Source organism: Mycobacterium parmense (assembly GCF_010730575.1).
Lineage (GTDB): Bacteria > Actinomycetota > Actinomycetes > Mycobacteriales > Mycobacteriaceae > Mycobacterium > Mycobacterium parmense.
On the sequence record NZ_AP022614.1, the window covers coordinates 3,651,717 to 3,709,387 of the forward strand.

The following is a 57,671-nucleotide window of genomic DNA, read 5'->3' on the forward strand; positions in this document are numbered from 1 at the left end:
ACGATCGTCAGGTCTTTGACGCCGCTGTCCACCAGCGCGCGGATCAGGTTCTCGGGGATACCACACAGCCCGAATCCGCCCGCCGCGATGGTGATGCCGTCCTTGAGCAGACCCCGTAGCGCCGACTCGGCGTCGGCGTGGACTTTAGTCACTGAGCGCTCCTGTCCTGGTGCGACGATTCGGCGGTGACGTTACAGGCGGCCTCCATCAGCATCCACCCTGACAGCTGCACCGACATGTCACGTTCGGGGACCTCGGAACTCAAAACGGCGCCGCCGACGAACTGGGCTTTCTTGCCGCCCTGGCCCGGCAGCTCGGCGTCGCGGTCCCAAAACGCGCCGAACAGCGGCAGGCCGTCCACCGTCTGCCGGTGGTCCCACGCCGACTTCGCGCTGGACAGCACGATCGCGCGGGCAGTGTCGCGGGCCACGGCGTCGTCGGCCGAGTCACCCGGCAGGGTGGTGGCGACCAGCGCGAGGTAGCGGGCCGTGATGCCGGCGAACAGGCCGCCGTCGCCGCCCCCGCCGCCTTGTATCACCCCCGACGGCGCCATGTGCTCGCCGACCGCGGCGACCAGGCGGTGCACGCGCGCCGCGTGCCGTGTCCGGACTTCGGCGCCGGTGCGCGCCGCCAGCTCGGTCTCCAGGCCCAGGACCACGCCCTGGCAGTAGGTGTACTGCGCGCGAACCAGCGACTTGGCCTTGATGCCGTCGAACACCAGGTGCGTGTCCGGGTCGATCAACGTCCGGTCGATCCAGTCGGCCATCTGCCCGGCCCGCTTGAGCCGATTCCCGCGGTCGTCGGAGTACCGGGCCAGGAAGATCCCCGCCGGGCCGTTGGCCGGGGCGTTGAAGAACTGGTCGGACTTGCGCCACGGGATGCCGCCACCGTCTTCGGGCACCCACGCCTTGACGAACTGGTCGGCCAGCTTGGGCAGGGCGCGGCGGCGCTCGACGCCGGCGATGCGGGCGGCGCGTTCCAGCGCCAGCGCCAGCCACGCCATGTCGTCGTAGTAGCTGTTGATCCAGGAGAAGTTGTTACGCACGCGGTGCGTGCGGACCTGCCGGTTGATCTTGATGCGCCGCGCCGGCTGCGGGTCGCGCAACTCGGCGTCGACCAGGCAGTCCAACAGATGGCTCTGCCACCAGTAGTGCCAGGTGCCGAACCGGCGGTCCCGCCGCGTCGCCGGCCAGGCCACCACGCCCAGCTGGGTTCCGGGCAATCCCCACAGCCGTCTCAGGTGCCGTTGCGTGACAGCGGCTTCGGAGCTCGCCGCGCGGTTGGCCCACAGCTGATCCATACTGCCGATCCTGCCCTACGCGTGCGAGCGTCGACGACGCGTTCACCATGCCTGGGAGAGGTCCGCGTGCCGGCGGATCCAGGCGTGCATCGCGATCCCGGCGGCAACGCCTGCGTTGATGCTGCGCGTCGACCCGAACTGGGCGATCGAGACCGTCAGCGCCGCGCCCGTGCGGATGTCGTCGGTGATGCCGGGGCCCTCCTGGCCGAACACCAGTAGACACTCCCGTGGCAGCGCGGTGTCCTCGAGGCGCGCCGCGCCCGGGACGTTGTCCACCGCCACCACCGTGACTCCCGCGCCCGCCGCGAAGTCCAGCAGTTCGGCGGTGCTGTCGTGATGGCACAGCCGCTGATAGCGGTCGGTCACCATTGCGCCGCGGCGATTCCAGCGTCGCCGCCCGACGATGTGCACGGTGTTTACCGCGAAGGCGTTCGCCGTGCGCACCACCGAGCCGATGTTCGCGTCGTTGCCGAAGTTCTCGATCGCCACGTGCAGGGGGTGACGGCGCAGGTCGATGTCGGCGATGATCGCCTCCCGGGTCCAATACCGGTAGGCGTCGACGACATTGCGAGAGTCGCCGTCGCGCAACAGGATCGGATCGTAACGGGAGTCTTGGGGGGGCGACCCGGGCCAGGGCCCGACGCCGCCGGCCGGTGCGCCCCATTCGGTGGGCCCGGCCTCGGTCACCGCTGCGTCCAGACGCCGGCGTGGGTGCCGTCGACGGCCACCGTGGCGTACAGCAGCGCCTCGTTGATCTCGCCCTGGGTGCACAACGAAGCGTCGACGTGCACGGAGTCCTGCGACGCGTCGGGCAGGATCAGCACCGACGACCCGTATACGGCGCAGGCGGGGTTCAGTCCGGGGCCGGGCAGCGAGGGCGAGGACAGCAGCATCAGCGGGCCGCCGCGCGTGGCGGAGTCGTCGCGATAGCGGGCCGCGACGCCGTCGGCCTCGAGCCCGAGCAGCATGTAGCCGTTGCCGGTGAAGGCGGCCGGGTCGCCCAACTGCGCCTTGGTGACCGGGGTGCCGTCGGCGCGCCACGCCGAGAGATTGACGGTCTTGACCACCAGACCGGTGTCGTTGGCGTTGGTCGGCATCAGGCCCACCGGGAACGCCACCGGGTAGGCCGACGAGCTGTTCGCGATCCGGTCGCGCGGCGAGTAGCCGTAGACGCCGCGCACCTGGCTCCGATCCTTCAGCGGCCCAAGGCAAACCGTGCCGGTGAGCCGGCCGGGCGGCGCCGACAGCGGCGAGATGACGCCGCGCACAGCGGCCCGCGCCCCGTCGCAGCTGCCCAGCGCGGTCGACTCCATCGGGTGAGCGAGCGCACCGTACAGCCCGAACCGGATGTCCTCGGGCTTGGCGTGGGATGCGTTGGGATCCTTGGGTGAAGCGTCGACGTCGACCAGCACGTAATCGCCGCTCCAGCGCAGGTTCGACACTGACATGTTCCAACCCAGCAGCGCCAGCGTCTCCCCGAGCCGGGCGCCCTGTGCGCCGTAGGGGGCGGCGGGACGGCCGGAGCCCGAGCAGGCCGTCAGGCACGCCGCGATGGCGGCCACGCAGGCATAGCGACTGAGGCATCCGGGACCCGCCGGCAACCTAGCCCAGCCCCAGATCGGCGAGGCCCAGGACACTGCGGTAGGGCAGCCCCTCGGCTTCGATCGCCTCGGCGGCACCCGTGGCACGGTCCACCACGGTCGCCACGCCGACGACCCGGCCGCCCGCGGCCTGGACGGCGTGCACGGCCGTCAGCGCGGAGTTGCCCGTGGTGCTGGTGTCCTCGACCACCAGCGCACGCTTGCCCGCGACCTCCGATCCCTCGATAAGTCGTTGCAGGCCATGCTCTTTCGCAGACTTTCGCACCACGAACGCGTCGATCGGCCGGCCCGGCGCGTGCATGATGGCCGTCGCCACAGGGTCGGCACCCAGGGTGAGCCCGCCGACCACCGCGAAGTCCCAGTCGCTGGTGAGGTCGCGCATCAGCGCGCCGATCAAGGCCGAGGCGCGGTGGTGCAGCGTGGCGCGGCGCAGGTCGACGTAGTAGTCGGCCTCCTTGCCCGACGACAGTGTGACCCGCCCGTGCACCACAGAGAGCCGCCGCACCAGATCGGCCAGCTCCACCCGCAACTCAGGTGCGCCCACGGCCGCCGCCGATTCGTTTGGTCGCGGCCCGGGCGAGGCCCCGCGGCAGCAGCCGCCCGGCGGTGACGATCGCCTTGTACTGCGGACCCGGAATGCTGATGACCTTGCCGCGGGCGACGTCGGCCAGGCTTCGACTCACGACGTCGTCGACCGCCAGCCACATGAACGACGGAAGCTTGGCCATGTCGATCCCGGCCCGGGCGTGAAACTCGGTGCGCACGTATCCCGGGCACACCGCGTGCACGCCGACGCCAGTGCCCTGCAGGGAAACGGCCAGGCCCTCACTGAAAGCGATGACCCAGGCCTTGGACGCCGAATACGTCGACCCCCGCCCGGGCACCAGCCCGGCGACGCTGGCGATGTTGATGACGGTGCCGACACCGGCATCGAGCATGGCCGGCAAGGCGGCGCGGGTCAGATGCATGACGGCGGTGACGTTGACGTCGAGCTGAGCCTGCAGCACAGCGGGATCCGTGGCCCAGAATTCACCGGACGTGCCGAAGCCGGCGTTGTTCACCAGCACGCGCACGCCCGCAGCGAGGCGCTCCTCCACCTTGCGGCGGCCGGCGGGATCGCCCAGATCCGCGGGCAGGACCTCCACGCCGCCGGCCCGGCCCCGCAGCTCGTCCGACAGTTCGGTCAACCGGTCGACGTCGCGGGCGACGAGCACCACGTCGTAGCCGTCGCGGGCAAAGCGCCGCGCGTATCCGGCGCCGATCCCCGACGTGGGCCCCGTGATGAGGGCTACGGGACGGGGCATCAGTGCTGGTAGTTGGTGGCCTCATGGCCGTTGCGCCCGGCCGGCGGCGGGCGACGACCCGCGTCCGGGCGACCCTCGGGCCGGCCCTGGTCGCGGCGCATCGGCTCGGGGGCGCGTCGGGGGGCCTGCGTGGCCGAACCCAGCAGCCCGGTCACGTCCTGCTGCCCGCGCGTCGGCGGCAGTTCCGCGCGGCCGGCGGGGGCCAGCGGGCGGCTGGGGGACGCGCTGCGCAACCCGGACGGGGCTCCCGCCTCCGTGGGGGTCTCCTGGGGCAGCGGCGGCAGGACCCGCAGCAGGTCGTTGAACTGGCGGACAGTGCGCAGCCCCTCGTCCCACTGGGCGCGGGTGCTGGTCACCGGCATGGCGACCAGCGTCCAGTTCTGCTCGTTCCACATGATCTCGGCGCAGTCGGGCGCGGTGTGGGCGAACGTGACCATGCGGCGGTCGCAGGCGCGCCGCGCCGCGTCCAGGTTGGTGGAGTACACCATCCGCGGCCCGATCGCACCCAGCAGCCAAATGTCGTTTTCCCGCGGCTCTTTGAGCCCCTTGAGCCGCAGGTCGACGACGACGTTGGTGCCCACCTTGCGGTGCAACGCGATCACCGTGGCGACTTCCTCGAGGTCGAAGATGTACACCGCCTCGCCCCGGATCTGACCCAGCACCACGTTCTGGGCGGCCACGTTGCCGACCGTCGACATCACGCCGCGCTTCCAGCGCTGGACGATCTCGGTCGATTCACGCTCGTAGTCGAACCCGTGCGACCGCGCCCAGGACTTGCGGCGCCTGCTGCGGCCGCGGCGTCGATCCAGGTCGACGTACAGCAACACCCCCGCGCCGACGAAGCACAGCGCGGAAAGCGTGAACCAGAGGGGGACCATCCCAAACAGGGTATCCGCTCGGGCGCCGGATTACAGAAGCCGACGAGGTTACAACCCAGTCACAGCGCTATCCCAGGATCAGCGAGTCACCGTCGGGGCTGACGTTCACCGGCACGGTGTCCCCGTCGTGCACGTCGCCGGCCAGCAGCATCTTCGCGAGCTGGTCGCCGATGGCCTGCTGCAGCAGACGCCGCAACGGCCGGGCGCCGTAAACCGGGTCGAACCCGCGGTGCGCCAGCCACTGCTTGGCCGGCAGCGACACCTCCAGCGTCAGCCGACGCTGGGCCAGCCGCTTCTGCAGCTGCGCCAACTGGATGTCGACGATGGCCACCAGCTCGCCGGGCTCCAGGCCGTGGAAGACGATCACGTCGTCGAGCCGGTTGATGAACTCCGGCTTGAACGCCGAGCGCACCGCGGCCATCACCTGCTCCTCGGTGCCGCCCGACCCCAGGTTGGACGTCAGGATCAGGATCGTGTTGCGGAAGTCCACCGTGCGGCCCTGCCCGTCGGTGAGCCGGCCCTCGTCGAGCACCTGCAACAGGACGTCGAACACGTCCGGGTGAGCCTTCTCGATCTCGTCGAACAGGATCACCGTGTACGGCCGCCGCCGCACCGCCTCGGTCAGCTGACCGCCCTGGTCGTAGCCGATGTAGCCCGGAGGGGCGCCGACCAGCCGGGCGACGGAGTGCTTCTCGCCGTACTCGCTCATGTCGATGCGCACCATCGCGCGCTCGTCGTCGAACAGGAATTCCGCGAGCGCCTTGGCCAGCTCGGTCTTACCGACACCGGTCGGGCCCAGGAACATGAACGACCCCGTCGGCCGGTTGGGGTCGGCGACGCCGGCCCGCGACCGCCGCACGGCGTCCGAAACCGCCTGGACGGCCCTCTTCTGGCCGATGACGCGTTTGCCCAGCTCTTCTTCCATGCGCAGCAGCTTGGCGGTCTCGCCCTCGAGCATCCGCCCGGCGGGAATGCCGGTCCACGCCGAGACCACCTCGGCGATGTCGTCGGGTCCGACCTCCTCCTTGAGCATCACGTTCTCGCGGGCCTCGGCCTGCGGCAGGGCGGCGTCGAGTTTCTTCTCGACTTCGGGGATACGGCCGTAGCGCAGCTCGGCGGCCTTGGCCAGGTCGCCGTCGCGCTCGGCGCGCTCGGACTCCCCGCGCAGCGTCTCCAGCTGCTCCTTGAGCTCGCGGACCACGTCGATCGCGCTTTTCTCGTTCTGCCAGCGGGTGGTCAGCTCGGCCAGCTTCTCCTTCTGGTCGGCCAGCTCGGAGCGCAACTTGGCCAGCCGCTCCTTGGAGGCCTCGTCCTCCTCCTTGGCCAGCGCCATCTCCTCGATCTCGAGTCGGCGGACCAGCCGCTCGACCTCGTCGATCTCGACCGGCCGCGAGTCGATCTCCATCTTCAGCCGGCTGGCAGCCTCGTCGACCAGGTCGATGGCCTTGTCGGGCAGGAAGCGCGCGGTGATGTAGCGGTCGGACAACGTGGCCGCGGCCACCAGGGCCGAGTCGGTGATGCGCACACCGTGGTGCACCTCGTAGCGGTCCTTCAGGCCGCGCAGGATGCCGACGGTGTCCTCCACCGACGGCTCGCCGACCAGCACCTGCTGGAACCGGCGCTCCAGGGCCGCGTCCTTCTCGATGTACTTGCGGTACTCGTCGAGTGTGGTGGCGCCGACCAGGCGCAGCTCGCCGCGGGCCAGCATCGGCTTGATCATGTTGCCGGCATCCATCGCACCCTCGCCGGTTGCGCCGGCGCCGACGATCGTGTGCAGCTCGTCGATGAACGTGATGATCTGCCCGGCGGAGTTCTTGATGTCGTCGAGCACGGCCTTGAGCCGCTCCTCGAACTCGCCGCGGTACTTGGCGCCGGCCACCATCGACCCGAGGTCCAGGCTGATGACGGTCTTGTCGCGCAGGCTCTCCGGGACGTCGCCGGCGACGATGCGCTGGGCCAGGCCCTCCACGATCGCGGTCTTGCCGACGCCGGGCTCGCCGATCAGCACCGGGTTGTTCTTGGTGCGGCGGCTCAGCACCTGCACGACGCGGCGGATCTCGTTGTCGCGGCCGATGACCGGGTCGAGCTTGCCCTCGCGGGCGCGCGCCGTCAGGTCGGTGGAGTACTTCTCCAGCGCCTGGTAGGTGGCCTCGGGGTCGGGGCTGGTGACGCGGGCGCTGCCGCGCACCTTGGCGAACGCCTCGCGCAGCGCCTGTGGGGAGGCGCCGTGTCCGTTCAGCAGTTTGGCGACGTCCGAGTCACCCGTCGCCAGGCCCACCATCAAGTGCTCGGTGGAGACGTATTCGTCGTCCATCTCGGTGGCCAGCTGCTGGGCGGCGGTGACCGCCGCCAGCGATTCGCGCGAGAGCTGCGGTTGCGAGCTGGCCCCGCTGGCCTGCGGCAGCCGGTCCACCAGCCGCCCGGTTTCGGTGCGGATGGTTGCGGGCTCTACGCCGACCGCCTCGAGCAGCGGAGCGGCGATCCCGTCCGCCTGCGTCAACAGCGCCATCAGCAGGTGAGCCGGTCTGATCTCCGGGTTACCTGCGGCCGACGCAGCCTGCAAGGCCGAGGTCAGAGCCGCTTGCGTCTTGGTTGTCGGGTTGAATGAGTCGCTAGCCAACCGAGACACCTCCATTCGGGTACTAGGTGAAAATGCTTGTCCCGTTGTCCAACGCCGTCAAGGTTGAGTCTGTTCCGCTCAAGTCTAACTTCTGTGGAACCATTTCCGCGATGGGACCGCCGCCTGATTGCGACCGGCGGCTCGCGTCGCCGCCGCGCAGGGTCCCCAAAAGCTTCGTGCTGGCCGAGCTGCTGCCGCTGCGCCGGCGCTACCTGTGGACGTTGTTCGCGGTCGCGATCGCGCCGGCCGCGTTGTGGATTCGGCTGCCCGCCGCGTTCGCCGCGACCGCCGTCCTCACCCTGGCGGGGATCTACGTCGTGCAGTTGCGCGGCGCACGGACCCGGATCGGCCTGCTGCGACGGGGCCGGGTGGCAACGGTCACCGGTGCCGAAACGCTGGCGCGCGCACGCTGCGTCACCGCCAGCGCGCGGTACAACGTCCGTCTCCCGCTGGCCCACGGGTGGACCGTCACCCGGCAGCGGTGGACCGGGCCGAGCATCCAGACGGCGGTCCACTACCGGCTCGACGGCCGGTCCGGCGAACTCGTGGTGCGCGGTCGCGAATACGTCGACGGCGTGATCCTGGCGGATCAGGGCGATCCGGCCCGGGCTCGCTGCGTGACCTCGTTCGCCTACGACCTGGACCGCGACGAGCACGGCGACTGGGTGGGCCGGCTGCGGCCGCGGCTGCGCGCCGCAATGGCCTGCTGGCTGTTCGTCGTGATCGGCTGGCTGGCGCTGGCAGGCCTCGCGGCGACGAAATCGGGCACCGAGTTCGCCGGCAGCAGCCCGTCCGCGTCCGTGCCGAGGGCCGGCACGCTGCAGGTCAGCGGGTCGGGCACCACCAAGAACATTCCCTGCAACGACGGCTACGTCTCGGTGAGCGGCAAGCAGAACACCGTCACCGTCACCGGCCACTGCACCAGCGTGAGCGTCTCCGGCAACGGCAACCGCGTCGCCGTCGACAGCACCGACGCCCTCAGCACGTCGGGAGCCGGCAACGTCGTGACCTACCACTGGGGTTCGCCGAGGATCGTCAACACCGGCAGGACGAACAGCGTGCGGCAAGGCTGATCCCGGCCGCGCGCCTAGAATCGGGCCCCGTGAGCCTCGAGGACGCCGAAGCGTTGCGGGTGTTGCGCGACGCCTTCGAGCCCGGCGCTTCGGGCGCCGGGCTCGTCCACCGGTTCTACGCCCACTGGTTCGCCCTCGACCCCTCGGTTCGCGACCTGTTCCCGCCCGAAATGGCCGGCCAGCGAAGCGCCTTCGCCCACGCGATGCACTGGGTCTACGGCGAACTCGTCGCGCGGCGCGCGAGCGAGCCGGTCGCCTTTCTCGCCCAGCTGGGTCGCGATCACCGCAAATACGGCGTGCTGCCCGGGCATTACTCCACGTTGGGGCGCGCGCTGCTCGCGACGCTGCGATCCCACATCGGCACAGCGTGGACCCCCGCCATCGACGACGCGGCCCGCCAGTCGCTGAACCTGATCACCGGGGTGATGAGCGGCGCCGCCGACGCCGAGGAGGGACCCGCCTGGTGGGACGGCACAGTCGTCGAGCACATGCGGGTCTCGCGCGACCTGGCGGTGGTCCGCCTGCAGCTCGACCGCCCGATGGACTACCACCCGGGCCAATACGTCAACGTGCAGATTCCCCAGTGCCCCCGCCGCTGGCGCTACCTGTCCCCCGCCATCCCCGCGGACCCCGGGGGCGGCATCGAATTCCACGTCCGCCTGGTCCCCGGCGGCCTGGTCAGCACGGCCGTCGTCGGCGAGACCCGGCCCGGCGACCGGTGGCGTCTGTCCAGCCCGCACGGCGGCCTGCACGTCGACCGCGACGGCGGGGACGTGCTGATGGTCGCCGGCAGCACCGGCCTGGCGCCGCTGCGGGCCCTGATCATGGACCTGAGCCGGTACGCGGTCAATCCGCGGGTCCACTTGTTCTTCGGCGCCCGCTACTGCTGCGAGCTCTACGACCTGCCCACGCTGTGGCAGGTGGCGGCGCACAACCCGTGGCTGTCGGTCTCACCGGTCTCCGAGTACAACAGCGACCCGCCCTGGGCCGCCGACTATCCCGACGTGTCGCCGCCCCGCGGCCTGCACGTCCGCCAGACCGGCCGGCTGCCCGGCGTGGTGACCAAGTACGGCGGCTGGGGCGATCGCCAGATCCTGATCAGCGGCAGCCCGGCCATGGTCCGCGCAACCAAGGCGGCGCTGATCGCCAAAGGCGCTTCCCCGCAGCGCATTTCGCACGACCCGTTGTCGAGATAATCGGAGGAGAACAATGCGCGTCGTCACGCTGCGCGACCCGTCGTCGTCGGTCACCGCGGATTTCGTCCCCGAGGCCGGCATGATCGGCACCTCGTTGCGCGACGGCGGCGTCGAGCTGCTCGGGCAGCGGCGCGGCCTGCAGGCCTATCTCGACGCGGGCAAGACGATGGGCATCCCGATCCTGTACCCCTGGGCGAACCGGCTGGGTTCCACCACCTACACCGCTCAGGACACCGAGGTCACGCTGACGCCCGGCGAGAACGGGGTGCGAGCCGACCCGAACGGCCTGCCGATCCACGGCACGCTGGCCGCCTATCCGGGCTGGCGCGTGACGGCCGAGGCGGCTAACGAGCTGACCGCCGAGGTCGATTTCGGCGCCGACCCGCGGCTGCTGGCAGCCTTTCCCTTCCCGCACGTGCTGACGATGGCGGTGCGCCTGGCCGACCGGGCGCTGACGGTGCGCACCACGATCACCGCCACCGCCGCCGTGGCGGTCCCGCTGTGTTTCGGCTACCACCCGTACCTGCACATACCCGGGGTGGGCCGCGGCGAATGGGTCATCGAGACGCCGCCGCTGCGACACCTCGGCCTCGACGCGCGCGGGCTGCCCACCGGTGCGTCCGAACCGCAATCCGCATTACGAGAAGCGCTGGGCGACAACGCTTTCGACGACGCCTACGATCAGGTTCCGGATGGCGCCGTGTTCGCGGTGTCCGGGGGCGGGCGGCGCTTGGAAGTGCACTTCCAGCACGGCTACCCGGCGGCTCAGATCTTCGCGCCGCCCGCCGAGGACCTGGTGTGCTTCGAGCCGATGACCGCACCCACCGACGCGCTGCGCCGCGGCGGTTACCGGTGCGCGAACCCCGGCGAGCCGGCGGTCACCCAGTTCGCCATCTTCGTATAGTTTTCGCCAACGTTATTCCGCGCGTGATGTAACCGCGGCCGCCGACCGGTACCCTGACTGCCACCCCGGGCAGGAGGAGCAGGTGAGCCCTGGCGAGATCGGTGCATCGATCGACGAATTGCTGGACCGCGCAGTGCGGGCCAGCAACGATGGCGATCGCGCCACCGCGGCCGCGTTGGCGGGGCAGGTACTGGCCGTCGACCACGGCAACCCGGAAGCCGAGGACCTGCTCACCCCGCCAGCTCACTACGGTGAAATCCGCCGCCTCACAATCATGTTCGCCGACCTCGTCGACTCCACCGCGTTGTCCACCCGGCTGGAACCGGAGACATATCACGCCCTGGTCGGCCGCTACCGCGACGACGTGCACCGGATCGTCGACCGCTACGAGGGCCACATCACCTCGGTCAAGGGCGACGGGCTGCTGGCGGTGTTCGGCCACCCCCGGGCGCACGAGAACGACGTGCGTCGCGCCGTCGCGGCGGGCCTCGACATCACCCGCGCCGTGGCCCAGCTCAGCGAGCAGGCGCAGCGCACGATCGGCGTCGCCATCAGCGTCCGGGTCGGCGTCCACCGCGGGCTGGTCTACCTCGACGTCGACCAGGACGACGTCTACGGCTTCGCCGCCAACCTGGCCGCTCGCCTGTGCTCGGTGGCCGGGCCGGACACGGTGGCCGTGTCCGATGCGGTAGCCCCGTTGGTCGGTGACGTGTTCGAGCTCGACACCCTTGCGCCCGTGGCGGTCAAGGGCATCGACACTCCGGTCGGCCCACACCGGGTGCTCGGCGAACGGCCGGATGCACCGCCGCTGGACTCGCCGCCGCTGATCGGTCGTGGCCGTGAACGCGACTGGTTGCGGCGCAGCTGGGAGCGGGCGCGCGCGGGCACGTTGGACACCGCGGGCATCGTCTTTTGCGGCGAGCCGGGAATCGGCAAGACCCGCCTGGCCACCGAGGCGGCGGAGATGGTCGAGGGCTCGGGCGCGACCGTGATCGAGCTCAGGGGTTCGCCGCTGCACACCGACACCGGCCTGCATCCGGTGCGCAGGCTGGTGGAGCGGCGATGCGGCATCACCCGGCTCACCGACGACGCCGAACGGTTACGGCTGCTCGAGGCGGAGTTAAATTCGTGCGCAATGGATCCGGAGAGCTCCGTCCCCTTGCTGGCGCCGGTGCTGGGCATCGGCCCCGAGCACGGGTACCGCCCGGCCGCGGTGGAGGGCCGCACGCTGTACGAAATGATCGGCGAGGCGGTGCGGCGATACGTCTTGGCGTGCCTGCGCGACCGGCCGGGCCTGGTGGTCGCCGAGGACGCGCACTGGTTCGACCCGTCGACCATGGAACTGATCAACGCGCTGCTCGCGACCGCGGACGGGCATCTGATGGTGGTGGTGACCGGACGTGACGGCGAATGGTCGACGGCCGGTTGGCCGTCAACGGTTTTCGAGCTGGCGCCGCTCAGCGACGAGCAGTCCGACGCGTTGATCGATGCCCTTGACCCAACCGTGTCGCAGGCCCGGCGTGCCGCCGTGCGCGAGCGCTGCGACGGGGTGCCCTTCTACATCGAACGCGTGGTGGCCGGTTTGGGGGCGGCGGGCCACGACGCAACGGTTCCCGATGCGCTCTACGAGCCCCTGCTCGCCCAATTACGCTCCCACAGCGGTGTGGTGCCGGTGGTCGAGGCGGCCGCCGTCATCGGGCGCGCCGGCGACCTGCCCCTCCTGCGTACCGTGGCGCGAAGCAACGGAATAGACGTCGACGATGTCGTCACCGAACTCGTCGGAGCTAATGTGCTGCAGCGCAGCGGGGACGTCGGCTGGAGATTTCGCCACGAACTGCTCCGGGAGGTGGCCGCCGAACTCGCCCCGCCATCCCTGAAGCGCGAGCTGCATTCGCGTACCGCCCGCGCGCTGGTGGAGGGGTCCAGCGTCGCCGAGCCGGACTGGCGTTTGATCGCAACGCATTTCGAGCGGGCGCAGCAGCACGATGAAGCCGCCGACGCCTATCGCAAGGCCTCGGTGGCCGCGCGCCGGCGCGGCGCCCTGCATGAGGCGCTGGCCTATCTGACGACGGCACTCGGCCAGCTCGCGGCCTGCCCCGACGGGCCCGCGCGCGACCGCAAGGAGATCGCCATCCGGCTCGAGCGCGGCTTCCTGGCGGGCACCACGCGGGGAACCATGAGCGGCGAGGGACCCGCCGACTTCCAACGGTGCCTGGAACTGGCGAGCACCGGCGACCACCAGGACGGGTTGTTCACCACCCTGACGGCGATGGTCAGCTACTACCTGCCGCGGGCCGAGCTGCGCCGGGCGCACGAACTGCTCGACTCCCTGTCCACGCGGATCACCGCGAAGCGGCCGTGGAGTGGCCCGGTGCTGGCGTCCACGCTGGGCTCGGTCGTGTGGCTGGAAGGCGATTTCCCCACCGCGCGGCGGCATCTGCTGCGCGCCCTGGCGGATCGCTCCGCCGCCGACCCGCGGGTGCTCGAGACCGCCTGGTGGGTTGCCGTCGACCCGATCTCGTCGGCGCACTTCTTCCTGGCGCTCACGCACACGGTGTGCGGCGATCTCGACCGCGCCGAAGCGCATTTGGCCGAATCGGCGCGGCGCTGCGATGCCCTGACCTTCCCACAGAACGTCCACAACCGGGCGCACACGCTGTTCGCGCAGATCTGGGTCAAGCTGGAGAGCGACCGGCCGGCCGACGCCGCGGCCCTGGTCGCCGAGCTTCGCAGGCAAAGCGAAGAGTCGGGCCTCGACTTGTGGCGATTGGTCGGCGCCACCCAGCACGCCACGGTCAAGGCGCTGGCCGCGCTCGACGCGGACGCTGACGCCGCCACGCTGACGCTGTGCGCCGAGAAGTTGGCGCGTCTGGTGGACGGATCGCGCCTGCTGCACCTCAACAGCTATCTGACCTTTCACGACGCGGTCATCGGCCGGCTGCTCGTCGCCGCGGGCGAGCCGGAGGAGGCGCGCGAACGGTTGGAGGCGGCGCTGCGGCATGCCGACGAGACTGGCATGCACTTCCACGACGCCGAGCTGATGCGGGCGCGTGCTCACACTTTCGCCGGGCGGGTGCAACGACGCGACGCGCTGCTCGCCGCGCTCGAGTTCGCGCGCCGTCAAAATGCGACGCTCTTTGAGTTGCGTTGCCTGCTAGATTTTTTCGAGCTCGATGCCGGCGGGGACCGCCTTGATCTCGCCGACGCCCTCCGCCGCTTCACCGGTGACGATCGCTGGCCGGAAGTCACGCGGGCCCGGCAGATCCTTTCGTGACGTCCGGCTTCTCGGGACGGCGCGAGATGTCCTCGAGCGCAAGGATGTTGGCGGCGACGTCGTCGCTCTCGTGCTTGGCGGCCGCCCGGACGAACCTGGGCAACGGTGTCCACTTGCCGGACGGCTGCAGATACTCCGAGCTCAGCGCCGCCGTGCACGCCTCCTGGTGCACCGCCCTCTCGCGCGCACGCCGGGGGTTCAGCACCGTGTAGGCGGCGAAATGCCATGCCTCGCTGCGCAGTTCGGTGAGCGCCCGCTGCAGGAGACCGACCTCGTCCGGCAGCAGCCAGCGGGTCCAGCGAAGCCCGGGCGAAAGCCGCTCGACTTCTGCGAGCATGCCGGGTATCTGCGCGCACAGCAGGACGTTGACGCGGTGGTAGTCCTCCTTGAGCAGGCTCAGCCCGTCACCCGCGACCGCGACCAGGGCAAGACCGAGGTCGAACCTGATGTGCGCGTTGAGCCCGGTCATCATGTGCTGGACGATGATCGCCTGATCGTCGTGGTCGCCGACGAACGCTACCTCCCAGGGCAGCGTCAGGTCCCGGCGCCCGTCGGGGTGGAAGAACGCGTTTACCGCGTCGAAGTAGCGACGGGCGAACTCGACGTCGAGTCGCTCGATGCGGTCGCCGTGGCGGAATGTGCCGTGTTCGACCGCCTCGCGGATGGCGAGCGTGACACGCCTGTAAAGGACGGCGAAGTAGCCGATGTGGCTTTCGGCCCCGATGGCCCACTCGATGACGCGGTCGATGTTGCACAGCACGTCGCCGATGGTGTCCGGCCGGTCGAGCCACGCCGGTTGCAGCGGGGGTTGGACGGTGACGGCAGCCATTTCAACCGATCCCTTCCTCTCGGTCCACCCGTCCGCCGACCCGGGCCTGGATGGGCGCGGCGGCGATCATCGTCAATGGGGTGCTGGTGGGGAAATCGTCTCTCAGAGAATGGATTCGGGCCCGGCGCACGATCGTCGCCAGCGCCAGCGTCGCCTCGAGCATCGCGAAGTGGTCGCCGATGCAGGCCCGCGGGCCGCCGCCGAACGGCAGGTACTGCCAGCGACTGCGGCCCTTCGAGCGCTCGGCGCTGAACCGGTCCGGGTCAAATCGCAGTGGGTTGTCCCACAGGGCGGGGTCGCGGTGCATCGCCCAGATCGCGACCACGGCGAAGGTGCCCGCCGGTAGGCGGTGGCCGTCGACCTCGATGTCGGCGAGTACCGACCGCCCGATCGCCGGAGCGGGCGGGCAGAGCCGCAGCGCCTCGTGCAGTACCTGCGCGGTGTAACGCAGCCGCGGCACGTCCTCATGGGTGAGGCGTCGGTCACCGAGCGTGGCGGCTTCCGCGGCGACGCGTTGCTGCAGCGCGGGCCGGCGGCCCAGGGCCCATAGCGCGTAGGCCAGCGTGGTCGACGTGGTGTCGTGGCCGGCGAGGAGGAACAGCACCAGTTCGTTCAAGATCGCCCGGTCCGACAGCGGCCGGCCGGTCTTCGGGTCGACGGTCTGCATCAGGGCACGCACCAACGGCGCGTCGCGCGTCGGGTCGGACCGGCACTCGCTCAGCACGTCGGCGGCCAGCCCGAACAGGGCGGCGGTGGCCGCGCGGGCCTTCCGCTGCCCGGCGGTGGGCAGCCAGCGGGGCGGGTTGACGGGGCGCAGCGCGCGGTCGGCCGCCCACTTCATGCCGTCACGTAACGCGTTGCCCACCAGGTGCGTTCGGTCGGTTAGGTCGATTCCGAGGATCGAACGGCCCAGCGCCCGCAACGTCAGCGCGCGGCACTCGGCGTCCAGGTCGACCGTGTCACCGGCGGCCCACCGGTCGGCGATCTGTTCGGCGACCCCGGCCATGTGCCCGGCGAAGCGCGGTACGTGCTGTTTGGTGAAGAGCGGCTGCAGCGCGCGCCGGCGCGGCAGCCACTCGCCATGCGCCACCACGAGCAGGTTGTCGCCCGCCAGCCGGCGGACCTCCGCCGCGACCGGCGTCGCCGCGCGCTCGGCGTAAGCATCCTTGCGCGCCAGCACGTCGTGGGCACCCTGCGGGGAGGAAACGATCACCACCGGCGGCATGATCCAGCTGGGCCCCAGCACGTTTCGGGTCACCGGGCCGCCCGCGTTCCGCATGAGCTCCAGGCCGCTGTCGAAGCGGCGGGTCGCCGTCAGCCGCCGCCAGTACGGCAGGGGGTTTCGCGGCGCGAGCGGCAGCGTGGCGACGTCCAGGGGTGTCAGTGTTGCCGGCATGTCCCTCAGGGTGGGCCGGCACGGAAGTGCGGTCACGCGTAGTCGACTACTCGCCTCGGTCGGACCCAGCTCAGGCGAGCAGATCCCAGTTGCGGGCGAGGTTGTCGGGAATGTCGAACGGCGCCCGCTCGCCGCCCCGCTCCATCGTGAAGAGCGCGCCCAGCAGATCGCGCCCGATCGTCGGGGCCATGCGCGACATCAGGTGGTAGCGCAGCAGGTCGCGTTCGACGCGGCCCAGGGCATGCACCAACAACCAGTCGGCGGCGCGCGCGAGCGGGCCGGGGCGCTCGGCGAGCGTCGACTCCGGAACCCCCAACTGCTCGGCGGTCTCGTCGCCGATCAGGTGGCGGATCAGCGCCGGGATCGTGCCGTCCAACCGGCGCAGCGGTGTCAGTTCGTCCAGCAGCTCGAGCAGGGCCCGGGTGAGCTCCCGCCCTTCCGGTGACGCACTGAACTGCCGGCGCCGGATGGCGTCGACCAACGCGGCGGCGTCGGGCACGTCGCGCACCAGCAGCTCGTCGCGCACCCCGAGCAGGTGCCCGATGACGTTCCACAGGTGCAGGTAGGCGCGCATGTCCCGGGCGCCCACGCGCACACCGAGGCGACGCATCGGATCGGCGAAGACATACGAGAAGGCCAGCAACGTCCCCGCGAGGTCCTCCTGGTTGATCGGCGTCCCCCAGTCGGCGTGCCACATGCCGGGCGCCTGCTCGTTGCGGGCCTTGATCAGGTGGCGGACGGCCGCGTGCATCAGGCGCACGCGCTGAATGGTGCGCCGGCCCTTGCCGTTCTCGTCGAGGCCACCGGCATTGAGCGAATCGATGAGGAATTGACCGGTTTCCATCACCCGCCGGCGCGCGTCGGTGTCGAGCCGCGCGGTCAGGTACAGCACCTTCACGCCCTTGGCCGCCGCGTACGACGACGGCAGCGACGCGCAGAACAGGCAGGCCGCGACCTGCACGCCCCACGTCTCGAACAATCGCTGCCCGCGCGCGATCAGGGCCGGGTCGGCCCACTCGGGCAGGGGCAGGGTCTCGACGAGGTAGGCCCTGATCTCCGCGGGCAGCTCCTCGGGCACCGGCTGATCGACGCGGACCAGCGTCCGCATCAGCGCGTTGACCGCGTCAACTCCGCCCCCCTCAAGCACCGCAGCGACCGGCGCGTCGGCCAGCGGATCGCCCAACCCGCGCATGCGATCCAGCAGCGTGTCGGTCCACCTCGAGCCTGCGCTGACGCTGCACGTATCGCTCGCCATGCGAGCAGCGTGTCAGAGATTTGTCCCGCTGCCACGAGTAGTCGGCTACGCGCGCGGGCCCGCTCGCAGCATCTCGACGAGCTCCTCGCGCGACCCGGCGCCCAGGCGCTGGTAGGCGCGGTACACATGTCCTTCGACCGTGCGCACCGACGTGACGAGCCGCTCCGCGATCTCCTTGTGCGACAGGCCCGCGGCGACGAGCTCGATGATCTCGCGCTGACGGTCGGTCAGCGGCTGGCCGATCGGGTTGCGCAGCGCCGGTGTGCACAGGCCGCCGCATTCGGTGGCCAGCTCCTGCGCCACCGCCGCGGCGTACAGGCTGCGCTTGCGCTGCTGGTTGCGGCTGAAGGCCACGGCCGCCTGGGCGGCGACGTCGGCCGCCGCGGCGCGGTCGCCGATCGCCCGGTAGTCGGCCGACGCCTTCAGCAGCCCCTCCCCGTCGCCGGTCGCGAGCGAATCAGTATGCCGCGCAACGGCACACGCCAGCGGAAATGCCAGGATGTCGGCCAGCTCACGCGCGCGCGCCGCCCCCGACGCGTCGCCCCACTGCGCCGCCGCCTGCAGGCAGGCCACCTCGTGCGTCGGCTGCTCGCGCGTCCGCGCGTCCTCGCGGGCCGCGCGGACGATCGACGTGGCGTCGGCCAGTCGTCCGCCGGCCGCGAGTGCCCAGCCGCCGGCCAGCGCAAGACCGGTCTGCATGAACAGGTAGTCAGCCGGAACGTGTTGTCGCGCTTGCCTTATCGCCTCGTCCGCCGCGTCCGCCTCGCCCAGCTTCGCGTGCGCCTCGGCCAGCGCGAAGCAGCTCGCCGCCCGCAAGCCCGTTGTGACACTGTGCTTCTGCGCCCCGGCCTGGGCCTCGTGCAGCAGCGTCAGAGCGGCGCGCAGATCGCCGCGGACCAGCTCGGCCTGGCCGAGCAGGAACGCGAGATTGGCGTAGGCCAGGCCTGGCACGTCGCGGACCGACTCGGCCAGCTGCTGGGCCGCCCGCACGCATTCGTCGATGCGCCCGTTGAGCCGGCAGGCGCGGGCGTAGACCGCGCCGTACCAGAACCGCATGGGTGACGCCTGAAACGACGTGATCGCGCGGTCCATGGCCCGCCCCACCATCTCGGAGATGTCGGTGATCTTGCCGAGCGCACCCTGGGCGGTGGTCAGCGCGACGGACGCCAGCATCGCGTGGAAGTCGGGCAGCGTGGGAGAGCTCAGCGCCGCCCGCGCCTTGTCCGCCGCCGAGCCGCAACGAGCCATGACGGCGTCGACGCACGCTTCGACCGCGGCGCGCTCGGCGCGCTGCGCCTCCGATTCCGGCGTCGTCGCCAAGCCGTCGAGGATCGCGGCCGCGTCGCGGGGGCGGCCCAGGTTCCACACCAGGTTCGCCGCGCGCACGGTGGCCCAGTGATGTCCGTCGGGGTCGTCGACGCCGATGCCGGCGAGGATCGCCTCGGCCTTCTCGCCGTGCCCGCGCCCGGCCAGGCTGATCGCGCGCAGCCCCTCGGCCTCGCTGATCCCCGCCTCGGCCGCGGCGGCGGCGAATCGGTCGGACAGGTCGAGATCGAGCAGCGTCATCGCGAGCTGCGCCGCCCGCAGGTACAGCTGCGGGTCGGGCGGAAGGTCCGATTCCAGCGTCAACAGCGCCCGGCGCACGGTGGCCGACACGTCGGCGTCGGCGTGCCGGGCCAGGCGCTGCGCGAGCCGGCCGCGGATGCGCGACAGGTACATCTCGCTGGCGACGGCGCGGCGAAGCTCGCCGAACAGCGGATGGGCCAGCCGGGCCAGGAGCCGGGGGCCGGTGCGTTCCACGATGACCAGGCCCAGGCGCTCGGCCTCCTCGAGGTCCGCGCGGGCCACCAGGTCGCAGAGCACGTCGACCGCCAGCGGCTCGTACTGCGAGAGGGTGTCGACGACCGCCGCCACCTCGGGCTGCAGCCGGCTCAGCTGCCGGCCGACCATGTCGCCGAGGCTGTCGGAGACCGCGACGCGCTCGTCCCACATCCACACCCCGGCCACCTGCTTGATCGCCCCGGCCGCGATCTGGTCCTTCAGCAGCTGGCGCACGAACAGCGCGTTGCCGCCGGTCAGTTGCCAGAATCGCCGGGCGCTGCGGCTGTCCACGGCGCCACCGAGCGCACCCTCGATGATCCGGCGCACGTCAGGGGCCGAAAGGGGTTGCAGATCAAGGCGCGCGAGCAGCTCGTCCTTCCACAGGGCCGTGATGGCGTCGGCCTCGTCGCCGCCGGTGCGCACCGTGACCAGCAACCGGGTGCCGCGCGCCTGCGCCAGCTGGTGGATGACGTGGGCGGACAGCCCGTCCAGCAGGTGCGCGTCGTCGACGCCGATCAGCACCCGGCCGCGACGTTGCTGCTCGATGAAGGAGTTGATGACCCGCCGCACGCCGGAAATCGGGTCGGGCACCGCGTCGCAAATCGACGGGGTGAATGCGCCCAGCGGCAGTTGTCGCGCGGACTGCGTTCCCACGATCCAGTACGTCCGCTCACCGGACGCCTCCGCACGAGCCAGCACTTCGCGTGCGAGCCTGGTCTTGCCCACTCCCGCCGCCCCGGCGATGACGGCGCCCGACGAATTGCCGACTCCGCTGAGCGCTCGGCGAATTGCGGCTAATTCGCTGTCACGCCCTGTCAGCAAATCGGCGCCGATCACCGGCCGAATATAACGCCTATCGGCGAACAAACGGAACGACAATCTTTGCTGGGCGCCGGGAGAGCTTGGAAGATCAGCGCCGCGGCTTCCAGACCACCAGAGCGGTGCTCTTGGGCACCACTGCGATGTCGCGGCGCTGGCCGGCACGCAGTTGCGCGATTTCCTCGGTCATCTCCTTCACCCGCGACTGCAGCGCCTCGACCTGGTTGGTCAGCTCGATGATGCGCTTGATGCCGGCGAGGTTGACCCCCTCGTCCTGCGACAGCCGCTGCACCTCACGCAGCAGATCGACGTCGTGCTCCGAATAGCGCCGTCCCCCGCCGGAAGTGCGGCGCGGGCTGACCAGGCCGAGGCGGTCGTAGGTGCGCAGGGTCTGCGCGTGCATGCCCGCCAGCTCGGCGGCCACCGAGATCAGGAAGGTCCGCGCCTCATCCTTGCGGGAGTTGCGCGGGTTGCCGGAATTCACCGCCATCAGCGATTACCCGCCCATCCGGCGCGTGGGTTGAAACCACTGGCACGCTCGGCTTCCGCGTAGGCCTCGAGGGCCTCCATCGCGGCACCCTCCAGGTTGGGCGGCACCGCGACCTTCACGGTGACCAGCAGGTCACCGTTGCCGCCGCCGCGCTTGGGCACACCGCGCCCGCGCACCCGCAGGATGCGCCCGTCGGCGGTGCCCTTGGGCACCCGCACGCCGACCTTGCCGTCCAGCGTGGGCACCGAAAGGGTGGAGCCGAGGGCCAATTCGGTGAAGCTGACCGGAACGGTCACGGTGAGGTCGTCGCCGTCGCGGCCGAACACCTTGTCCGGACGCACGTGGACGGTCACATAGAGGTCACCCGACGGCGCGCCGCGCAGCCCGGCCTCGCCCTGACCGGGCAGCCGGATGCGCTGGCCGTCCTCGACGCCGGGCGGGATCCGCACGTTGATGGTGCGGGTGCGCGTCGTCACGCCGGTGCCCTTGCACTCGTCGCACGGGTGCTCGATGATCGAGCCGCTACCGCGGCAGTCGGTGCACGGCTCGGAGAAGCCGAACGCGCCCTGGTTGCGGTTGATCACGCCCGATCCGTTGCAGGTGGGACACACCTTGGGGCTGGTGCCCGGCCGCGCGCCGCTGCCGTGACAGTTGGTGCACGGCGCCGGGCTGGTGAGCCGCAGCGGCATCGCCACGCCCTTGGCCGCCTCGACGAAATCCAGCTCCGTTTCGGTCTCGAGGTCGTTGCCGCGGCGCGGCCGGCTGGGCCGCGCGCCCGCACCCCGCCCGAACAGGCCGCCGAACAGGTCGCCGATGTTCGCCCCGCCGCTGCGGCCGGCGGCGTCGAAAAGGTCGTTGAGGTTGAACTCCGCGCCGTCACCGCCGACGTTGAAGCCACCGAATCCCCCGCCGTCGAACCGGCGTCCGCCGAAACCGCCGCCCGCGAACAGGCGGCGGGTCTCGTCGTACTCCTTGCGCTTGGCCGGGTCCGACAACACGTTGTGCGCCTCGGAGACGGCCTTGAAGCGTTCGCCGGCGGCGGGATTGTCGGGATTGGCGTCAGGGTGCAGGTCGCGCGCCAGCTTGCGGTAGGCGCGCTTGATCTCTTCCGGGCTGGCGTCAGAGGAGACGCCCAGCTCCTTGTAGAAGTCCTTCTCGACCCACTCACGCTGGGCCATGTCGCGTCACCCCCTCTCACCTCTCTCGTGTTCTGCTGTGCTGATTGTGTGGTCTAGTCACCGGGTTCGCCGGGGTTATCGCCCGATTCGGCCGGCGCGGCGCGATCGCCCGCCACCGCGTCCGCCACGGTGTCATCCACCGTGTCGACGACCCCGACCAGCGCGTGCCGCAGGACCTGGTCGCCCAGTTTGTAGCCCTGCCGCATGACGGTGCCGATCACCGGGCGCGAGCCGTCGCCCTCGTGCTGGACCGCTTCGTGCAGCACCGGGTCGAAGTCCTCGCCCTCCTCGCCGAACGCCGTCAGTCCGAGCCCGGACAACGCGCTGTCCAGCTTGTCGGCCACCGACTTCAGCGGGCCCGAGTCCAGGTCGCCGTGCTTGCGCGCGCGGTCGAGATCGTCGAGCACGCCCAGCAATTGATTGACGACGGCCGCCTTGGCCCGGTCCGCCGCGGCCTGCTGGTCGCGCAGCGCGCGCTTGCGGTAGTTGGCGAAGTCGGCCTGCACCCGCTGCAGATCGGCGGTGAGCTCGGCGACTTTGGTGTCGGCCGGGCCTGCCTCCGATCCCGTGGGCGCGGCCGCTCCCGGCGCCCCTCCCGGCTGGGCGCCGGGAGGGGCCTGCCGCACTTCTCCGGTCTCCGGATCGATGCGCCGCTTGTCGGTGACCGTTACCTGTTCCGGGTGTCCTTCGCTCACTTGGACTCCCGGTCGTCGTCGACCACCTCCGCGTCGACAACGTCGTCGGCCGAGCCGGCCGAGCCGGACTCGGGGCCGCCGGCCTGGCCGCCCGCGGCCTGCGTGGCCTCGTAGATCGCCTGGCCGAGCGCCTGGGACTCCTGTCCCAGCTTCTCCATCGCCGACTTGATCGCGGAGATGTCGGTGCCTTCCAGCGCCGACTTGGCTTCCGCCACAGCCGCATCCACCTTGTTCAGGGTGTCCTCGGGGACCTTGGGTCCGCCTTCGGCGCCGCGCTGTTCGGTGACGAACTTCTCGGTTTGATAGACCAGCGTCTCGGCCTGGTTGCGGATGTCGGCCTCCTCGCGGCGCTGACGGTCCTCCTCGGCGTGGGCCTCGGCGTCCTTGATCATCCGGTCGATCTCCTCCTTGGACAGGCCGGAGCCCTCCTGGATCTTGATCGTGTTCTCCTTGCCGGTGCCCTTGTCCTTGGCCGTGACGTGCACGATGCCGTTGGCGTCGATGTCGAAGGTGACCTCGATCTGGGGCACGCCACGCGGGGCCGGCGGAATGCCGGTCAGCTCGAACGAACCGAGCAGCTTGTTGTGCGAGGCGATCTCGCGCTCACCCTGATAGACCTGGATCTGCACCGACGGCTGATTGTCGTCGGCCGTGGTGAAGGTCTCCGACCGCTTGGTCGGGATCGTGGTGTTGCGCTCGATGAGCTTGGTCATCACGCCGCCCTTGGTTTCGATACCCAGGCTCAGCGGCGTGACGTCAAGCAGCAGAACGTCTTTCACCTCACCCTTGAGGACGCCGGCCTGCAGCGCGGCGCCCACGGCCACCACCTCGTCGGGGTTGACGCCCTTGTTGGGCTCCTTGCCTCCGGTGAGCTCCTTGACCAGGTCGGTCACCGCGGGCATGCGGGTGGAACCACCCACCAGCACCACGTGGTCGATCTCGGAGACCGAGATGCCGGCGTCCTTGATCACCGACTGGAAGGGCTGACGGGTGCGGTCCAGCAGGTCTTGGGTGATCTTCTGGAACTCGGCACGGGTCAGCTGCTCGTCGAGGAACAGCGGGTTCTTGTCGGCGTCGACGGTGATGTAGGGGAGGTTGATCGAGGTGCTCTGGCTGGAGCTCAGCTCGATCTTGGCCTTCTCGGCGGCCTCACGCAGCCGCTGCATGGCCATCTTGTCCTTGGTCAGGTCGATGCCACTGGTGGCCTTGAATTTGTCGACCAGCCAGCTGACTACGCGGTCGTCCCAGTCGTCGCCACCGAGGTGGTTGTCACCGCTGGTCGCACGGACCTCGACCACGCCCTCGCCGATTTCGAGCAGCGAGACGTCGAACGTGCCGCCGCCCAGGTCGAAGACCAGGATGGTCTGTTCCTTCTCGCCCTTGTCCAGGCCGTAGGCCAGCGCCGCGGCGGTGGGCTCGTTGACGATGCGCAGCACGTTCAGGCCGGCGATCTGGCCGGCCTCCTTGGTCGCCTGGCGCTGGGCGTCGTTGAAGTAGGCGGGCACGGTGATGACCGCGTCGGTGATGTCCTCACCGAGGTAGGCCTCCGCGTCGCGCTTGAGCTTCATCAGAACCCGCGCACTGATCTCCTGCGCGGTGTATTTCTTACCGTCGATCTCGATGGACCAGTCGGTGCCCATGTGCCGCTTGACCGAACGGATGGTGCGGTCGACGTTGGTCACCGCCTGGTTCTTGGCGGGCTGACCGACCAGTACCTCGCCGTTGCGGGCGAAGGCGACGATGGACGGAGTCGTCCTCGAGCCCTCGGAGTTGGCGACCACGACCGGGTCGCCGCCTTCGAGAACTGCGACGACGGAGTTGGTGGTCCCGAGGTCGATACCGACCGCACGAGCCATAGTGATTCCTCCTGAGTAGTAGAGCTTTCTGTCGTGGCACTATGCTGAGTGAACCCCGCTCAAGACTGCCTCCGCCTCCGTGGCGGTGTCAAACCAAGCTTGAGTGTGGTTCGCTCAACTTATCGATCATGCCAACGGTGGGCACCGCCGTCTTGTTCCCGGCGCGCGCCGAGCCTGCCGGAGTTGCCGGCGCCGAACGTTCCCGGTGCGCGAGACGGCCGTCGCGCTTTGCCGATCAGGTGCCGATCGTGTACCGATCAGCTGCCGATCGCCCGGTGATCAGACGCCGACCGGACGGTGATCATCTCCTCCATCAGCGCCAACAGCGCACGCGCCGCGGCGCTCGGCGGCCGCATCGCCGAGGTGGCGACGTAGAGCCGCCACTGCATGTCGTGGTCGGCGATCTTGACCGTCGCGAGGCCGGAGTCGTCGATCTCGTCGAGGATCGACCAGCTCAGGAATCCGATACCCAGGCCGTTGCGGATGTAGGTCGCCGCCGTGCCCAGGTCGGCGACCTCGAGCGCGACGGTCCGGTCCACACAGGCGGCGGTGAACGCGTTGTCCACCACCGTCCTGGTGCCGTAGCCGGGCGGGCTGTCCACGAACGACATTCCGGCCAGCTCGGCCAGCGGCACCGAGTCCCGTTGCGCCAGGGGGTGGTCGGCGGGAACGACCAGGAGCAGGGGCACGGCGGCGACCAGCCGTGCGTGCAGGTCGGCCGGCGCCGGGCCGGTGAAGACCAGGAAAGCGACGTCGAGGTCGCCGTCACGCAGCTGCCGGGCCAGGCCGGCCGACCCGGCTGCGGCGGCCCGCAGGTGCACAACCACCTGCGGGTGCCGGGCGTGCAGCTCGGACAACAGCGTGGGCAGATCGATGACGCCTATCGAGGTGAGCGTCCCCAGCGTGACCGTCCCGCAGACCGACCCACAGGTGGCGTTGACGGCATCCTTGGCGGCGCGCGCCGCGTCGATGGTTTCTCGGGCGCGGGGCCGCAGCACCTCGCCGGCCGGGGTCAGCGTCACACCCGCCGGGCCCCGGGCGAACAGCTCGGCGCCGAGCTCACGTTCGAGGGCCTTGATGGTGGCCGACACCCCGGACTGGACGACGTGGAGCCTCTTGGCGGCCTCGGTGAAGCTGCGGTTGTCGGCGACGGCCAGGAAATACTCCAGGTGGCGAAGCTCCATGCTGCCATTATTACGATTTCCGATAAGACCTATCAAAACATGTCATTGGCGCTGATCGCCTCGCCGCAAATATCGTACGCATGTCAAACGATTTGGACGGTGCCCCTTGACTCAGCAAGCCCCTCCCCTGACGAGCATCAGGACCCGGTGGTCCTCGCCGTCCACCGACGACCAGTTCGTCGTCGAGAACCCCGCAACCGGTCAGACGGTGACCGTTGTCCAGGGCGCCGGGCCCGAAGAGGTGGACCAGGCCGTACGCGCCGCCCACGCCGCGCACCTGCACTGGAAGCGGCGCCCGGCGCGGGAGCGTGGCCGGCACCTGCGCCGGATCGCCGAGGTGATCCGCGCCAACGCCGACGAGATCGCCGGGCTCGAGTCGCTGGAGATGGGCAAGCCCGTCAGCCAGGCGCGCAATTTCGACGTCGAGGCGGCGATCTCGATCTTCGAGTACTTCGCCAGCATGGTCGAGGTGCTGCCCAGCCAGGCCCGCGACTACGGCCCGGTCGTGGACATGACGATGCTGGAACCGTACGGCGTGATCGCCGGCATCGTGCCGTTCAACTGGCCCCCCATCCACACCGCCGGGAAGGTCGCCCCGGCGCTGGCCGTCGGCAACGCCGTGGTCCTCAAGCCGCCGGAACAGGCCCCCTCGGTGGTGCTGCGGATGGTCGAATTGATGCAGTCGGTCCTGCCGGACCGCGTGGTGCACGCCGTGGCGGGCCGGGGCCAGGTGGGCGCCGCACTCGCCGGGCACCGGCTGGTGGGCAAGGTGTCCTTCACCGGATCGCCGCGAACGGGGGCGTCGGTGCTGCGGACCGCCGCGGGCAACCTCACCCCGACCCTCATGGAACTGGGCGGCAAGAACCCGTTGCTTGTCTTCGACGACGCGGATCTGCACGCCGCCCTGCTGGCCGCCGTCGACGGCGGATTCTTCAACCAGGGCGAAGCCTGCACGGCCGCGTCCCGAATCCTGGTGCAGGAGAACATCTACGCCGAGTTCGAAGAGAAGCTCTGCGCCGCGGTGAGCCGGCTGAAGGTGGGCGACGGATTCGACGCCAACACCGACGTCGGGCCGTTGGTCACCCGCGACCAGCAGCGGCGGGTCCTCGACTACCTGCAGATCGCGGTCGACGAGGGCGCCCGCATCGCCGCCCAGGCGCCGCTGCCCGGCGATCCGCGGCTGGCGGACGGGTTCTACGTCGCGCCCACCGTGCTCGCCGACGTCAGCCCACGCATGCGGGTGGCCCGCGAAGAGATCTTCGGCCCGGTGGTCTCCCTGATCCCGTTCAAGGACGAGGAAGAGGCCGTGCGCATTGCCAACGGCACCCCGTTCGGACTGGTCGCGTCGGTGTTCACCGCCGACGGCGACCGAGCGCTGCGGGTGAGCCGGCAGATCCGCGCCGGGGGCGTGTTCGTCAACAACTATCAGCGCATCGCCATCGGCACCGGCTTCGGAGGGGTGGGCCACAGCGGCTTCGGGCGCGAGCACGCCCAGGAGACGCTGGCGGAGTACGGCTACACCAAGACGATCCGGCTGGCCGCCAACCGCGACGAGCTGTCTTATTGGAGCGCAGCGGCCCGGGTGCTCGACGCCTGAGCGTGGGTTACCCTGAGCCTTCCAGGGGCCACGCCGCAGGAGCTTGATGCAACCCGTAGATGACGCCGCCGAGCGGCTGACCCGCGAAGACACGGGCTATCACAAGGCCCTCAAGAACCGCCAGCTGCAGATGATCGGCCTCGGCGGCGCCATCGGAACCGGGCTGTTCCTCGGCGCCGGGGGAAGGCTCGCGTCGGCGGGGCCCGGGCTGTTTCTGGTGTACGGCGTCTGCGGCGTCTTCGTCTTCCTGATCCTGCGCGCGCTGGGCGAGCTGGTGCTGCACCGTCCCTCCTCGGGTTCCTTCGTTTCCTATGCACGCGAATTCTTCGGAGAGAAGGTGGCATTCGCGGCCGGCTGGATGTACTGCCTGAACTGGGCGATGACGGGGATCGTGGACACCACCGCGATCGCGCACTACTGCCACTACTGGAAGACGTTCGACCCGGTGCCGCAGTGGACCCTCGCGCTGGTCGCGCTGCTGGTGGTGCTGTCGATGAACCTGATCTCGGTCAAGCTCTTCGGCGAACTGGAGTTCTGGGCCTCGCTGGTCAAGGTGCTGGCGCTGATCACGTTCCTGGTCGTCGGCACGGTGTTCCTGGTCGGCCGCTTCAAGGTGGACGGCCGCGACACCGGGCCGTCGTTGTGGGCCGACCACGGCGGTCTGCTGCCCGCCGGCCTGGTGCCGCTGGTGCTCGTCACCTCGGGGGTGGTATTCGCTTACGCCGCAGTGGAATTGGTTGGCATTGCGGCCGGGGAGACGGTGAACCCGGAGAAGATCATGCCGCGCGCGATCAACTCGGTGGTCTTTCGCATCGCGGTCTTCTACATCGGCTCGACGGTGCTGCTGGCCCTGCTGCTGCCGCACACCGCCTACCAGAACCACGTGAGCCCGTTCGTGACGTTCTTCTCCAAGGCGGGTTTCAGCGGCGCGGGCAACATCATGAACCTGGTGGTCCTCACCGCCGCGCTGTCCAGCCTGAACGCCGGGCTGTACAGCACCGGGCGCATCCTGCGGTCGATGGCGATCAACGGCAGCGGCCCGAAGTTCACCGCGCCCATGTCCAAGAACGGCGTGCCGTACGGCGGAATCCTGTTGACCAGCGCCGTCGGCCTGCTGGGCATCGTGCTCAACGCGGTCAAGCCGAGCCAGGCGTTCGAGATCGTGCTGCACCTCGCCGCCGTCGGTGTGGTGGTGGCCTGGGGCACGATCGTGGCGTGCCAGCTGCGCCTCTACCGGCTCTCCCGCCGCGGTGCCTTGCAGCGGCCCGACTTCCGGATGCCGCTGGCCCCCTACAGCGGCTACGTCACGCTGGCCTTCCTGGCCGGCGTCCTGATCCTGATGCTGCTGGACAAGGTGCAGGGCCCCTGGCTGCTCGGCGCGATCGTGCTCGGGGTCCCCGCGCTCATCGGCGGCTGGTTCTTGGTCCGCCACCGCGTCCAGGCCATCGCCGAAGACAGTGCCGCCTCGGCCTCTCCGCGCACGGATCCCCCGCTCGCGGCCTGAACTCGCCTCGGTCACGGTGGGGTAAACGTGGGCGCGTCACTGCGGTCGCTTTACCCGCCCGCTGCGTAGTCTGAGGCGCGAAATTCGAGATTTCGGGAGTTCAGGTGCGGTTGTCGCAGAAGGCGCGGTGGGGCATGGCCGGTGGGTCGTTGCTGCTGTCGCCCGTGCTGGTGAGCGCCATGCCGGTGTCCGGCTGCAGCTCCAGCATCGAGGGCAGGCCGGTCGCGTCGCCGGGGGCAGGAGGGCCCACCGAGCCCACGTTTCCCACGCCGCGCCCGTCGTCGTCGCCGCCGCCGACCAGCAGTCCCGCGCCCGGTTCGTCGATCGCGCCGACCAGCCCCACCACCCCGGGGGCCGCGATCCCGCTACCGCCGGACCAGAACGGCTACGTCTTCATCGAGACCAAGTCCGGCATGACCCGCTGCCAGATCAACAACGACAGCGTCGGCTGCGAGGCTCCGTTCACCAACTCGCCGATGCAAGACGGTGAGCACGCCAACGGCGTGAGCGTCACCGCGGGCGGCACCGTCCAATGGGTGCTGGGCAACCTGGGCTCCATCCCGACCGTCACCATCGACTACAAGACCTACGAGGCCCAGGGCTGGACCATCAACGCCACGCCCGACGGCACGCGTTTCACCAACGACCACACCAAGCACGGCATGTTCGTCAGCATCGAGAAGGTCGACACGTTCTGAGCGCCTGTCAGTACCATCGGTGCCGTGGCACGCAACGGCCCACCGGGGGACGATTTTCACGATCAGCCGACCCAGCATGCCAATTTCGGCGCCGGCGCAGTTCCGCCCGCCGTCGAGGCCCCGCCGCCCTCCACCGGGCCGCCGGCGCCCGGTCAGTTCCCGCAGACCGACTCGTTCGGCCCGCTGGACGACCTCGACCCGGACGCCGAGCCCAAGCCCTGGTACCGCAGGCCCGCGATGCTCATCGCCTGGCTTGTCGTCGTCGTGATCCTGATCGGCCTGATCATCTTCGGCATCGTCGAACTGCTCCAGGGCCAGCAGGGCACCAGCAAGACCCCGACGACCAGCACGACAAGCACAACCTCCCCGACCACCACGACGACCCCGTCCACCACGACCACCACACCACCGCCGTCCAGCAGCGCGGTCGCCCCGCCGCCGGAACAGCCGACCTACCAGCCGACCCGCCAGCCCACCCAGCAGCAGCCACCGCCGACGCATCACCTGCCGCATTTGCACCTGCCCTCGGTGATCACCATCCCGGAGGTGCCGACGGTGATCACGGTGCCGCCCGGCCTGCGCTGACGCGCACCTACACTCGCGGAGATCCACGACAACTGACACAGGGGTGCGCGATATGAGCGAGTCGCTCGGGCTGTCGGTCGGCGCGGCCAATCTGGTCGCGGTGCGCGCGGGTCACGCCCCGTTGCGCCGCAGTTCGGTGCTGACGCTGTTCGAGCACCGGCCCACCGAAGTCGGCCTGCCCGAAGAGAATCCGAACCTGACCGAATCCGGACTGGTGCTGCGGGGCTTCGTCGAAAGGGTCGGCGACCCGTCGCCGTTGGTGGCCGCCGACGGGACGAAGTACCTGGGCGAGGTGCTGACCGTCGAGGCCATCGAGGCCATGGCGCGCGCGGTCGGCTACGGCACACCGGTCACCATCGCCGTCCCCTCGTACTGGTCACAGGCCCAGTTCAGCGCGCTGCGCGAGGAATTCTTCGCCCAGCCGGACCTCGAACGCGACGGCGTGCCGCCGACGCTGGTCTCCGACGCCACCGCCGCGCTGGCCGGACTGCGCACCCAACCCGGCTTCCCCACCGACGGTGCCGTCGCGGTGTGCGATTTCGGCGCCGGCGGCACCAGCGTCACGCTGATGGGCGCCCGGCCGGGGTCCGGGCCCACCGGCTCGACGCTGCGGCACACCGAATTCTCCGGCGACGCCATCGATCAGCTCGTCGCGGAGCACGTGCGCGCACCGGCCGCGGACGCGACCGTCGCCGACCTGGGGGCCACCACGCGAATCGGCTCACAGACCCGGTTGCTGGGCGAATGCCGGCGCGCGAAGGAACGACTCTCGACGGCGGCGACAGCCACGGTCACGCCGGGTTCGGGTGAACCTGTTGTGTTGTCGCGCAACGACTTCGAGCAGCTCATCGCCGAGCCACTGGAGCACCTGCTGCGAGCGATCGATGAAGCGTTGCAGCGCAACGGAATTGGGCCAGGCGGCCTGGCCGCCGTGGCGGCCGTCGGCGGCGGCGCCGCCATCCCGTTGGTCGGCGCCCGCCTGTCGCAGCGCTTCGGGGTGCCCCTGCTCACCGCGGCGCAGCCCGGGTCGGCTGCCGCCGTCGGGGCGGCGCTCCTCGGCCAGCAGCAGGCCTCCGCGGGTGTCCCGACAAGTGCCGCCGCCGCGGTGCAGACGCCGACCGAACTGGTTCCCACCGCGCGGGCCGCGGACGCCGACCCGGCGCTGGCGTGGTCGCAGGATGCCGACGACGCCGACGACGAGCTGGTGCCCTACACGGGGCGCGACGCCACCGGCGAGTATGCGCGCGAGGCAACGGAATATGACGACGACCGCGATGCGCCGCCCGCTGCCGGCGGCGGGCTGCCCTGGTACAAGCGCACGGCGCTGGTCGTGAGCGTGGCCGCGGCGGGCGCGGCGGTGCTGGTGGCCGTGCTGCTGGGCATCAATCTGGCCGACTCGGGTTCCAACCCGGGCAACCCCCCGGCCACTGAACCGGCACCGCCGCCGACGTCGCAGACCGTGACCGTCACCGGGCCGGGCGACAGCACCACGGTGACGGTCCTCCCGCCGCCGCCCACCACCCAACCGCCGGCCACGACCACCGCGGCGCCGCCACAGACCACCACGACGACGACCGCCACAACCACCGCGGCCCCGACCACGACCACCCAGCCCAGCACCACCACTGAGGCCACCACCACCGCCGCTCCGCCGGCACCCACGCGGGACAGACCGTTTCCGCGTTTCGAACCGCCGTTCCGGCGTTAGCGGAGCGGGGCGCGGGTATGCCTGCGCCACCGGTGCCCGGCAAACGCGAAGTTAGGGGAACCTTTCTCGCGTCGAAAGGCCGGGAGATGTAACTATGAGCAGGGCTAAGCAGGCAAATCGCAGACTGCGGTAACGCCGAATAACGATGCATTGGGGAGATTTCTGTGACCACGCAGATGCTCATCAGATTGACCGTGGGCATGGGCATGAGCTTGATCGTGCTCGCGCTCGCCGCACGGCGGGTTCTGTTCCTGTTCAAGCTGGTCACGGCCGGTAAGCCCGCCCCAGGGCACACCGACGACCCCGGCAGGCGGGTCTGGACGGAGATCACCGAGGTCTTCGGCCAGCGCCGGCTGCTGAAGTGGTCGATTCCCGGCCTGGCCCACTTCTTCACCATGTGGGGCTTTTTCATCCTGCTCACCGTGTACATCGAGGCCTACGGGTTCCTTTTCCAGGAGAACTTCCACATCCCGATCATCGGCCGCTGGAACGCGCTGGGCTTTCTGCAGGACTTCTTCGCCACCGCCGTTTTCCTCGGCATCACCACGTTCGCGATCATCCGGCTGATGCGCAGCCCGCGCGAGATCGGACGCTCGTCGCGGTTCTACGGCTCGCACACCGGCGGCGCCTGGCTGGTGTTGTTCATGATCTTCAACGTCATCTGGACCTACGTGCTGGTGCGCGGGTCCGCCGTCAACAACGGCACCCTGCCCTACGGCAACGGCGCATTCGTGTCCCAGCTGTTCGGCGCGATACTGCGACCGCTGGGCCAGCCCGCCAACGAGATCATCGAGACCACGGCGCTGCTGCTGCACATCGCGGTCATGCTGGCGTTCCTCATCATCGTGCTGAACTCCAAGCACCTGCACATCTTCACCGCACCCATCAACGTCATCTTCAAGCGGCTGCCCGACGGGCTCGGCCCGCTGCTGCCGATCGAGGCCGACGGCAAGCCCGTCGACTTCGAAAACCCGCCCGACGACGCCACATTCGGCCGCGGCAAAATCGAGGACTTCAGCTGGAAGGCCATGCTGGACTTCGCCACGTGCACCGAATGCGGTCGCTGCCAGTCCCAGTGCCCGGCCTGGAACACCGGCAAGCCGCTGTCGCCCAAGCTCGTCATCATGGACCTGCGCGACCACTGGATGGCCAAGGCGCCCTACATCCTCGGCAGCAAGGAGACCCCCACCGAGAACACCCCGGAGGGCGGTGTCGGCGAGGAACTGGGCGGCGAGAAGCACGCCGAGGAGCACCACGTCCCCGAGTCCGGGTTCGGGAGGGTCATGGGTTCCGGCCCGGAGCAGGCCACCCGGCCGCTGGTCGGCACCGAGCAGGTGGGTGGGGTCATCGACCCCGACGTGCTGTGGTCGTGTGTGACCTGCGGCGCGTGCGTGGAGCAGTGCCCGGTGGACATCGAGCACGTCGATCACATCGTCGATATGCGCCGCTACCAGGTGATGATGGAGTCGGAGTTCCCCTCCGAGCTGTCGGTGCTGTTCAAGAACCTCGAAACCAAGGGCAACCCGTGGGGCCAGAACGCGGCCGACCGGACCAATTGGATCGACGAAGTCGACTTCGACGTCCCCGTCTACGGCGAGGACGTCGACAGCTTCGACGGCTTCGAGTACCTGTTCTGGGTGGGCTGCGCCGGCGCTTACGACGATAAGGCCAAGAAGACCACCAAGGCCGTCGCCGAGCTGCTGGCCATCGCCGGGGTCAAGTACCTGGTACTGGGCACCGGCGAGAGCTGCAACGGCGACTCCGCGCGCCGCTCCGGCAACGAGTTCCTGTTCCAACAGCTGGCCCAGCAGGCCGTCGAGACCCTCGACGGCGTGTTCGAGGGCGTCGAATCCGTCGACCGCAAGATCGTCGTGACCTGCCCGCACTGCTTCAACACCCTGGGCCGCGAATACCGCCAGCTGGGCGCCAACTACACGGTGCTGCATCACACGCAGCTGCTGAACCGGCTGATCCGGGACAACCGGCTGGTGCCGGTCGCGCCCGTCTCCCAGGACATCACCTATCACGACCCGTGCTACCTGGGCCGGCACAACAAGGTGTACGAGGCGCCGCGCGAGCTGATCGGCGCCGCGGGAGCCAATCTCACCGAGATGCCGCGCCACGCCGAGCGCAGCTTCTGCTGCGGCGCGGGCGGCGCGCGGATGTGGATGGAAGAGCACATCGGCAAGCGCATCAACCACGAGCGCGTCGACGAGGCGCTGGCCACCGGCGCCGCAACCATCGCCACCGCGTGCCCGTTCTGCCGGGTGATGGTGACCGACGGCGTGAACGACCGCTCCGAGGAGGCGGGGCGCGAGGGCGTCGAGGTGCTCGACGTCTCGCAGATCCTGCTCGGCTCCCTCGACCGGGAGAAGGTCACGCTGCCGGAGAAGGGCACGGCCGCCAAGGAAGCCGAGAAGCGCGCGGCGACCGCGCCGAAGGCCGCCGCCGCGAGCGCTCCGGCGCAGGCGCCCGCGAAGCAGGAGGCGCCCGCCGAAGCCGAGGCGCCCGCTGCCAAGGCGGAGGCTTCGACCTCGGGGGCCGCTCCCGCCGCCCCGGTGAAGGGCCTGGGGATCGCGGGCGGCGCGAAGCGTCCCGGCGCCAAGAAGGCCGCACCGGCGGCTAAGGCCGAGCAGTCCGAGGCCGCAGCCCCGGCCGAGGCGGAAGCCAAGGCACCGGCCGCACCCGTGAAGGGCCTGGGGATCGCGGGCGGCGCGAAGCGTCCCGGCGCCAAGAAGGCCGCTCCCGCCGCGAAGGCCGGCGCTCCGGAGGCACCCGCCGAGACCAAGGCTCCGGCCGAATCCGAGGCCGAAGCTCCAGCCACGACGGAGGCGAAAGCCCCCGCGGCGCCCGTGAAGGGGCTCGGCATCGCCGCCGGCGCGAAGCGCCCCGGCGCCAAGAAGGCCGCGCCCGCAAAGGCGGCGCCCGCCCCGGCGGAGGAACCCGCCAAGGCGGCACCCACCGCGTCCGAGGAACCCGCCGAGCCGAAAGGGGAGACCGCACCCGAGCCCACGACGGCGACCAACGGCGACGAGGCGCCCCCGGCGGCACCCGTGAAGGGGCTGGGCATCGCCCGCGGCGCACGCCCGCCGGGCAAGCGCTGACCACGCCGTTCGACGCCGCTCAGCAAATTTCGGTGGACAGCGATGGCACGATAGTGTCGTGACAACTCACCAGCTGCCCCTGCACACCACCGGTCACCACCGGCAGCGCACCTTCGCACAGTCGTCCAAACTGCAGGACGTTCTGTACGAGATCCGCGGCCCGGTGCACCAGCAAGCCGCGCGGCTGGAGGCCGAGGGGCACCGCATTCTGAAGCTCAACATCGGCAACCCTGCCCCGTTCGGCTTCGAGGCGCCCGACGTGATCATGCGCGACATGATCCAAGCGCTGCCCTATGCCCAGGGCTACTCCGACTCGCAGGGCATCCTGTCGGCCCGGCGCGCGGTGGTCACCCGGTACGAACTGGTCGAGGGCTTCCCGCGGTTCGACGTCGACGACGTCTACCTGGGCAACGGCGTCTCGGAGCTCATCACGATGACGCTGCAGGCGCTGCTCGACAACGGCGACCAGGTGCTGATCCCGTCGCCCGACTACCCGCTGTGGACGGCGTCGACCTCTTTGGCCGGCGGCACGCCCGTGCACTACCTGTGCGACGAAACCCAGGGCTGGGAGCCCGACATCGCCGACCTCGAGTCGAAGATCACCGAGCGCACCAAGGCGCTGGTCGTCATCAACCCGAACAACCCGACCGGCGCGGTCTACAGCCGCGAAGTGCTCACCCGGATGGTCGATCTCGCGCGCAAACACCAGCTGCTGCTGCTGGCCGACGAGATCTACGACAAGATCCTCTACGACGACGCCAAGCACATCAACGTGGCCACGCTCGCGCCCGACATGCTGTGCCTGACCTTCAACGGCCTGTCCAAGGCCTACCGGGTCGCCGGCTACCGGGCCGGCTGGCTGGCGATCACCGGGCCCAAGGACCACGCGGAAAGCTTCATCGAGGGCATCAGCCTGCTGGCGAACATGCGCCTGTGCCCGAATGTCCCGGCGCAGTATGGAATTCAGGTCGCGCTGGGCGGCCACCAGAGCATCGAGGACCTGGTGCTCCCCGGTGGCCGGTTGCTCGAGCAGCGCGACGTCGCCTGGGAGAAGCTCAACCAGATCCCGGGGGTGTCCTGCGTCAAACCACAGGGCGCGCTGTACGCGTTCCCGCGGCTGGACCCCGAGGTCTACGACATCGCCGACGACGAGCAGCTGGTTCTCGATCTGCTGCTGTCGGAGAAGATCCTGGTGACGCAGGGCACCGGGTTCAATTGGCCCGCACCGGATCACCTGCGCATCGTGACACTGCCGTGGGCCCGCGATCTGGCGGCCGCGATCGACCGGCTGGGCAACTTCCTGGTCAGCTATCGGCAGTAGCCCCTCTACCGTGGAGCGGGTGACGCATTCCCACTCGCACACGCTGCCCGGCCCGACCCCGGTGGATCCGCTGCCCGCGAGGATCGTGATCGGGTTGTTGGCCGCGATCGGTGCGGCGGTGATCGTCGGCGCGGTCCTGCTGTGGCCGAGCCGGCAGCACGTCGACGTCCCGCTGCCCTTCCAGAATGCCGTCGGCGGCGCGGTGAGCACCCAGGCGGGGCACGTGCTGTCCAGCGCGCTCGGCGACTGCGGCAGCCCGTCGACCAGCCAGGTGATCACCACCGCGCCGATGCCGGGAACGCCGGGCAGCGGGCGCTGCGTGCAGACACTGGTCGCCATCGATTCCGGGCCCAACGCCGGCGCCAAGACCCTGCTGGAATCCTCCCCCGGCCCCGGCCAGCCCAAGTTCGCGGCCGGCGACCGCATCCGGCTGGTCCGCCAGGTCGACGACCAGGGGGCCACCAGCTATGCCTTCTACGACTTCGAGCGCGGCTGGGCGCTGGTGGGCCTGGCGATCGCGTTCGCGCTGGTGATCGTCGCCGTAGCCCGCTGGCGCGGGCTGCTCGCGCTGGTCGGCATCGTCGTCGCGTTCGGGGTTCTGGTGATCTTCCTGCTGCCCGCGATGCGCGACGGCGCTCCCGCAATTCCCGTTGCGCTGGTGGCGTCGGCGGCGATCCTCTACGCGGTGATGTACCTGGCCCACGGCGTCAACCTGCGGACCAGCGCCGCGCTGCTCGGCACCCTGTCGTCGCTGCTGCTGGCCGCGGGGCTGTCCTGGGGGGCGATACAGCTGGCCCACCTGACCGGACTGTCGGACGAACAGAACGCCACGGTCGGCGCCTATCTGGGCAACGTGTCGGTCGGCGGCCTGCTGCTGGCGGGCTTCATCATCGGGTCGCTGGGGGTGCTCAACGACGTGACGGTGACGCAGGCCTCGGCGGTTTTCGAGCTGGCCCACCTCGGCGGCGACACGTCCCGCCGCGCCGTCTTCCTCGGCGCCATCCGGGTCGGGCGCGACCACATCGCCAGCACCGTGTACACGCTGGTGCTGGCCTACGCCGGCAGCTCCCTGCCGTTGCTGTTGCTGTTCAGCGTCGCCAACCGCTCGCTGGGTGACGTGCTGACCAGCGAGAGCGTGGCCGTCGAGCTGGTCCGTTCAGCCGTGGGCGGGATCGCACTGGCGCTGTCGGTGCCGCTGACGACGGCGATCGCCGCGGTACTGGCCAAACCGGCGGCCGCTACCTCCGGTGTTCCAGCAGATCGAGCAGGTAGCCGCCATACCCGGACTTGAGCAGCGTGTGCGCCCGCTTTTCGAGGTGCTCGTCGCTGATCCAGCCCTGCCGCCAGGCGATCTCCTCGGGGACGCTGACCTTCAGGCCCTGCCGGCGCTCCAGCGTGCGAACGAAGTCGCTGGCGTCCAGCAGCGAGTCGAACGTTCCCGTGTCGAGCCACGCCGTGCCGCGGGCGAGCACCTCCACCGCCAGCCGGCCGCGGTTCAGGTAGATCTGGTTGACCTCGGTGATCTCGTACTCGCCGCGCGCGGACTTCTCGAGGCCTTTGGCGATCTCGATGACCTCGTTGTCGTAGAAGTACAGGCCGGGTACGGCGTACTGGGACTTCGGCGTGGCCGGCTTCTCCTGAAGCGACAGCGCTATGCCGTCGTCACTGAATTCGACCACACCGTAGGCCGACGGGTTGGCCACCCAGTAGGCGAAAACCGCTCCGCCGCTGATGGATTGGAAGCGGCGCAGGCTCGTGCCCAGCCCGGGGCCATAGAAGATGTTGTCTCCCAACACCAATGCGACGGGATCGTTGCCGATATGTCCCGCGCCCAACACGAATGCCTGAGCCAGGCCGTCCGGCCGTTCCTGGGTCACGTAGGTCAGGTTGATGCCGAATTGCGAACCGTCGCCGAGCAACCGGCGGAAGCCCGCCGAGTCGTGCGGGGTGGTGATCACCAGAATGTCGCGGATCCCGGCCATCATCAGGGTGGACAGCGGGTAGTACACCATCGGCTTGTCGTACACCGGCAGCAACTGCTTGCTGATCCCCATGGTGATCGGATGCAGGCGAGTGCCCGAGCCCCCGGCCAAGATGATCCCGCGCATCAATCGCTCCCTACTCGACGAGTTAACTTACGAGGTCGCGTTCGGTCAGTTCGGTGGCTGCCAGCGCCGACGCCAGGGTGTCGTGGCGGAACACCGAGGTGACGTGGTCTTGGACGACGCGGAACGCCGACGCCGCGTCGATGACGGCCCCGGGCTCGTCCGGCGCGCTGAGCTTTTGTTCCACGACCACCACCCCGTCGTGGACGAACATGCGGCCCAGCTCCGCGGTCTTGTGCGTGGAGGCCGCCCAGCGGCGCAACGCCTCGTGGCCTTGCGCCGCGCCGTGCGCGTCACCGATCTCGATGTCGTCGCTGGACAAGGCCACGAGGGTATCCAGGTCCGAGGCGTTCAATGCGTCGTGCCACGCAAGTACCGTGGCGATCTCGGAAGTGGTCATGGTCAGCAACGTACCGTGTGCGCTTCGTCGCCGTGACTAGAGCGGCGTATGGTCCAGCCAGCGCCGCCAGACGCCGTCGTCGCCGAACAGCTCGATGCGCGTCTCGGCGAGCGGCACGCGGCGCAGCATCGCCAGCAACAGTTCGGTGGCGCCGCCCCGCAGCGCCGCGCTGCCCTTGCCGTGCTCGTGCGACCAGACGATCCCGCCCTCGCCGACCGCGATGGTCCATTCGCCGGCCTCGCCCAGTCCGTCGTCGGTGGCATGCAGGTGCAGGGTGTCGCCGTCCTTCAGGGGCAGCGGCGCCCCGTCACCTCCGGCCTGGATGCTGACGCGTTCGAGCCATTCGGTGATCGCGTCTGACGCTATCGCGGGGTCGAGGGCGAATTCGTTGCCGAGCGCGATGGCGGCGTCGGCGCGGTGCACCGCGGTCTCGTGGAGCCGCCGGCGCATCCACCACTTCGCCGGGCGCCGCCCGAGGAACGTCCAGACCGGCGTCTGCGCTCCGGTCAGCTCGACGGCGTCGACCAACCGCTGCGCTCCGCCGTACAGCCAGGAGACGGCGTCGGCCGGGTCCGGTGGCGGCTTGCCGCCCTCGACGCTGCGGGGGTCGAGGAACTCGTCGCGTTGGTCGCGCACGATCTGCGCCGCCCAGCGGTCGCCGCGCCCGACATGGCGCATCAGCTGCTGCAAGCTCCAGCCGGGACATGTCGGCACCGGCACGGAGGCGTCCACACCTTGGAAAAGCTCCGCGAAGGCGCGATTCTCGTCGAGGAATGCGGCGACGTAATCCACGCCGGTCAGCGTACAAGGGCAGGGCAATTCGCCCCTATCGGCACAGCCCGCCATGTGTTCGGATGGTCACAACCAGTCGTTCATCGATGGGATGATTTATGAGCATGCCGGTCGTGCACAGCGCACAACTCCGCCGTGCGGAAACGAACCTGCCGAGGCGCCAGCCGTGACGGCAGACGATGAGACCGATCGGCCGGACGACCGGGATCAGCGGGCGGCCGAACTCGACCGGCGGGCGGCAGAGCTGGACCAGCGCGAGCGGGAGCTGGAGCGACGTGAGGCCCAGGTGACCCGGCGGGAGTTTCTCGCTGAGGAGCGAGACCGGGTGGCCAACGAGCGGGACCAAATCGCGGACCAACGCGAACTGTCGGCCAACAGCCGGGAGAACTATGCGGACGCACGCGAAGGCAGCGCCGCCGAGCGCGAACGCGAGCGATTGCAACGCGTTGGCGACCTGGCGGATCGGGAACGGGCGACCGCAGAACGCGAACAGGCCGACGTTCGGCGCGAGATGGCCGAAAGTGAGCGGCGCGGCAGCGATGGCCGGCCGCCATCAGCGAGCGGACCCGCCGGCGTGGACCCGGTGGATACCGCGGTCACGGAACCGGGATCGCAGACGTCCCGTGCACAAAGCTACGACGACGTCGAAGGCGACCTGCACGTCCGAATCGCCGAAGAAGTGCTGCGCGCGGGTCAACGGCTCGAACAGATGCGGCTGCAGACCGCAAGCGCCCAGCGGGCGGCAGCCGAGAGCTTCGAGCGGTCGGCAAACAGTCACGACCGGGCCGCCACTTCTTATGAGCAATTGGCCCAGTCCGGGGAGGGTCGTGAGGATTATCTGGCCCACGCGGTTCGCCACCGCGAGTTCGCGCAGGAGGATTACCGGATGGCTCGGCAGCTGCGGCAGCTGTTGGAACACGAATCGTTGTGACAGAGGGGCCGCCGTGCCCCGAGCCACTACGGCCGCGGAGCCCCGAGCCGGAACACCCGCCACCCCGCCTGCTGCCAGCGCGCGGCGTCGAGGCAGTTGCGGCCGTCCACGACCACCCGCGCACGCACCCGGTCGGCCAGGTCGTCGGGGTCGAGCTCGACGAACTGCCGCCACTCCGTGAGCACCAGCACCGCATCCGCGCGATCGCAGGCCTCCTCGACGGAGACCGCATAGTTCAGCGTCGGGAACAGGCGCTGCGCGTTTTCCAGCGCTTTCGGATCGTAGACATTGACCGCCGCGCCGTTGAGTTGCAGCTGGCCCGCGACGTTGAGCGCGGGTGAGTCGCGGACGTCGTCGGATTCCGGCTTGAACGCCGCCCCCAGCACGGCGACGTTGGCGCCCAGTAGCGAGCCGCCGCACGCGATGCTGGTCAGCTCGACCATCCGGGTGCGCCGGCGCATGTTGATGCTGTCCACCTCGCGCAGGAACGTCAGGGCCTGGTCGGCACCCAGCTCGCCGGCCCGGGCCATGAAGGCACGGATGTCCTTGGGCAGGCAGCCGCCACCGAAACCCAAACCGGCGTTGAGAAATTGGCGCCCGATCCGCGCGTCGTATCCGAGCGCGTCGGCCAGCAGGCTGACGTCGGCGCCCGCCGCCTCGCATACCTCGGAGATGGCGTTGATGAACGAGATCTTGGTCGCGAGAAAGGCATTGGCCGAAACCTTGACCAACTCCGCGGTCTGCAGGTCTGTCACAAGGAACGGCACCCCGGCGTCGAGCAGCGGTGCGTACAGTTCCCGGACCACGGCCTCGGCGCGCGTCGAATCCTGTTGGATGCCAAGCACGATGCGATCGGGGTTGAGGGTGTCGTGCACGGCGTAGCCCTCACGCAGGAATTCGGGATTCCAGGCGATTTCGACGTCCACCCCGCGCGGCGCCAGCGCCGCCGCGCGCTGGTTGAGTTCGGCCGCCGTGCCTACGGGCACAGTCGATTTACCGACCAGGACGGCCGGCCGGGTCAGTCGCGGTACGAGGGTGTCGATGACGGCGTGCACATGGCTCAGATCGGCGCCGTACTCGCCCTTCTTCTGCGGCGTGCCCACCCCGAGGAAGTGCACGTCGGCGAACTCGGCCGCCATCTCGTAGTCGGTGGTGAACCGCAACCGTCCGGTGGCCAGGTTGTCGGTCAACAGCTTTCGCAGTCCCGGCTCGTAGAACGGGATGTCGCCGGCGGCCAGTTTGGCGACCTTGCCCGGATCGACGTCGATCCCGATGACCTCGTGTCCCAGCTCCGCCATTCCGACCGCGTGCGTGGCCCCCAGATAGCCGGTGCCGAATACGGTGCATCGCATACAACCGGTGTAGGTCTTCGCGATTAGCTGATTGCATCGCCACGCTAAGCGTCAGGCGAACGGCAGATGACAGCTGGCCTCCGACGGACTAGAAGTGCGGGATACCCGGGATCCCGAAACCGCCGTGGCCCCCGCCGAATCCGCCGTGCGGACCACCGAAGCCGCCGTGCGGCGGACCACCGAACCCGCCGTGCGGTCCACCGTCGCCGTGACCCGGGCCGCCGAAACCGCCCGGCGGCCCACCGATGCCCGGAATGGGCAACGGAATCGGTACCGGAATGGGCGCCGGGGCCACCGGCGGCGGGGCAGGCGGAGGAGCGGCGGGCGGCGGCGCGGGTGCCGGCGCCTCCGGGGCCGGAGCCGGTGCCGGGGCTTCCTCGGGAGCGGGGGCGGGAGCCGCGGGCGCCGGGGCGGGCGCCTCCTGGGCCGGGGCGGGAGCCTCCGGGGCCGGTGCCGGGGCCGGCGCCTGTGGCGCGGGCGCCGGGGCGGGAGCCGCCGGCGCCGGACGGGTCGGGGCGACCACGACGTTCTGGTTGGGACTGGGCCGCACGTTGGCCGTCGGGCGGATGGCGATGGCCAGCGAGATGACCAGCGCCACGACGCCGACGATGAAGACGGCCGCTACCGCGCCACCCACCAACCTGAACGACCGGCGGTCGTGGTAGCCCGCGTCGACCAGCTCCGTCGCACCGGTCAGATCGCCCGTGAACGGGTTGTCGGGATCGTCGGCGACGGCGCTGTAGGCGAGCGGTTCCTCCCCGGCGACCAGGGCCGCGGGAGGCGTGTCGAAGTAGCCGGGGGCCACCGCGAAGGGATTGATGGCGCCCGTGCCGGGGTCCTGCGCGTAGGCCAGCGCCGCGGTCGACGACGAGAAAAGCGGAGCGTTCGCCGACGCCAGCGCCGCGCCGCGTGCCAGTGCCGTGTCCGGTTCCTCCGGCGCCGACAGCGGCAGCGTGGTCGCCGCCTCGAGAGCCGGTTTGATCAGCGGCAGGTCGATGCCCGAGCCGACGACGAACACCGCGTCCGGCCGGGTGCCAAGCGACTCGGCGCTCGAGACCATGGTGGCCAGCTGGGCGACTGCCGCTTCGTCGTCGTCGGGCAGCGGCTGGCGGTGCACGTCGGTGATCGAACCGTCCGCGCTGTCGACCACCGCCAGAGTCGCGGAGTCGGGCTCGATGTACAGCAGCGCCGTGTGCCCGTAGTTGGTCTGATTACCCACCGTCTGAGCGAGCGCGGCCGCGGCCAGGAAGGCCGAGACCAGCATCACGTTCTCAATCTTGTGATGGGCGAGCGCGTCCCGCAGGGCCGCGGCCTCGACGGGATCGGTGAACGTGACTCCGGTCGACGCCAGCTGGTAGCCGCCCTCGACTGCGCCCTCGCGCGTCCCCAGGATCGCCGAAACTACTTGATCGGCCGCGCTGATCGTTGCCGCATCGTCGTCCGACGGGATGTCGAAGTTGTCCTCGTCGACCGTCGCGCCATCGCCGTTTTCGCCTTCGACCAGCACCATACGGACTGCCGTCGGCGCCATCGACACGCCAAGTACGGTGTCCAAAGCTCCTCCAAAGTCGTTAGCCAGCCAATGACGAACAGACCGTCGCACCTGCTTGGAAAAGTGCCAGCCAGTCGCTGACGAGCCCCCACCCGTATTCCCCCAGTGCCACGATTTTACGCGGCTTTAGCCTTCGTGGCCCGTCACGATCAGCTCCAGGGGCCGCGCCGTTCCCCGTCGCCGGTGGCGGATTCGCGGTCGTCGGCGCTACCGGTGGCCGAACCCGCCGAAACCGTGGCCGCCACCGAACCCGCCGAAACCGTGCCCGAAGCCACCGTGACCGCCGAAGCCACCGAAACCGTGGCCGAAGCCACCGTGGCCGCCGAAGCCACCGAACGGCCCGCGCCCGCCGAACGGACCGCCGAAGGGCCCGCGCCCACCGAACGGTCCACCGAACGGCCCGCGCCCACCGAACGGCCCGCCGAAAGGACCGCGGCCGGGCACCGGGGGCCGGACGATCGGCGCCCGGGGCACGATCACGGGCGGGGCGACGACGGGCACGGGGAGCGGCGGTGGCGCCGCGCGAGGCGGCGCGACAGCAGGCAAGGGGTGCGGGACGGCCACCGGTTTCGGCGCCGGGATCATCGGCTTGGCCAGAGGCGGGGGCGCCGGCGCCGGCTTGGCGGGCGCGATGACGTTCTCGTTGGGGCTGGGCCGCAATGCGACCGTGGGGCGGATGTTGATCGCCAGCGCGATCTCCAGCGCCACAACGATGGTGATGAAAACGACCGCGAGCGAACTGCCGACCAGCAAAATCGCTTTGCGCCGTTGCGCCTTCTCGTCCAGCCCGATGACGGTCTGGGCTTCGGCGTCGTCGTCGGGCAAAGCGCTGTAGGCGACGTTGGGCCTGGCCCGTTCGGCGTCGGGTGACAGCTCCGCGACGGGCCGGTATTCCGGAAGATATCCGGGCAGCAGTCCGGGGGCCTGGCCGGCGAGGGCGAGCGGGTCGACCTCACCAGTGCCAGGGTCCAGCGCATAGGCAAGCGCCGCCGTCGACGACGCGAACAACGGCGCGTGCGCCGACGCCAGCGCAGCCCCCCGGGCCAGCGCCATCTCCGGCTCGTCGGGCACCGACACGTCCAGCGACGTCGCGGCCTCCAGGGCCGGCTTGATCAGCGGGATGTCGACGCCCGAACCGACGACCACCACGCCCTGCGGGCGCGCCTCGAGCTTCTCGGCGCTCGACACCATGTCCACGAGCTCGGCCACCGCCTCGTCGTCGTCGTCGGCGAGAACCGTGCGGCGCACCTCGGAAATCGAGCCGTCGGACGTGTCGACGACGGCCAGCGTCGCGGTGTAGGGCTCGACGAACAGCAGCGCGGCGTGCGCGTAGTTGGTGGCGTCGCCGACGGCCTGAGCCAGCGCCGCCGCGGCCATGAAGGCCGAGACCAGCATCACGTTCTCGACCTTGTGGGCGATCAGGGCGTCGCGCAGCAACGCGGCCTCGACGTGGTCGGTCCAGGTGACGCCGGTCGACAACAGCTGATAGCCACCCTCGGTGGCGCCTTCGCGGGTGCCCATGATGGCCGAGATGACCTGGCTCGGGGCGGCGGCACGCCTCGTCTCGTCGTCGACGTCGAAGATGTCCTGGTCGACGGTGACCCCGTCGGCGTTCTCGCCTTCGACCAGCACCATGCGGACCTTCGTCGGCGCCATCGAGACGCCCAACACGATGCCCACCACCGCTGAAAATCCCCCTTGCTCGTTTGCTGTGCGCCGGACGTTCGCGTCGGCAACACAACCGCCAAGCGATCAGCCGTAGACAAGTGCCACAGCGGCGGGCGTTTGTCCCGGGTTGAAAGCTGGGCTTATGCAGTTCTGGCAACAGGGGCGGCACGGGTTTCAGACCTGCCCCAGTGCCCCGACCCTACCCGGGTGGCGCTGGGGGTATGAACAATCGTTCGCTGTGAGTTAGCCGTGACCTGATGCGGGCTAGCGGTGCCCGCCGCCACCACCGAAGCCACCGTGGCCGCCGCCACCGAAGCCCCCGCCACCGCCGAAGCCACCGTGGCCGCCGCCGAAGCCGCCGCCGCCGCCGAACGGCCCGCCGCCATGGCCCCCGCCGAACGGACCACCGCCACCGAACGGACCGCCCCCACCGAACGGACCGCCCCCACCAAAGGGCCCGCCGCCACCAAACGGACCGCCCCCACCGAAGGGCCCGCCGCCATGACCGCCGCCGAACGGCCCGGGATTTGCGGGCTCACCGCCACCGGGAGGCCCGCCGGGGCCCAAGCCGGGGAAGTGCCCGCCGCCCGGTTCGCCGGGCCCGCCGGGGCCCAAGCCGGGGAAGTGCCCGCCGCCCGGTTCGCCGGGCCCGCCCGGACCCAAGCCGGGGAAGTGCCCGCCACCCGGTTCGCCAGGCCCGCCCGGACCGGCACCGGGGAAGTGCCCACCGCCGAGACCCCCGGGTCCGCCCTCCCCCGGAATCTGGTGCGGCCCCGTGCCGATGCCCTGCGGCGACTCGGGCGGCGCAACATGCACCGGAGACTGCGGTTGCGGGACGTGGATCGGCTCCTGCGGCGGCACCAGATGGGGCGCCTGGACCGCGGGCGGGCTCAGGATCGGGTTGGGCACCGGCAGGTGGACCGGCGGCGCCGGGAGGACGGGCGCCACCGGCGGGAGCACGACGGGGATCGGCGCGGGAGCCGCGGGGAGCGGCCCTACGGCCGGCAGCGGGGCGGCGACCGGCGGACCCACCGGCCTGGGCGCCGCCATCGGGACCGGCGCGCCGACGTTGAGCTTCGGCGCGGCCGCCTGAACCGGTGCGGATGCTTGCTGGGCCGGGACGATCAGGTGCTGTTCCGGGGTGGGCTGCAAGGCCACCGTGGTATTGCGGATGCCGATCGCCAGCGCGATCTCCAGGGCCAGCACCGCGCTGATGCCCACCACCGCCAGCCCGCTCCCGATCAGCAGCACCGGCCGGCGGCGCGGCTGGGACTCCTCGGGGAGGAACAGTTTCTCGATGACGACGGTCGGCGCGCTGGCGTCCTCGTCGGCGACGGCGCTGTAGGCGAGGTCGTCGTCGCCCAAGTCGGAGGCGAAGGCCGCGCCGAGGTAGTCGGGCAGGGCCTGCGGGTCGATCGCCCCGGTGCCGGGGTCCTGGGCATAGGCCAGCGCAGCGGTCGACGAGGAGAACAGCGGCGCGTTCGCCGAGGCCAGGGCCGCCCCACGGGCCAGCGCCGTCGCCGGATCCTCGGGCACGCTCACACCGAGTGACACGGCCGACTCCAGCGCGGGCTTGAGGTGAGCGACGTCGACGCCCGAGCCGACCAGGAACAGCCCGCCCGCAGCCGACTCCAGCTCGTCCAGCCCGGCGACCATTCCGGTCAGTTGAGCGACGGCCTCGTCGTAGGACTCGGCCTCGATCCGTTGCCTGTACACGTCGGCGATGGCGCCGTCGCAGGTCTCGACGACCGCCAGGGTCGCCGTCTCGGGCTCGACGAAGAGCACGGCGGTGCGCTCGTATCCCATTGCCGCGCCCAGGTTTTGGGCCAGCGCGGTCGACGCCAGGAACGCCGAGACCAGCATCACGTTTTCGACCCTGTGGGCGGCCAGCGCGTCACGCAGGGCGGCGGCCTCGACCGGATCGGTCCACGAGATGCCGATTGACGACAGCTCCAGCCCGGCTTCGGTGGCGCCCTCACGAGTGCCCAGGATGGCGGCGATCACCCGATCCGATGCGCTGACGGTGGCCACATCGTCGGCGGCGGTGACGTCGAACCCGTCCTCTTCCACCGTGGCGCCGTCGGCGTTCTCACCTTCGAGCACCACCATCTGCACCGAAGCCGGTGCCATCGACACCCCGAGCACGATATGCAAAATCAACCCCTCCCAAGGTGATGTGAGACGGACCGGGCGGAGGAAGGGACCACGGACCCCTCAATGATCCCGCAGAATCGCCGCAAGAGCGCGTCGGCGAACTTATGTAGAACTTATGAAGTTCTCGTAAGAACGCGAGGGGGTGGGGCCGCGCTGGCCCTGATATTTGGAGCCGACGCGCGAGCTGCCGTACGGGTGTTCGGCCGGGCTGGTCAACCGCAGGATGCACAGCTGCCCGATCTTCATGCCCGGCCAGAGGGTGATCGGCAGGTTGGCGACGTTGGAGAGTTCGAGCGTGATGTGACCGCTGAAGCCGGGATCGATGAAACCCGCGGTCGAGTGGGTCAACAGGCCCAGCCGGCCCAGCGACGACTTGCCCTCCAGCCGCCCCGCCAGGTCGTCGGCCAAGGTGACGAGTTCGAGCGTCGAGCCGAGCACGAACTCGCCGGGATGCAGCACGAAAGGCTCGCCGTCGGCCGGTTCGACCAGGCTGGTGAGTTCGTCCTGCCGCTGGGCGGGGTCGATGTGGGTGTAGCGGGTGTTGTTGAACACCCGGAACATGCGATCGAGACGGACGTCGACGCTGGACGGCTGCACCAGGGCGTCCTCGAACGGGTCGATGCCCAACCGGCCCGCGGTGATTTCGGCCCTGAGGTCACGATCGGAGAGCAGCACGCGAAGAGCCTATCTGCTGCTATGCGCGGGTCAGCGGAGATAAACTTCCGAGCCCGTCGGATAACCGCCCCCGGTGGTCGTGACGTGGACGTGGTCGTAGTGGCCGAGCCGGCTGGGCTGCGCGCCGCCGGGTGTGTAATAGACGCCCCGCCAGATCGCGTCCTGAATTCCGAAGCGAGCGGAGTGCTCGAGCACGTAGGCGACGATCCTGTTTCCCAGCGCTATGCCCTCGGCGGATTCGGGGTTGGGAATCATCACGTCCAGCGCCAGGCCCAGGGGGTGCCACGGCAGCGGATCCGGTCGCACCCCGCCGATCTCGTGAATCTCGGGGAACTCGGCGCTGATGCTGCGAGCGGTCAAGATCGTGCGGACCTGCAGGCCCCGTTCCGGAGCGATCCCGACCGGGAGGAACCGGGATTGCCGGTGCCATCGCGACGCCGCCGGCGGTTGGTCGTCGGCGAAAACATTGGCGTACGGATGCGATGCCGCCGCGACGATTTCCATGCAACATGGAGTGGTATTAGCGATAACGGGCTCGGCGCCGACACGGGCAGGGAATGGGTGGACGTCGCCGGACACCGCGAAGAGAGCAGCCACGGGTAAGACCCATGCAGCCAGCGAGACTGGCGGTTTCCGCCGCTTCTTGGCTAATTCGTGGCGTCCCATTCAGAGCACATTACGACGCCATAACGGAATAATAAACACTAACGTTTGAATCTGCCCGCAAATCGCAGGTCCCGCGGGTGCCGGCAAATCAATTCGCAGCCGCGATATTCGTGCGGTAACGCGATACGACGCGGGGCGGGGTCTTACCGGCGCGCGCGACCCGGCGCCCGTCGGCGCCGGCTGATGCTAGCCTTCTTGGGCAACCGCGCCGATGTAGTTCAATGGCAGAACATCAGCTTCCCAAGCTGAATACGCGGGTTCGATTCCCGTCATCGGCTCCACGATGACCAGGGCATTTGCTCTCGGGCGCCCCTGACGCTGAACGCGCGCCGCGACATCCGGCCCCCCCACCGCCAGAAGTGGCGCCGACGGCCATCGCATCGCCGTTATCAATGCCGCCCTCCACGGTGCACGCAGCGCTGATTCGGCGTGGCGGCGCAGGCCGTCGGCCTCGGCCCGGTTGGCCCTGATTGACATTGCCTTCGCCCGCCGCCGCGCCGATCATGGCTGCATGACAACAGCTCCGCAGTTCATCCTGACGTTCCGCGGCGTCGAGGTGGGCCGCTACGAGACGCCCGAGCGGGCAGTGGCGGCCGCCAGGTCGGTAATCGACACAGAGATAGGCTCCCGCCCCGGTGCCGCTGACCAGGAACCGACGGAGCTGCCGAGGATCGAATGGCAGCCGCCGCGCATGGCGTTCCCGTTCGACGCGGCGGGTTACTGGAGCTACCGAGCCCAGTCGCGCATGCGTGACGCGCAGCGTGCAGCGCCGCCACAGCCGACGGTCGGTCGACGCTTCGACCCGCCACCACCGCCCGCGCCCACTCGCTTCGATTCGCCGCAGGAACGCGGCATTGCCGGCGACGCGTCGATGCTGCCCCGGGGGCCGGATGCTTACGAACAGGCGCCTGTCTGCGGCGGTCCACCCCAGTGGGAATCTCCCCACCCCCCACCCCAACCGGTGTACGGAGGTCCTCCGCCATGGGCAACCGGTCGCCCCCCGGCGAAGGAACGGCAACCCAAACGGCGCTGGTTCGGCAAGAACCGTGACGAATCGAAGTGAGCCCGGCGTCCAGCGGCGGTTGAGCAGGCCGCCGGCACGGACCGCCTATGCGGTGTGGGAGTTGACGCTGGCATGCAACCTGGCCTGCTCTCATTGCGGATCCCGCGCCGGAAATGCCCGGCCGCATGAATTGTCCACGTCCGAAGCGCTCGACGTGGTAGACCAACTTGCCCAGGTGGGAATCGTGGAGGTGACCCTCATCGGCGGCGAGGCATTCCTGCGTCCCGACTGGCTGGAGATCGCCGCCGCAATCACCAACCGGGGGATGCGCTGCACGTTGACGACCGGTGGGTACAAGCTGAGTCCCACAACGGCACAACGCATGCGGGCCGCCGGCATCGTGCAGGCCTCGATCTCCATCGACGGGATGGAGCAAACCCATGATGCGCTACGCGGACGGAAAGGTTCCTGGCAGTCATGCTTTCGGACCGCCGAGCATCTGCAGTCTGCCGGCATAGCCGTCGCCTGCAACACCCAAGTCAACCGCCGAACGATCGTCGAAGTCCCGCTGCTCTACCAAGCGCTGCTCCAAGCGGGCACGACGGCCTGGCAACTGCAGCTGACTGTTCCGCTGGGGCGCGCCGCGGACCAGGCGGAGCTGTTGCTCCAGCCGTGCGAATTACTCGCGGTATTCGACGTTTTGGCCCGAGTGGCTGAACGGGCCGAAGTCGACGGAATGCGGGTATATGCGGCCAACAACCTCGGCTACCACGGACCGTACGAACAACTACTTCGCTCACCTGATGGCAACCAATCATGGCACGGCTGCCAAGCGGGCTTGTCCACCATAGGAATTGAGGCCGACGGCACCGTTAAAGGCTGCCCGTCGCTGCCGACCGCTGACTACAGCGGCGGCACAGTGCGAAGGCAACGCATCGCCGAAATGCTATCCAGTGCACCGGAAATGAACTTCAACCTGCTCAGCGAGCAGTCAGACCGGCGCGGTGAGCTGTGGGGGTTCTGCCGCACCTGCGCGCACGCCGACACCTGCCGAGGCGGATGCTCGTGGACTGCCCATACGCTCTTCGGCCGCCGCGGCAACAATCCCTACTGTCACCACCGTGCACTGGAATTGCAGCGGCAGGGTATGCGGGAGAGGTTGCTTCAGATTGAGCCAGCCATCGGCGTTCCATTCGATTACGGCCGTTTCACCGCGGTCACCGAATCCGACGACACGCCCTGGCCACACCACGCCCGCCCCCGGCTCAGCGCCCATGACATACAGTGGCCGGCTCCGCTGTTCGGGCAATCGCGGTTGGCCGGCGCCGCCGAGGGCGCCACATAGTCATGGATCGGAGTGTCCAGTCGAGTGCATGTCTGCGCGCGCGGATTGGCCGAGGGTACCCGGCGCGTACCCCGAACGCTACCGAACCACAGCTGCACGGGGCATCGAACCGCAAACGTGTGCGGAACGAACGGAAAACGCAGGTGCAATCCGTTTCGAGTTCGGTGACGTCGCTTAGGCCAGGCACTTTCGAGTGCCGTTCGGGACTGGAAATAGCTTCCCAAGCTGTACACGCGGGTTCGATTCGTCATCGGCTCCACGACTACCAGCGGCCGCTGAACCTGGTCCGCACCCGCCCCTGAACGTTTGCAAATTCGCCGCACGGCAGCGGCTTTCGGCTGGCTGATAGCGTCTTCCCATGGGTACTTTGGACGGGCGCGTGGCCCTGATCACCGGCGGGGCGCGCGGGCAGGGTCGTGCGCATGCGCTGGCGTTGGCGGGTGAAGGAGCCGACATCGTGGCCGCCGACGCCCCGGGGGCGATGAGCGGCCTGACCTATCCCCTCGGCACCGAGGACGACCTGCGGGAGACGGCGAAGCTCGTCGAAGCCCTGGGCCGGCGGTGCGTGCCGCTGGCTCTCGATGTCCGCGACGCGGCCGCGGTCGACGCCGCAGTCAAGCAGACCGTCGCCGACATGGGCAGCCTCGACATCGTCGTGGCCAACGCCGGAGTCGTCAGCACCGGGCTACTGGAAGACGTCAGCGACACGACCTGGCAACAGCTGGTGGACACGAACCTGACCGGCGCATTCCACACCCTGCGGGCGGCCATACCGGTGATGCGCCGCCAGCGCTTCGGCAGGATCGTCGTGACCTCCTCGATGGGAGGTCGCATGGGAATCCCCGAGCTGGCCGCATACAACGCCACCAAGTGGGGCGTCATCGGCCTCGCGAAATCCGCCGCCCTGGAGGTCGCCAAGGAGGGCATCACGATCAACGTCGTCTGTCCCACCACGACTCAAACCCCGATGGTGCAACCCCGCGGCGGCGATGACATACCCGACGACCTGGTGCGCCGGATGATGAAGGGCAATCCGATACCGCAGCCCTGGCTGCAGCCCGAGGACGTCAGCCGTGGGGTGTTGTATCTGGTCACCGATCCCGGGGTGATCACCGGAAGCGTCTTGGAGATCGGGCTCGGCGGCAGCGCGCGCATCCACTGATCGTCCGCTGAGCCTTCGCGAATTGCGCGGGAACCTCCCGCGACCGCCGACGTAATGTCGTCACCAGCACGTCATGCGGGTACGTCGCGGAGGAGGGCCTGGTGAAATCGATGCTGCTGTCGCGCCGCGACCTGGATTTCCTGCTGTTCGAATGGCTGCGAGTCGACGAGCTGACCAAGCGAGAGCGCTTCGCCGAACACTCGCGGGAGACGTTCGACGCGGTGCTCGACCTGTGCGAGCAGCTGGCGACGCGCTACTTCGCGCCGCACAACAAGAAGAACGACGCCAACGAGCCGACCTTCGACGGTGAGAAAGTGTCGCTGATCCCCGAGGTCAAGCAGGCCTGGGACGCCTTCGCGGAGGCAGACCTGATGGGGATGGCCCTCGACGTGCGGCTGGGCGGCGCCCAGCTGCCCGCCGCGGTCGCGCAGGCCGGCATCGCCTGGTTCTACGCCGCGAACGTCAGCACCTCCGGATACCTCATGCTGACGATGGCCAACGCCAACCTGCTGTCGCATTTCGGCAGCGACGACCAGATCGAGGCGTTCCTCAAGCCGATGCTCAGCGGACGGTTCTCCGGCACGATGGCGCTCTCCGAGACGCAGGCGGGCTCGTCGCTGGCGGACGTCCTGACCAGGGCCGAACCGCAGGACGACGGCACCTACCGGCTGTTCGGATCGAAGATGTGGATCTCGGGAGCAGAACACGAGCTGACCGACAACATCGTCAACCTGGTGCTCGCGAAGATCCCCGGCGGACCGGCCGGCACGAAGGGCATCTCGTTGTTCATCGTGCCGAAGTACCTTGTCGACGCCGACGGTTCGGTCGGCGAACGCAACGACGTGGTGCTGGCCGGCCTCAATCACAAGATGGGGCAGCGCGGGATCACCAACACGGTGCTCAACTTCGGTGAAGGGGCCTTCACACCGGACGGAAAGGCCGGTGCCGTCGGCTATCTCGTCGGCGAGCCGCACCGCGGCATCACCTACATGTTCACGATGATGAACGAGGCGCGCCTCGGTGTCGGGATGGGCGCAGTGGCGCTCGGCTACACCGGCTACCTCAAGTCCGTCGAGTATGCGCGCCAGCGTCCTCAGGGCCGGCCGGTGACGGCCAAAGACCCGTCCGCCCCGCAGGTACCGATCATCGAACACGCCGATGTCAAGCGAATGTTGTTGGCGCAGAAGGCTTACGTCGAAGGTGGCATGGCGCTGCTGCTGTTCTGCGCGAGGCTGGTGGACATCTCGCACAGCGCGGAATCCGACGACGAGCGCGAACACGCCACGCTGCTGCTCGACATGCTGACGCCCGTCGGCAAGAGCTGGCCGTCGCAATGGTGCCTCGAGGCCAACAACATCGCCATCCAGGTGCACGGCGGCTACGGATACACCCGCGAGTACGACGTCGAGCAGCACTATCGCGACAACCGCCTCAATCCCATCCACGAAGGTACGCACGGCATTCAGAGCCTCGACCTGCTGGGCCGCAAGGTGACCATGCGCGGCGGCGCGGGGCTCGCCGCCCTCGGCGAGGCGATCGGCCGAACCGTGACGGAGGCCGCCGCGCTGGGCGGCGAAACGGCCGAACAGGCAAGCGAACTCGGTGCGACGTGGCAGCGCCTGGTGTCGGTGACCGCGGCGATGTTCAGCTCGGGTGACGTCGAGGCGGCGCTGGCCAACAGTGTGATCTATCTCGAGGCGTTCGGGCACGTCGTGGTGGCGTGGATCTGGCTGCAACAGGTGATGGCGGCGCACGGCCGCGACGGGGACTTCTACGACGGCAAGCGCCAGGCCGCCCGTTACTTCTACCGCTACGAGCTTCCAAAAACCGGACCTCAGCTCGACCTGCTCGAGCGCCTGGACCGCACCACCTTGCAGATGTGCGACCGCTGGTTCTGAGTCCCTACCGCCGGGCCGGCCTCCGCCGGCGTCGAGTGTGGGCCGTCAGTTCGTGAGCCACCGACTCACGCCCCCATGTCCAGAACACGTACCGGTGTGATGGGTGCTGAAGGAGTAGTCGCCGTCTCGGCATTGCGCCGTAGCTCCGGGCGGCGGCCCGCTACCCACCAAACCCGGGGCACCGTTGGGTGGCAGCCCAGACGACGGGTCAGGAACGCACTGGCCACTCGAGTTTCGGTACATGCCCGCGCCGCAACTGGCCGACACAGTGGTCGGCCCGGGTGTCAAGATAGCTGGGGCGGCAGCGAACGTCGTCGCCGCAATCGCTGACGCGACGACGACCACCCGGATCCGAACGCGCATTGGTCACTCCGCACAGACTGAAATATCGCAGTTCCGACGACCTCCCGACAGGCCGGTGGTGAGCATAAGGGTCGGCCGAAGCAGATGAGGCGGATTTGAAGAATTTCGCTCCGCCGCGCGGCATCGGCGCTCCTCGCACTTTGCCGAGACCTTGGCTCGGCCGCCGCGCCCGGCACGCGCCGCTGAGTTCAGGTTGAACTTCTTAACGCCCACATAACTTCAGCAGGATCCCCATACAGGTTTCCCGGCGACGATCAGTTTGCGGCTCGCCGGCTGCGAACGTGTTCGGAGGCGTGGGTAATGGATATCGTGCTCGGGGTCTCGATGGCGCCAGATTCGGTTCACATGGTGCTGCTGCAAGGCGAAAACGCCGATGGCGCAACGATAGACGAGAGCGAGTTCACCGCCGACGCCGACGACGCGCCCACCTTCAGCACCACCGATCGAGTGGTCGCGGCCATCGTCGGCACTCGCGACGACGCCGCCGGAGCCGGCCTCGAGCTGTCGTCGATCGGGGTGGCATGCGCCGACGAGAGCGAGGCCGCCGTACTGCGCGACGCGCTGGCCTCCCACAAGGTCGAGAACGTGATGCTCGTGTCCGGATTTCTTGCGGCGACGGCTTTGACGCAATTCACCGGAGCAGCAATGGGTTACGAGGACACCGCGGTGCTGTTCGTGGAGCCCGGCAAGGCGACATTGGCCATTGTCGAGACGTCCGACGGCTCCGTCGCCGACGTCTCGACGCGACAGTTGAATTACGGGCGGGCGGAGAACGCCACCGCGGAGTTGACCGACATGATCGCGGGGCTCGACGAGTCGCCGACGCGCCCTGGCGGACTGCTCGTGGTCGGCTCCGGCGTGAACATCGCCGCGATCAAGTCCGCCCTCGAGGGGGTGACGTCGCTGGCGGTGAGCACGCCCGAGGAGCCCGAAACGGCTCTGGCCCGCGGGGCGGCCCTGGCGTCCGCGAGCGCGCCGCTCTTTACGTCGTCGACGGTCGCGCTGGCTTACGCACATGACGCCGGCACGGGCGCGCTACCGCAATACCTGAGCGTCACCGATGCGGAACTCGGCATCGACGACCTCGCCTACAGCGCCGTCGCCGACGACGAAGCCTGCGCCCCAACCGTTCTCATCGATACCGCAGACAAGGGCGAACCTCGGCGCCGACGGGTGTTGCTGCTGGGCAGTGCGGTGGCGGTGGCCGGAATCAGTGCTGCGCTGGCGCTGGAGGTGGCTTTCGGGGTCGGCCTGCGCGCTACGGTCGGCATGCTGCCCGCGCCCCTGCAGAACGTCATCGTCCCGGTCGAGCAGGCGCTCGCGCCCGCGCCGGGCCCGGTGGCTGCCACCAAGGCGATTGCGCCCAAGCCGTTGAGCGCGCCCGCCGCCGCACCAGCGCCGCCGCCAGCAGCCGCGGTGCCTGCCGCGCCGATTCCCGCCGCGCCGCCCCCCGTGGTGCCCGCGCCCGCGGCGCCGGCGCCCGTGGGCGTTCCGGTGGTGCCCGTTCCCGCGCGCGTTCCGGTGGTGCTGCCGCCGATAGCCCCCGCGGCGCCTCCCCCTCCGGCTCCGATCGTCATCCCGCCGGTAGCGCAACCGCCCGTGCCGCCGGTTCGTCGGCCCTATCCGCCGGTGAGCCCGCCCGTGGTCCTACCGCCGCACCCGTCACCGCCGGCGGCGCCACCGCCCGTCCACGTTCCACCGCCGCCGCCGCGCCGAACGCCGCCCGACCAAGGACCGGGAACCAATCCCGGCGACGGGCACCCCGGCAATTCCGACGGCGGCGGAAAGGGAGGCAACGGACCGGCTAACAGCCCCGGTGTGAGCCACGGCACTCCCGGCGGCACGCCGCCGGAGGGGGACGGGACACATGGCGGCGGGCCGCTCGGCGGAGGCGCTGACGCCGGTGGAGGGAGCCACGCCGGCGGCGGCGCGCCACCCGCCGACACCGGGCCGGCCGGCGGGGGCGAAACACGAGGTGGCGGTGGGCCGATCGGTGGCGGCGCCGATTCCGGTGGAGGGAGCCACGTCGGCGGCGGCGAGACGTCAAGCGGCGGAGCCAGTTCGGGCGGTGGCGTGAGCTCCGGCGGCGGCAGCAGCAGCAGCGCCGGCGGCAGCAGCTCGGGCGGCGGCAGCAGTTCGGGCGGCGGCGCTGAGAGTGGCGGCGGCGGCCACCACTAGGTGAGCCGTGACAGCCCGACCGAGCCGACGCGGCCGGTCACTACGTGAACGCGGGCGCCAGAAAACGCCGCAGCACCTCGTCCTCGTCACGGTCGTCGGCGACGGGCCAGTACGCCAGCGACAGCACCACGCGCACGATCCACTGCGCCGCTTGCGGATCGTCGTCGGTGATTCCGGTGAGCTCGGCGGCGAGATGCCGCAGGACCGGCGAGGCGTGCAGTTCACCCAGATCCGGGGCGTTGCCCGGGCCGGGCATCAGCCGCCGCAGCGGGTCCGACCGTATCTCCCGGAGCGCCACGGTGACCGCGTTGATGACCCGCTCGGGGCCCGTGAGGCCGTCGACGGCCCGGCGGACCTTCTCGATGATCCCCGCCGACAGGCGGATCAGCACCGCGTCCCGGATCTGGGCCTTGCCGCCGGCGTAGCGGTAGATGGTTGCGCGCGAACAGTGCACGCGCGCGGCCAGGGTGTCGATGTCGAAGGCGTCCAGGCCCTCGTGCACCACGAGGTCGGTTGCGGCGGCGTAGATGCGATCGGCTGCCGCCGCGCGGCGGTCGCCACCCACCACCCAGTCGTCTCGAACCAACGGTGTGCACCCCCGTGAGTAGTCGGACTTCCATCTTCTCAACCCTGAGACACAATGCGCCAGACGTTCCAGCATTCGCGCAGGTTGCCGGCCGTCGTTGAGACCGCCGCTCCGCGAGGCGGGCGCAGCGTTTTGCAACTTTGCCGGAGTCGGTTGACGCGACACGTCTTCGCCGCTCAGCGTGGAGAAATGACGTCGCTAGATGGTGGCCTCGGCCTCGCGCTGTTCGACGATCGGTTCATCCAGGACCCCCACCCGTTGTACGAGCAGATGCACCAGAGCGGGCACGTCCACCGCATCGGGGAGTCGGGCTTCTACGCGGTGAGCAGTTGGGACGCCGTCAACGAGGCGGTCGCGCGCTGCGCGGACTTCTCGTCGAACCTGACTGCGACCATGATGTATCAACCCGGCGGCGCGGTCACCACGTTCCAGGTCGGAGAGCTCGGTGGACCCACCCAGGCGTTGGCGACCGCCGACGAACCGGCACATTCGTTTCACCGCAAGATGCTGCTGCCGCAACTGGCAGCCAAGCGCATCCGCGGCTTCGAACCGTTCATCGCCGACACCGCCGCCCGCATCTGGGACGACCAGGCCGAGGCCGGGCGCATCGAATGGATGGGTGCGATGGCCAATCGGCTGCCCATGATGATC

The 57,671-nt window shown here is 69.8% G+C and carries 46 protein-coding genes, 1 tRNA gene and 1 pseudogene (2 of these 48 cut by a window edge); 20 read left to right on the forward strand and 28 right to left on the reverse strand.

Annotated features, from left to right (window positions below; genetic code table 11):
• From G6N48_RS28670 to clpB, 8 genes are all read right to left on the reverse strand, one after another.
• A protein-coding gene (locus G6N48_RS28670; protein WP_085271686.1) for a 3-oxoacid CoA-transferase crosses the window boundary here: on the reverse strand, window positions 1–152 show its start. 1,195 nt of this gene lie to the left of the window's left edge; 152 of the gene's 1,347 nt are visible here — the first part of the coding sequence; its start codon is at window positions 150–152; its stop codon lies beyond the left edge, outside the window.
• Complete coding sequence (locus G6N48_RS16925) at window positions 149–1,300, reverse strand: glycoside hydrolase family 76 protein (RefSeq protein WP_085271685.1); 1,152 nt, start codon at window positions 1,298–1,300, stop codon at window positions 149–151. Before G6N48_RS16925 ends, G6N48_RS28670 begins: the two co-directional genes overlap by 4 nt.
• 42 nt (window positions 1,301–1,342) lie before the next feature.
• Window positions 1,343–1,987, reverse strand: coding sequence for a TrmH family RNA methyltransferase (locus G6N48_RS16930; RefSeq protein ID WP_085271684.1), 645 nt, complete (start codon window positions 1,985–1,987; stop codon window positions 1,343–1,345).
• Window positions 1,984–2,862 (reverse strand): hypothetical protein, encoded by an 879-nt coding sequence (locus G6N48_RS16935; RefSeq protein WP_085271683.1) that lies wholly within the window; start codon window positions 2,860–2,862, stop codon window positions 1,984–1,986. Before G6N48_RS16935 ends, G6N48_RS16930 begins: the two co-directional genes overlap by 4 nt.
• Before the next feature lie 40 nt (window positions 2,863–2,902).
• Window positions 2,903–3,445 (reverse strand): orotate phosphoribosyltransferase, encoded by a 543-nt coding sequence (gene pyrE, locus G6N48_RS16940; RefSeq protein ID WP_085271682.1) that lies wholly within the window; start codon window positions 3,443–3,445, stop codon window positions 2,903–2,905.
• A complete protein-coding gene (locus tag G6N48_RS16945) occupies window positions 3,432–4,205 on the reverse strand; it encodes an SDR family NAD(P)-dependent oxidoreductase (protein WP_085271681.1) in 774 nt (257 codons plus the stop codon). The genes pyrE and G6N48_RS16945 overlap by 14 nt, the downstream gene beginning before the upstream one ends.
• Window positions 4,205–5,083: a trehalose monomycolate transport factor TtfA gene (gene ttfA, locus G6N48_RS16950; protein ID WP_085271680.1), complete on the reverse strand. Its 879-nt coding sequence runs from the start codon at window positions 5,081–5,083 to the stop codon at window positions 4,205–4,207. Before ttfA ends, G6N48_RS16945 begins: the two co-directional genes overlap by 1 nt.
• A gap of 67 nt (window positions 5,084–5,150) precedes the next feature.
• Entirely contained in the window at window positions 5,151–7,703 is a 2,553-nt protein-coding gene (gene clpB, locus G6N48_RS16955) for an ATP-dependent chaperone ClpB (protein WP_232066643.1), read from the reverse strand.
• A gap of 110 nt (window positions 7,704–7,813) precedes the next feature.
• Here clpB and G6N48_RS28965 point away from each other — a divergent pair, with 110 nt between their 5' ends.
• The 4 genes from G6N48_RS28965 to G6N48_RS16975 all read left to right on the forward strand — a co-directional run bounded on the left by G6N48_RS28965 (window position 7,814) and on the right by G6N48_RS16975 (window position 14,150).
• Entirely contained in the window at window positions 7,814–8,776 is a 963-nt protein-coding gene (locus G6N48_RS28965) for a DUF3060 domain-containing protein (protein WP_232066644.1), read from the forward strand.
• 29 nt (window positions 8,777–8,805) lie between these two features.
• On the forward strand, window positions 8,806–9,972 hold the full coding sequence (locus tag G6N48_RS16965; protein ID WP_085271678.1) for an FAD-binding oxidoreductase: 1,167 nt from the start codon (window positions 8,806–8,808) through the stop codon (window positions 9,970–9,972).
• Window positions 9,973–9,985: 13 nt separating this feature from the next.
• Window positions 9,986–10,876, forward strand: a complete 891-nt coding sequence (locus tag G6N48_RS16970) for an aldose 1-epimerase (RefSeq protein WP_085271677.1) — start codon at window positions 9,986–9,988, stop codon at window positions 10,874–10,876.
• A gap of 82 nt (window positions 10,877–10,958) precedes the next feature.
• Complete coding sequence (locus G6N48_RS16975; protein WP_085271676.1) at window positions 10,959–14,150, forward strand: ATP-binding protein; 3,192 nt, start codon at window positions 10,959–10,961, stop codon at window positions 14,148–14,150.
• Here G6N48_RS16975 and G6N48_RS16980 read toward each other — a convergent pair.
• From G6N48_RS16980 to G6N48_RS17020, 9 genes are all read right to left on the reverse strand, one after another.
• Window positions 14,122–14,979 (reverse strand): DUF5995 family protein, encoded by an 858-nt coding sequence (locus G6N48_RS16980; protein ID WP_085271675.1) that lies wholly within the window; start codon window positions 14,977–14,979, stop codon window positions 14,122–14,124. The two genes, G6N48_RS16975 and G6N48_RS16980, sit on opposite strands and share 29 nt — an antisense overlap.
• A gap of 1 nt (window position 14,980) precedes the next feature.
• On the reverse strand, window positions 14,981–16,375 hold the full coding sequence (locus tag G6N48_RS16985) for a cytochrome P450 (protein WP_085271674.1): 1,395 nt from the start codon (window positions 16,373–16,375) through the stop codon (window positions 14,981–14,983).
• 70 nt (window positions 16,376–16,445) lie between these two features.
• Entirely contained in the window at window positions 16,446–17,630 is a 1,185-nt protein-coding gene (locus G6N48_RS16990; RefSeq protein ID WP_085271673.1) for an oxygenase MpaB family protein, read from the reverse strand.
• Window positions 17,631–17,675: 45 nt separating this feature from the next.
• Entirely contained in the window at window positions 17,676–20,288 is a 2,613-nt protein-coding gene (locus G6N48_RS16995) for a LuxR C-terminal-related transcriptional regulator (RefSeq protein WP_085271672.1), read from the reverse strand.
• A 73-nt stretch (window positions 20,289–20,361) separates the two neighbouring features.
• Window positions 20,362–20,760: a heat shock protein transcriptional repressor HspR gene (locus tag G6N48_RS17000; protein WP_085271671.1), complete on the reverse strand. Its 399-nt coding sequence runs from the start codon at window positions 20,758–20,760 to the stop codon at window positions 20,362–20,364.
• Entirely contained in the window at window positions 20,760–21,938 is a 1,179-nt protein-coding gene (gene dnaJ, locus G6N48_RS17005) for a molecular chaperone DnaJ (protein ID WP_085271670.1), read from the reverse strand. Before dnaJ ends, G6N48_RS17000 begins: the two co-directional genes overlap by 1 nt.
• Window positions 21,939–21,991: 53 nt before the next feature.
• Window positions 21,992–22,633, reverse strand: a complete 642-nt coding sequence (grpE, locus tag G6N48_RS17010) for a nucleotide exchange factor GrpE (RefSeq protein ID WP_085271669.1) — start codon at window positions 22,631–22,633, stop codon at window positions 21,992–21,994.
• On the reverse strand, window positions 22,630–24,489 hold the full coding sequence (gene dnaK, locus G6N48_RS17015) for a molecular chaperone DnaK (protein WP_085271668.1): 1,860 nt from the start codon (window positions 24,487–24,489) through the stop codon (window positions 22,630–22,632). The genes grpE and dnaK overlap by 4 nt, the downstream gene beginning before the upstream one ends.
• Window positions 24,490–24,746: 257 nt before the next feature.
• Window positions 24,747–25,673 carry a LysR family transcriptional regulator gene (locus tag G6N48_RS17020; RefSeq protein WP_085271667.1) on the reverse strand — a complete coding sequence of 309 codons (927 nt, stop codon included), beginning with the start codon at window positions 25,671–25,673 and terminating at the stop codon, window positions 24,747–24,749.
• A 106-nt stretch (window positions 25,674–25,779) separates the two neighbouring features.
• Here G6N48_RS17020 and G6N48_RS17025 point away from each other — a divergent pair, with 106 nt between their 5' ends.
• From G6N48_RS17025 to G6N48_RS17060, 8 genes and pseudogenes are all read left to right on the forward strand, one after another.
• Window positions 25,780–27,270 carry an aldehyde dehydrogenase family protein gene (locus G6N48_RS17025; protein WP_085271666.1) on the forward strand — a complete coding sequence of 497 codons (1,491 nt, stop codon included), beginning with the start codon at window positions 25,780–25,782 and terminating at the stop codon, window positions 27,268–27,270.
• 46 nt (window positions 27,271–27,316) lie between these two features.
• The gene (locus G6N48_RS17030) at window positions 27,317–28,774 is read left to right on the forward strand and encodes an amino acid permease (protein ID WP_085271665.1); all 1,458 of its coding nucleotides are present in this window, start codon (window positions 27,317–27,319) and stop codon (window positions 28,772–28,774) included.
• Window positions 28,775–28,878: 104 nt separating this feature from the next.
• On the forward strand, window positions 28,879–29,472 hold the full coding sequence (locus tag G6N48_RS17035) for a hypothetical protein (RefSeq protein ID WP_085271664.1): 594 nt from the start codon (window positions 28,879–28,881) through the stop codon (window positions 29,470–29,472).
• Between the two features lie 24 nt (window positions 29,473–29,496).
• Window positions 29,497–30,057: a hypothetical protein gene (locus G6N48_RS17040; RefSeq protein WP_085271663.1), complete on the forward strand. Its 561-nt coding sequence runs from the start codon at window positions 29,497–29,499 to the stop codon at window positions 30,055–30,057.
• A gap of 52 nt (window positions 30,058–30,109) precedes the next feature.
• A complete protein-coding gene (locus G6N48_RS17045; RefSeq protein WP_085271662.1) occupies window positions 30,110–31,765 on the forward strand; it encodes an Hsp70 family protein in 1,656 nt (551 codons plus the stop codon).
• Window positions 31,766–31,929: 164 nt separating this feature from the next.
• Window positions 31,930–34,869 (forward strand): (Fe-S)-binding protein, encoded by a 2,940-nt coding sequence (locus G6N48_RS17050; RefSeq protein ID WP_179969882.1) that lies wholly within the window; start codon window positions 31,930–31,932, stop codon window positions 34,867–34,869.
• A 32-nt stretch (window positions 34,870–34,901) separates the two neighbouring features.
• A pseudogene (locus G6N48_RS17055) lies at window positions 34,902–36,190 on the forward strand (pyridoxal phosphate-dependent aminotransferase).
• 19 nt (window positions 36,191–36,209) lie between these two features.
• On the forward strand, window positions 36,210–37,481 hold the full coding sequence (locus G6N48_RS17060) for a YibE/F family protein (protein WP_085272038.1): 1,272 nt from the start codon (window positions 36,210–36,212) through the stop codon (window positions 37,479–37,481).
• Here the strand turns inward: G6N48_RS17060 and rfbA are convergent.
• Genes rfbA through G6N48_RS17075 form a run of 3 tightly spaced genes read right to left on the reverse strand, consistent with a single transcriptional unit; the run spans window position 37,429 to window position 39,487 of the window.
• Complete coding sequence (gene rfbA / locus G6N48_RS17065) at window positions 37,429–38,298, reverse strand: glucose-1-phosphate thymidylyltransferase RfbA (protein WP_085271660.1); 870 nt, start codon at window positions 38,296–38,298, stop codon at window positions 37,429–37,431. The genes G6N48_RS17060 and rfbA overlap by 53 nt on opposite strands.
• Window positions 38,299–38,320: 22 nt before the next feature.
• A complete protein-coding gene (locus G6N48_RS17070) occupies window positions 38,321–38,695 on the reverse strand; it encodes a nuclear transport factor 2 family protein (RefSeq protein WP_085271659.1) in 375 nt (124 codons plus the stop codon).
• 36 nt (window positions 38,696–38,731) lie between these two features.
• Window positions 38,732–39,487 carry a maleylpyruvate isomerase family mycothiol-dependent enzyme gene (locus G6N48_RS17075; RefSeq protein WP_085271658.1) on the reverse strand — a complete coding sequence of 252 codons (756 nt, stop codon included), beginning with the start codon at window positions 39,485–39,487 and terminating at the stop codon, window positions 38,732–38,734.
• A 166-nt stretch (window positions 39,488–39,653) separates the two neighbouring features.
• Here G6N48_RS17075 and G6N48_RS28300 point away from each other — a divergent pair, with 166 nt between their 5' ends.
• Entirely contained in the window at window positions 39,654–40,418 is a 765-nt protein-coding gene (locus tag G6N48_RS28300; protein WP_232066645.1) for a hypothetical protein, read from the forward strand.
• A 26-nt stretch (window positions 40,419–40,444) separates the two neighbouring features.
• Here G6N48_RS28300 and G6N48_RS17085 read toward each other — a convergent pair whose 3' ends face one another.
• From G6N48_RS17085 to G6N48_RS17110, 6 genes are all read right to left on the reverse strand, one after another.
• Window positions 40,445–41,770: a UDP-glucose dehydrogenase family protein gene (locus tag G6N48_RS17085; protein ID WP_085271657.1), complete on the reverse strand. Its 1,326-nt coding sequence runs from the start codon at window positions 41,768–41,770 to the stop codon at window positions 40,445–40,447.
• 88 nt (window positions 41,771–41,858) lie between these two features.
• Entirely contained in the window at window positions 41,859–43,325 is a 1,467-nt protein-coding gene (locus G6N48_RS17090; protein ID WP_443677840.1) for a DUF7159 family protein, read from the reverse strand.
• Window positions 43,326–43,529: 204 nt separating this feature from the next.
• Window positions 43,530–45,005 (reverse strand): DUF7159 family protein, encoded by a 1,476-nt coding sequence (locus G6N48_RS17095; RefSeq protein WP_085271478.1) that lies wholly within the window; start codon window positions 45,003–45,005, stop codon window positions 43,530–43,532.
• 249 nt (window positions 45,006–45,254) lie between these two features.
• Window positions 45,255–47,120, reverse strand: a complete 1,866-nt coding sequence (locus G6N48_RS17100) for a DUF7159 family protein (RefSeq protein WP_232066807.1) — start codon at window positions 47,118–47,120, stop codon at window positions 45,255–45,257.
• Between the two features lie 126 nt (window positions 47,121–47,246).
• Window positions 47,247–47,819, reverse strand: coding sequence for a dCTP deaminase (dcd, locus tag G6N48_RS17105; RefSeq protein ID WP_085271052.1), 573 nt, complete (start codon window positions 47,817–47,819; stop codon window positions 47,247–47,249).
• Between the two features lie 30 nt (window positions 47,820–47,849).
• Window positions 47,850–48,485 carry a hypothetical protein gene (locus tag G6N48_RS17110; protein ID WP_085271053.1) on the reverse strand — a complete coding sequence of 212 codons (636 nt, stop codon included), beginning with the start codon at window positions 48,483–48,485 and terminating at the stop codon, window positions 47,850–47,852.
• Between the two features lie 207 nt (window positions 48,486–48,692).
• On the opposite strand from G6N48_RS17110, the gene G6N48_RS17115 reads away from it, so the two are divergent.
• The 5 genes from G6N48_RS17115 (at window position 48,693) to G6N48_RS17130 (ending at window position 53,893) form a co-directional block, all read left to right on the forward strand.
• Window positions 48,693–48,766: transfer RNA gene (locus G6N48_RS17115), tRNA-Gly, on the forward strand.
• Window positions 48,767–48,996: 230 nt separating this feature from the next.
• A complete protein-coding gene (locus G6N48_RS27940; RefSeq protein WP_197745594.1) occupies window positions 48,997–49,548 on the forward strand; it encodes a hypothetical protein in 552 nt (183 codons plus the stop codon).
• 52 nt (window positions 49,549–49,600) lie between these two features.
• A complete protein-coding gene (locus tag G6N48_RS17120) occupies window positions 49,601–50,833 on the forward strand; it encodes a radical SAM/SPASM domain-containing protein (RefSeq protein ID WP_232066647.1) in 1,233 nt (410 codons plus the stop codon).
• A 358-nt stretch (window positions 50,834–51,191) separates the two neighbouring features.
• A complete protein-coding gene (locus G6N48_RS17125) occupies window positions 51,192–51,995 on the forward strand; it encodes a mycofactocin-coupled SDR family oxidoreductase (RefSeq protein ID WP_085271055.1) in 804 nt (267 codons plus the stop codon).
• 101 nt (window positions 51,996–52,096) lie between these two features.
• The gene (locus G6N48_RS17130) at window positions 52,097–53,893 is read left to right on the forward strand and encodes an acyl-CoA dehydrogenase (protein ID WP_085271056.1); all 1,797 of its coding nucleotides are present in this window, start codon (window positions 52,097–52,099) and stop codon (window positions 53,891–53,893) included.
• Window positions 53,894–53,938: 45 nt separating this feature from the next.
• On the opposite strand, the gene G6N48_RS17135 is transcribed toward G6N48_RS17130, so the two are convergent.
• Window positions 53,939–54,256, reverse strand: a complete 318-nt coding sequence (locus G6N48_RS17135) for a DUF3761 domain-containing protein (protein WP_085271057.1) — start codon at window positions 54,254–54,256, stop codon at window positions 53,939–53,941.
• Window positions 54,257–54,556: 300 nt separating this feature from the next.
• Between G6N48_RS17135 and G6N48_RS17140 the strand changes: the two genes are divergently transcribed.
• On the forward strand, window positions 54,557–56,434 hold the full coding sequence (locus tag G6N48_RS17140; protein ID WP_085271058.1) for a DUF7159 family protein: 1,878 nt from the start codon (window positions 54,557–54,559) through the stop codon (window positions 56,432–56,434).
• Between the two features lie 40 nt (window positions 56,435–56,474).
• Here the strand turns inward: G6N48_RS17140 and G6N48_RS17145 are convergent, their stop codons facing one another.
• On the reverse strand, window positions 56,475–57,020 hold the full coding sequence (locus G6N48_RS17145) for a TetR/AcrR family transcriptional regulator (protein ID WP_085271059.1): 546 nt from the start codon (window positions 57,018–57,020) through the stop codon (window positions 56,475–56,477).
• Between the two features lie 189 nt (window positions 57,021–57,209).
• On the opposite strand from G6N48_RS17145, the gene G6N48_RS17150 reads away from it, so the two are divergent.
• A protein-coding gene (locus G6N48_RS17150) for a cytochrome P450 (protein WP_085271060.1) crosses the window boundary here: on the forward strand, window positions 57,210–57,671 show its 5' portion. 759 nt of this gene lie beyond the right edge of the window; only the first 462 of its 1,221 coding nucleotides appear in the window; the start codon lies at window positions 57,210–57,212; the stop codon falls past the right edge of the window.

Excerpts from the sequence above, each read along its gene's own strand:
- G6N48_RS16925 (WP_085271685.1), bottom strand. The coding sequence starts at position 1,300 with ATGGATCAGCTGTGGGCCAACCGCGCGGCGAGCTCCGAAGCCGCTGTC.
- G6N48_RS16945 (WP_085271681.1), bottom strand. The coding sequence starts at position 4,205 with ATGCCCCGTCCCGTAGCCCTCATCACGGGGCCCACGTCGGGGATCGGC.
- ttfA (WP_085271680.1), bottom strand. The coding sequence starts at position 5,083 with ATGGTCCCCCTCTGGTTCACGCTTTCCGCGCTGTGCTTCGTCGGCGCG.
- G6N48_RS28965 (WP_232066644.1), top strand. The coding sequence starts at position 7,814 with ATGGGACCGCCGCCTGATTGCGACCGGCGGCTCGCGTCGCCGCCGCGC.
- G6N48_RS16970 (WP_085271677.1), top strand. The coding sequence starts at position 9,986 with ATGCGCGTCGTCACGCTGCGCGACCCGTCGTCGTCGGTCACCGCGGAT.
- G6N48_RS16980 (WP_085271675.1), bottom strand. The coding sequence starts at position 14,979 with ATGGCTGCCGTCACCGTCCAACCCCCGCTGCAACCGGCGTGGCTCGAC.
- G6N48_RS16985 (WP_085271674.1), bottom strand. The coding sequence starts at position 16,375 with ATGCCGGCAACACTGACACCCCTGGACGTCGCCACGCTGCCGCTCGCG.
- G6N48_RS16990 (WP_085271673.1), bottom strand. The coding sequence starts at position 17,630 with ATGGCGAGCGATACGTGCAGCGTCAGCGCAGGCTCGAGGTGGACCGAC.
- G6N48_RS17000 (WP_085271671.1), bottom strand. The coding sequence starts at position 20,760 with ATGGCGGTGAATTCCGGCAACCCGCGCAACTCCCGCAAGGATGAGGCG.
- dnaJ (WP_085271670.1), bottom strand. The coding sequence starts at position 21,938 with ATGGCCCAGCGTGAGTGGGTCGAGAAGGACTTCTACAAGGAGCTGGGC.
- dnaK (WP_085271668.1), bottom strand. The coding sequence starts at position 24,489 with ATGGCTCGTGCGGTCGGTATCGACCTCGGGACCACCAACTCCGTCGTC.
- G6N48_RS17020 (WP_085271667.1), bottom strand. The coding sequence starts at position 25,673 with ATGGAGCTTCGCCACCTGGAGTATTTCCTGGCCGTCGCCGACAACCGC.
- G6N48_RS17030 (WP_085271665.1), top strand. The coding sequence starts at position 27,317 with ATGCAACCCGTAGATGACGCCGCCGAGCGGCTGACCCGCGAAGACACG.
- G6N48_RS17045 (WP_085271662.1), top strand. The coding sequence starts at position 30,110 with ATGAGCGAGTCGCTCGGGCTGTCGGTCGGCGCGGCCAATCTGGTCGCG.
- rfbA (WP_085271660.1), bottom strand. The coding sequence starts at position 38,298 with ATGCGCGGGATCATCTTGGCCGGGGGCTCGGGCACTCGCCTGCATCCG.
- G6N48_RS17070 (WP_085271659.1), bottom strand. The coding sequence starts at position 38,695 with ATGACCACTTCCGAGATCGCCACGGTACTTGCGTGGCACGACGCATTG.
- G6N48_RS17085 (WP_085271657.1), bottom strand. The coding sequence starts at position 41,770 with ATGCGATGCACCGTATTCGGCACCGGCTATCTGGGGGCCACGCACGCG.
- G6N48_RS17100 (WP_232066807.1), bottom strand. The coding sequence starts at position 47,120 with ATGGCACCGGCTTCGGTGCAGATGGTGGTGCTCGAAGGTGAGAACGCC.
- G6N48_RS17110 (WP_085271053.1), bottom strand. The coding sequence starts at position 48,485 with ATGGGACGCCACGAATTAGCCAAGAAGCGGCGGAAACCGCCAGTCTCG.
- G6N48_RS27940 (WP_197745594.1), top strand. The coding sequence starts at position 48,997 with ATGACAACAGCTCCGCAGTTCATCCTGACGTTCCGCGGCGTCGAGGTG.
- G6N48_RS17125 (WP_085271055.1), top strand. The coding sequence starts at position 51,192 with ATGGGTACTTTGGACGGGCGCGTGGCCCTGATCACCGGCGGGGCGCGC.
- G6N48_RS17135 (WP_085271057.1), bottom strand. The coding sequence starts at position 54,256 with ATGCGCGTTCGGATCCGGGTGGTCGTCGTCGCGTCAGCGATTGCGGCG.
- G6N48_RS17140 (WP_085271058.1), top strand. The coding sequence starts at position 54,557 with ATGGATATCGTGCTCGGGGTCTCGATGGCGCCAGATTCGGTTCACATG.